Below are 46,373 nucleotides of genomic sequence, written 5' to 3' on the forward strand. Positions count from 1 at the left end.
CAAAGCTTTTTTTATTTATAATTACGTTGGAATAAAGCGAAGAGTTCAATGTCATGCCAAGTGCCGTTGCGGAATATAGCTTCTTTACAAGTTCCTTCATGTTGAAAACCAAGTGATTTATATAATTTAACTGCTCTATCGTTAAAAGAAAATACTCGTAAAGAAAGGCGATGTAAATTTAATTCTAAAAATGCATAATCCAATAATAGGGTCAAAGCTTCCTGCCCATAACCTTGCCCCCAGTAATCCTTTTTACCAATATCAATAATGCATTCAGCGTTTCGATTATACGAATCAATATGAATTAAAGAAGTAATACCAATTGGAAGATGCGTAGCTTTTTCTTCAATGATATAGCTCTTAGAGTTCGAAGAATGAATAAATTGCTGGCAAAGTTTTTCTGTGTCTTGAAAGGAATATTTATCAAGAGTAAGTGTAGTTGAACTCATAACGTCTATATCATTATGCCATTTATAATATGTTAGAATATCATCTTCGGAAAACTTTCGTAACTGGATTCGGTTGGACTCAAACAATGTAAACACCCCTTTTGTATTTACTGGTTTTTATTCATTATCTCAACACACGAACTACAATAAATTTGTCCTTCTAATTCAATATACTTTTTCATATTCGTCATGCCATTCGCCGGAAAGGGCATATGAATCCACGCTTTTTCATACGTTTGTATTTCTGTTTTACATGATTTACAAAAGATTGATTTCTTTCTGAACATATGTAATCAACCTTTCATTTGACGTGCTTTACTTGCGCAAAAGGCACTACTTAGTAAAAATAGTGTCGCAAATATAATGCTTACTAATGTAGCGTATGGAATTGCGCCTTTTAAGGAAAAGCCGACAGTGATTGAAGCGATGAATAAGAGGATAAATGTTGTTGTTAATTTTTTATAAAGTTCCATACTATGTAGACCTCCAATTTATTTTTTAGTACAAGTTTTAAAATTGAATTCTATTATGTAGAAAATATAAAGAGTAGCTAAAGATGTGTAGTCTAGGAGTATAAGAAAGTACACTTTCCTTTTTGTGGGTTAGTATACTTATATTGTATCATGCCGCATGAGTGGCTTCATACATAATTGTGTAAAGGTATGTATGATAAAATGAAGAAAAGTCTTTAAGAAAGGAAAGATAAAAAATGAGTGTAACTGAACATAAAAAGCAAGCTCCAAAAGAAGTGCGTTGCAAGATTGTTACGATTTCCGATACACGTACGGAAGAAACAGATAAGAGCGGACAACTATTACATGAATTGTTAAAAGAAGCGGGACATAAAGTAACTTCTTATGAAATTGTAAAAGATGATAAAGAAAGTATTCAGCAAGCGGTGTTAGCTGGTTATCATAAGGAAGATGTAGATGTTGTATTAACAAACGGCGGTACTGGTATTACGAAACGTGATGTCACAATTGAAGCAGTATCAGCGTTATTAGATAAAGAAATTGTTGGATTTGGTGAGCTGTTCCGTATGATTAGTTATTTAGAAGATATCGGAAGCAGCGCAATGTTAAGTAGAGCGATTGGTGGTACAATTGGGCGCAAAGTAGTCTTCTCGATGCCAGGGTCTAGCGGAGCGGTTCGACTTGCGATGAATAAATTAATTTTACCGGAATTAGGCCATATTACATTTGAGCTGCATCGCCAATGAGTAAGTGTGCTGGAATTGTATTAGCGGGCGGTATGTCGAGTAGATTTGGTGAGCCGAAAGCGTTAGCAATTTGGAAGGGAACTACTTTTGTTGAGCATATTGTGAAAGTGATGGGAACTACTTTGCAAGACATTGTAGTAATTAGCCATACTGATATAAAAGAGCGAGTAGAGCAATTCGTACAAGTTCCTGTTATAGAAGATATCCCGCACTATAAAGGAAATGGACCGCTTGCGGGCATTGTATCAGGTATGGAATACATAGAAGCAGATTGGTACGCTATTATGCCTTGCGATGCACCAAACGTTTCGCATCAATGGTTTGCCATTTTACTAGAGCAAACGAGCAATGAATATGATGCGGTTGTACCTATTATTAATGGAAGAAAACAACCGCTACTTGCGGCGTATCATAACCGCGTGAAAGAAAAGATTTATGCTTTACTTCAGGAAGAAAAAAGAAGTATGGGCCAGCTTTTATCACTATGTAATGTGAAGTATGTTTCTGGAGAAGATGTACAGGCGAATGCGGATTGGTTTATAAATGTAAATACGAAAGAAGAATATGTGCAGGCTCAAAAAGACCTTTCAAATGAATGAAAGGTTTTTTGATATACAGAATTGGGGAACAATTGCTGTATAAAGGTATGTGAGTAAGTTGATTTTAAGGGGAATTCTTAAAATCATTATACAGTTTAAAATACTGTATAACCATATATTAATTTTTATGGGTTTTTATTACAAGTTTGTTTAGTTATGTTTATTTTTGATATAATTAATATAGAAATAAAACAATGTTTAACCTTATGTATCATCTATTAAACTAAAATTTATGACTATGTAATAAACTCCCTTCGTTTTTTTGAAGGGAGTTTTTCTATTTAAGCAAGCAACTCTGATGCGTTATGCTGCAGGACTTCTTCATATTGGTTAAGCAAACCGTGAAAGATCTCATCCCAGCTCTTTGATTTCGCAAAAGATGAAGCTGCTATTCCCATCTGCTCAAGTTTTTCTTCATTTTGTAATAAAAAATAAATGGATGATAGAAATGCATCTTCATTTTTAGGCGGACAAAGAACTCCCGTTTTTCCATCTGTAATAATATTTTTAACCCCGCCACTATTTGCACCAATTACAGGTGTACCGCATGCGAGTGATTCAAGTACGACATTTCCGAATGTTTCAGTAGCTGATGGAAACACCATTATGTTAGAACAAGCATATGCTTCAGCTAAATCTGTACTTTGTAAATAGCCAGTAAAAGTGATATTTGTTTTCGGAACAGCTTCACGTAAACTTGTTGCTAGAGGACCGTCTCCTGAAATGAGCCAATGAATATCGTTTCGAGTATGTGCTGTTTTAACGATAAGGTGTTGCAGCGTATCAATATCTTTTTCAGGAGCAATTCGTCCAACATAGGAAAGGACATACTTCGCTGTAATATTATATTTTTTTCGGAATAGGTCTGTATTGTAAGCAGGATGAAAGAGTGTGCAATCTACACCACGTCCCCATATAGAGAGGGTCTGAAAGCCTTTGTTTTTTAATTGATGTAATGTTTCAAAGGAAGGTACAAAATTTTTTTGCATATGACTATGAAACCATTTTAAATAGTTCCACAGCATATTGGAGAGGAATTCGATTTTGTAATAACGTAAATAGGCATCGAAATCAGTATGATAAGAACCGACAACTGGGATGTTTAACTTTTTTGCATAATACAATCCACAAAGTCCCATGTTGAAAGGTGTGGCAATGTGAATAATGTCAGGTTTAAAGGAAAGTAGTTCTCGTTTAATGCGCGGAGTAGGAAAAGAAAAACGACATTCTGGATATAATATTGTTAACGGGATACTTCTCATCTTATTCACATTCGCTACAAAATTATCTTCAGCTGTATGCTGAGGAGCGAAAACAGAATAGGCGATCTGTTCTTTCTGAAAATATTGTGTTAATCGCTCTAAAGTTTTCGCAACCCCGTTAACTTGTGGCGTAAAAGTATCGGTAAAAATGGCGACTCTCATCATATCACTCCTTTATGTGAAAAGTGGGATGAATTGATAAAAAGAGATGATGCCAGAGCAAGTGCCAAGGCACATACCGACGAATACATCTGACGGATAGTGAAGTCCTAAATAAATACGTGAAATACCGACGCATAATGCTAACGGTAATAGGAAAGCAAGTAAGCTTGGATTATAGCAAATAAATGGAATGAAGACAGAGAAAACGGCTGTTGTATGACCAGACGGGAAAGAGTGGTCTTTTAATGGATGGACTGGATATTTTGCATCCTGAATTGTTAAATAAGGACGTTTTCGCGGATACCACCTTTTTAATATTTGCACAGGAATATGGCTAATTGCTAACGAAATAGCAGTTGCAATTGCAGCTTGATGCAAAGTTCCCTTTGCGAAAATTAAAAAGAAAAGTGTGAGTGCGATGGAGAAAGTCGCGCCACCGATATGAGTAATATTGCTGAAAAAGATATTTAATGTTTTTTGATCAAAGTAGCGGTTAATTCCTCTGAAAATGTAACATTCTATTTTATATAATCCACTGACCTTCATAAAAATTCTCCTCCCTCATCTACATATATATGGAGATATTAGCTTTTATTTTAATAAGATTTTGTTGAGGGAGTAATAATGTTTTGTAAAGAAAAAGTTAGATTTTATATAAAAAAAGCTGCCAATCTTATGGCAGCGGAAATTTACTTCTGTAATGATTTATAATATTGACCTTTTTCAACGTATTGCGTGCGAATACGCTCCATATCTTTACGGTCTTCTTCTGTTAATTCACGAATGACTTTCGCGGGACGACCGAAAGCTAACGTGTTCGGCGGAATTTTCTTTCCTTGTGAAACGAGGCTTCCAGCGCCGATAAAAGCTCCTTCGCCAATTTCAGCACCATCTAATATAATAGATCCCATTCCAATTAAAGCATCTTTCTTAATATGGCAACTATGTAAAATGACTTGATGCCCAATTGTTACGTCGTTTTCTAAAATAAGAGGATACTGCGGGCTTTGGTGAAGTGTACATTGGTCTTGTACATTTACTCGGTCTCCAATGATTGTCGGTGACACATCACCACGGATGACTGTATTAAACCAAATACTTGATTCCTCGCCAACGGAAACATCGCCTGTAATCGTAACATAGTCAGCGATAAAAGCACTACTCGCAATTTTCGGTTTTTTTTCTTTGTAAGGATATATCATGTAAAGTCTTCCTTTCCTAGAGACTAGTTTTAGTGTATCAAATTATGAGAAAGAGTGAAATGGAGGAGAGCCGTATGTGGAATTATGAAGCGGAGGAAGCAAAAGCTGTCATTGTTATTGTGCACGGCGCAATGGAATATCACGGACGTTACGAAGCAGTTGCGGAAATGTGGAATCATATCGGCTACCACGTCGTGATGGGGGATCTTCCGTCACATGGAACGACTTCAAGAAATAGAGGACATATTGATTCATTTGATGAATACATAGAGGAAGTTAAATTATGGGTGAAAGAAGCAAGAAAGTATAGGTTACCTATTTTTCTATTCGGTCATAGTATGGGTGGTCTTATTGTCATTCGTATGATGCAAGAAACGAAGAGAGAAGATGTAGAAGGTATTATTTTGAGTTCGCCTTGTTTAGGGGTAGTGACTGGACCCTCTGCTCCGCTTCAATTTGCTTCAAAAATATTAAATGTTGTGGCTCCAAAATTGCAATTTGCAACGAATCTTACGGTGGAAATGTCAACACGTAACCATGAAGTAAGAGATGCAATGGAGAATGATTCTTTGTTCTTGCGCAAAGTATCAGTACGTTGGTATAGTGAATTGATCAAGTCTATCGAAATTGCTCATAAAAAAATAGATGATTTTCCAGATGTTCCGCTCTTGCTAATGCAAGCTTGTGAGGATAAACTTGTAGATAAAACACGTGTCCGCACTTGGTTTGATAATGTTAAAATAAGTGATAAGGCTTTTAAAGAATGGACGAATTGTTATCACGAGCTATTAAATGAGTATGAGCGTGATGAAATTTTGAGTTATATTCAGTCATTTACTGAAATGCATGTCAATAATATAGTAAAAACAAACAAATAAATCATTATTTGTACATTTAATAGAGGAGATGAAGGAAGAAGTGAACGTACCGAGTAATCCCATAACGCTCATGGCGAAAGTATACCGTGATGTGTTTCCGGTTGTACACCATGAGCTAGCGATGTGGAAAGAGCGTGCCTACCATATTCCGAATGATGAGCTTCATAGTCAGGCAATCGCAAGTATTGAGCATAAAACGTTTCATTGCGAGGGCGGTGGTATTTTAGCTCTGCTAGCAAATGAACACCGAGAAGAATGTATTCGTTTTATCGTAGCGTATCAAACGATCAGCGACTATTTAGATAATTTATGTGATCGCAGTACATCACTTGATCCAAATGATTTTGCCGCACTGCATGAATCGATGTTAATGGCATTATCACCTGAAGTAGAAGGCGGCGGTAATTATTATCGTTATCGTGATGATCAAGATGATGGTGGTTATTTAGATGAACTTGTTGAAACATGCCAAGATGTTTTAAAGAAAACGAAGCACTATGACAAAATTGCTCCTGTTCTTCATGAACTTGCTTGTTATTATTGTGATTTACAAATTCATAAACATGTAAAATTAGAAGAAAGAGAACCACGATTACAAAAGTGGTTTGAAGCGCATAAAGAAAACTTACCAGAGATGAGTTGGTTTGAATTTTCAGCATGTGCCGGTTCTACACTTGGAATCTTCTGTCTTGTCGCATATGCCTTTCATGATGAATTACATGATGAAGATATTGCGAAAATTAGACAAGGATACTTCCCTTACGTACAAGGACTTCATATTTTGCTGGATTATTTCATTGATCAAGAAGAAGACCGTATAGGCGGAGATTTGAATTTCTGTAGTTATTACGAAAACGAGCAAGCGATATTAGATCGTATGAAACATTTTGTAGAAGAAGCAGAGAAGAGCATTGGTGATTTGCCTCATGCGAAGTTTCATCGCCTTATAAGCCGAGGGTTACTTGGTATTTATTTATCAGATCAAAAAGTATCAGCACAAAAGAATATGCACAAAATGGCACGGCGCATTGTAAAGTACGGAGGCCTCACTTCACGATTCTTCTATTGGAATGGGAAGATGTACCGAAAGAAAACAGCGCAGTGATGAAGAAAACCACTCATGTAGAGTGGTTTTTTTTTCATTATGATTGTATTTTTGAAAATACATATATGAGAAGTTCAATCGCAAAAATCACTAATACAGATAGTCCGAATAAAGGCATGATAGCGCCTAGTATAACCATCATGATAAAGAAAACGATTATGCTCTTCTTATCTCTTTGTTTTGGAGGTGCTGCTAATTTTCCTTTCGGCTTTCTTGCTAACCACATTTTTACCCCGTAATAAATAAGAAGTAGTAGAGATAATGTCGTTAGTAAGCATAATATTTTATTTGGCCATCCAAATAAATGTCCTTCATGAAGCGGGATGCCGTAAGTGAACCATTGTGCAAGTAATCCATAATCACGATAGTCCGTTTTGGAAATAAGCTTTCCGCTATATTGATCAAAGTAAGCTGTTATTTCTTCATTTGGTGCAACATGCATACCTGTAATACCAGAACCGCTCGATTTCGAAACAGTGAATACACCTTTCGGATCAGCTGGTAGTGAGATAACGTATGGCTTCTTTATTTCAATTCCTTTTTGTAATTCATCGACAGAAATAGCTTTCGGTTCATTTGAATTCGATTCAGGAGGAGCTTCTTTTCTTGTTGCCCATGGCAATTCTTTTACCTTTGATTCAGGCGGCGCCATATACAATTTCGGATATCCGAGCGATTCATTCGACGACGCAATTCTATAAATTTGGTTACCCATAAATCCTGACCATGGCAATCCAGATGCGACTAGCAGAACGAGTGGAATTGTAAATATAATACCGATAATAGAATGACGTCGTTTTGCTTTTTCTCGCTTATTGGATGCTGGTGTGTTTTTGAACTGTCGTATACTCATATACAAACCAGTTACAATTAAAAAGATTGTCCAGCACGCCGCAAGTTCTACAGTATAGTTGATGACAGTGCCACCAACTAAAAGAGAACTATGTAATTCCCGCATTATATTGGCAAACGTTTCACTTGCGTTTTGATCTCCGACAATTTGATTATTGCTATCTAAATACACATACTTTTGTTGCCCTGTATATTCATTTGTAATCGTAAGTCTCGTATTATAATCCCCATTAAACTCACTAATTTTCGCCACACTATAATGTGGATATTTTTTCTCGGTTAAGGAAATAGAATCAGACATCGAAATAGACTCTGTTTGGGCGCTCTTCCCAAAATATAAATCTTTATAGATGAAATCTTCAACTTCCTCCCGAAATAAATACCCAATTCCGCTCAGTGACAAAGTAATAAGAAGCGGCGTAATAAAAAGTCCAGCATAAAAATGCCAACGCCAAAAAATGTAATGAAGCGAACGATTTTGTTTCATACTTTCAGTTCCCCTAACCTTCCCTATATGAATAACTACTTATTTAATATAGCGAGATTAAGTGTGATTACTTTGAAAGAATTGTGAAGAAAGTTAAAAGTTTGTGGGATTTTTATTAAACAGAAAACACATTTTAGAAGGAGTGTTTTTTATGTTTATGAAGATCTCTTTATATTTGATAAGTACATCCTAACAACCGCTTTCGCAAGACATTGAGAAGAACCAACAAAATCCTCACTAGCCACAACATTCAAATCAGTACATGCGATAATTGCGGTATCTACTTCATCCTTCAATTGCACAACGAGTGCGTTCCATAATTTGTGAGCTTCTTCAACTTCTCCGCTTTTAATATACGTAATAATTTGATTAATCATCGTTTGCCATTTTTCATAATGAATGTATTCTATATTCCGCTTTGCAATCCCGTCTTGATAAATACCAGCTTGAACTGTCGCTTCCGTTGCAAGAAGAGCGACTCTTTTTGCAGTTTCAGGAATTGCTTTTAACGTTTCGTCAACTATATTTAAAATCGGGATAGAAAGAGAACGCTGTAATTCTTCAAAATAAAGATGTGCCGTATTGCACGGCATAGCGATAAAGCTTGCGCCAGTACTTTCAAGTTTTTGTGCTCCTTCAATAATCGCTTTTTTCATCGCTTCGTGATCAATAGGGCGATCCATGTAAAACGGTGTTGGGCACGAATAGATCATCATATGAGGAAAGTCCATATCATGCTTTGCTCCGTATATTGTTTGACACCCTGCTACAACTGTATCGACGAATGGTCCAGTTGATTTTGGACCCATTCCTGCTAGTATTCCGATCATTGTCTCGTCTCCTTTAATATGTAATTAAAAACGTTTTTTGCGAACGATAAAAAGAAATAAGGTAAATAATAAAAATGAATATACGATAGCCCAAGCTGTGAGCCATAGTGTGTGAGTCAGTATATTATATTTGTATTGGCCAAGCATTAGAAAGCTTTCGACAGGTGGTAAAAACCATAATAACTCTTTTTTAAACCGGATAGATGCGATCGTTATAAGCAATATAAAGGTAAGGCTAAGCCAAGCAGTGCCTGCTTTTTGAATCATATTTCTAGTAAATAATGTTGCGATTGAAATTCCTAGTATAGAGAAAGACATGTGAGAGAGAAATCCGACTAGAAATAAAGAAACTGTCATTTTTTCATTAAACATTTGCAAAATAATTGGATAGATTACGGATATAAAAGATAATACAGTACAAATGAGAAGAGCTGTAATATATTTACCAACGTATAATGCGGAAATATTATTTGTGTGAGAAATAGTAATTTGTTCTTGTACAGGGTCTTCAGTATGAAAAATTGTGACCGTAATCCAGGCAGATAATAAATAAAGCGCGAGAGCTGTTTCTAAATATGTCGGTACAATAGGAGTCGGTTTATATGTATATACAAAAAGCAAGCTCACAAAGTACATCGCAATAGGAGGGACATACTTATACGATTTTGTATAGTCGAGAAAATGGTAACGAATAAGCGCAAACATAATAAACCTTCTTTCGATTTAAAAGTTAGGTTGTAGCAGTGTGATAGATGCTTTTTTATGTAATAAAAACTGAAGTATTTCGTTTGTATATTCTTTTTCGATTTGTAATTGAATAAGATTTGGATTTGCATTGTGTGCAACGTGTATAAAACCGGATTGCTTTTTTAGTTCTATTGCTGAAAATGTGTCGTGAACGATTGCCTCAATATAGACCTGTTCCGCTACTTTTTGTGCAGAGGTATTTTCTACAATTGTATGATTTGCTAACGTCACAATTCTATCGGCGAAGTTTTCTAATAGTTGTTTTTCGTGACATGTGAAGAGTATAGATATACCTTGTTGTTTTAATGAGAGTAAAATATGTTCTAATTCTTGCTGAGAGTTAGGATCGAGCCCAGAAAGCGGTTCATCTAAAATTAATAAATGGACGTCTGTAAGTAATGCTTGCATAATACTAGTTTTTTGTTTCATACCTTTTGAAAAGTTTCGTACAACAGAATGTCTTGCATGCTGTAAATGAAAAGATTCAAGAAGCATCGGGATTTTATCTTTTAAATATTTGGTTGATAAACCGTGAATGTGGCCGAGATGATATAAATAATCCTCTAATGTAAAACGAATCCCTTCAGGAAAATGTTCAGGTACATAGCCAATTTGTATATGTTCTTTTCTTTGAAGTGCCCCTGCCGTAGGTGAAACAAATCCTGCAATTATTTTGAGTAGAGTACTTTTTCCCGTCCCGTTTCCGCCAACAATGGCGAGTGCTTCTCCTTCTGGAATGGATAAATCAATATTGTCTAGTATAAGTGATTTGCCGTACTTCTTTTGAATTCCCCGTAGTTCTACTAGCAAAGTTCTATCCTTCTTTCTTTAAATAGTGTATATATCCATTATATAGGAGAATAACAAAAAGACGTGCAGTGAGTGCACGTCTTTTTTTGTTATGTTTTGTCGAATCGTCGATATATCCGAGAAATCGTTGATATATTGTAAGTTATGATAGATATATCGAAAAAATCGTTTATATATCCCGAGTTACGATAGATATAATTGAAAAATCGTTGATATATTACCCCGCATTAACGGGCAGTAAAACTCCCACCTTAAAATTGGGCTGGAGCAAAGAAGTTAGTTGGGAGATAAACTGCCCATAAATGCCCGATTGGTTCAACTAATAATCAGTGGGGATTCCCCCCACTGATTAAAGTTTCACTTTATCGTTTCTCAATCGCCACAATAAATGGCGGGTTATTTTGCTGGTTAATGAAGCCATATCGCAGTACGTGAGCTTGTTTTTGGTCTAGTTCTTCTGCAAATTTGAGAACAGCGTCGCGTTCTACTTGTCCTTCTGGGTGTCCGTGGTAAATGACGAGGACGATGATACCTTCAGGTGCCATTACTTCTAGTAATTGTTCAATTGCCGAAATTGTTGAGTTCGGTTTTGTAACGATATGCTTGTCACCGCCAGGAAGGTAACCTAAGTTGAAGATAGCGCCTGTTACTTTTCCTTTTGCGTCTTCTGGTAGTACGGATAGAAGTGTATCGTGACTATCGTGAACTAAAACAGTACGTTCAAAAAGTTCTTTTTCTTTTAGACGAGTTGTTGAGCTTTCAATCGCTTCTTTTTGAATATCAAATCCAAATACTTTTCCGCTATCCCCAACAATTTCAGCTAGGAAGCAAGTGTCATGACCATTTCCAAGTGTTGCATCTACAGCGTAGTCGCCTTCTTTAACAGCCGTTTGCAGCAGTGTGCGAGCAAACGGTAATACACGTTCTAATTTCATTGTTGTTTCTCCTCATTTGCATATTTTCCTTGCCAGCTTCCGCGGCGTACAAATTCTGCATCGATGGAATTTAATACTTCCCATTTATTTAAGCTCCACATTGGACCAATCATTAAATCAGGTGGGCCGTCACCTGTGATACGGTGCACAATTACGTCTTCTGGAATAATTTCAAGTTGGTCAACAACAAGACTTACGTAATCCTCAAGAGAAAGGAATTCGAGTTGTCCTTTTTCATATTGCTTCACCATTGGCGTTCCTTTTAATAAGTGAAGTAAGTGGATTTTAATTCCTTGTACGTCAAGTTTCGCTACTTCACGAGCTGTTTCCATCATCATGTCGTAATCTTCAAGTGGAAGACCGTTAATAATATGAGAGCAAACTTTAATGCCGTGCTTACGTAATTTATTTACGCCTTCCACGTAAGACGGATAATCGTGAGCGCGATTAATAAGGTTTGCAGTTCGTTCGTGAACAGTTTGTAAACCGAGTTCAACCCAAAGGTATGTGCGTTTATTTAAGTCCGCTAAATATTCAACAACATCATCTGGTAAACAATCTGGACGAGTTGCGATAGAAAGACCGACAACGTCTTTTTCTGCTAGAAGCGGTTCGAATTTTTCTTTTAACACTTCAAGTGGTGCATGTGTATTTGTGTACGCTTGGAAATAGGCGATACATTTGCCATCTTTCCACTTTGAACGCATTTTTTCTTTCATTTCATGATATTGTGTTATAACATCATCGCGGCGATCACCAGCGAAGTCGCCAGATCCGGCAGCGCTACAAAATGTACAGCCACCGTAAGCAACTGTACCGTCACGGTTTGGACAATCGAAGCCAGCATCTAATGAAACTTTAAAGATTTTTTCACCAAATTCATTTCGTAAATGGTAATTCCATGTATGATAACGTTTATTGTCGTTTGTATATGGAAAAGGGTTTTGAACCTTCATTATTTTCCCTCCTAAGCCGAGTCAAAATGAAACAAAATCCATTATAACATACTCATAAGGTAGAGATGGAAGGGACACACTAAAGGGGAATTGAAGCAAGGAGGGACAATTATGGCAGAGCGTCAATCACTTGAATCGTATATTACACAAGCGGAACAAGCGGTGGAATATGCAAAAGAACAATTAGAACAAGGCATGAGACAAGAGCATTACAATACGATGGAGTATTCAGATGCACAGTTACAATTAGAACAAGCGTATAACGATTTACAAACGATGCAACAACATGCGAATGATGAGCAACGTGAGCAATTAAATAGAGCACGTATGGCAATTCGCCAATTGCAACATCAAATGATTATTACACCGCACTAATAAGGAGTGAATGTAATGGCGAAACGTTCAGATCAAAATAACCCAGAGCAAAAAACACAAAATGGACATAACGCTGAGTTTTCGAATGAACTTGATCCCATTGTTCAAGTAAAACAGCGTAATAGTAAAAAAGGACAACCTCAAAAATCAAAACAATCAGAGTAAACCAGGTCGCAATATGACCTGGTTTTATTTTGTTATATGACAATAATGTAAGATTTCTGTAAGGTTTGCCGATAGTTGTAATTGTCCTTTTCCAGTAGAGTAAGGGAGGATTAAATTTTGGACAAGGAGCTGCTTTATGGGGAACAATATTACAAACAAACGAATTGATGAGTTAGATTACATTCGTGGCTTCGCATTACTGGGGATTATTTTAGTAAATATTTTAGCACTACTTAATATTAAAACTCCAGATCCTAATACAGTAGATGCTAGCTATCAAAGATTTTTATACTTATTTGTAGAAGGTCGTTTCTTCTCAATCTTCTCATTCTTATTTGGAGTGGGATTCTATATCTTTATTTCAAGAGCGATTGCGAAAGGGAAGAATGGCTATGTTTTATTTTTACGTCGCTTAGTAGCATTATTTATTTTTGGTTTAATTCATCAAATGTTTCAGCCTGGAGAAGCACTAGCGTTATACGCAATTTGTGGGTTAATCGTTTTGCCATTTTATAAAGCGAAAAAAGAAGTGAACCTAGCATTAGGACTTATTTTGACAATTGCCTTCAGTGTAATGGGAGTTAAAGAACTATTACCACTTGGCTTAATTTTATTAGGACTTGCTGCAGGACAATATCGTGTATTTGAAAATCTCACGCAAAATATAAAGAAAGTCGCTATTTTTGCAGGTATTATGTTTGTTTTAAGTGTCATAGCAGTATGGTATCAATATGGGCACGCTCCTGCTGAACCATTTATAAATGGGATAATGGAAACTGAAGATGGAACAATGGATGCTGCAAGTCAGTTTCTAAAAATTGGTATTAATGTTGGACCAATTATTTCAGCTTTCTATGTAGGAGCATTAATTTTATTACTTCAGTTAAAACCAGTTCAAACATTATTAGCACCATTGAAATACTACGGTCGTATGGCTTTAACAAATTATATCGGACAAACGGCAATGATTTTAATTGCTGGTAGTGTATTTAACTTTGCAGGAAATTTAACATACATGCAGACGTTATATGTATGTATCGCAATTTATGCAATTCAAATTGTGTTTAGTGTAATTTGGATGAAAATCTTTAAAATGGGTCCATTAGAATGGATTTGGCGTGTTATTACGTACTGGACGGTAACACCTTTAAAGAAATAAAGTGAAACTTTAATCAGTGGGCTGTTCCTTTCGCGGAACAGCCTATTTTTATTGTCATCTTTTGTCGATAAGTCGATATATTTTGGTAATCGCTGATAAAAGTGTAAGAATCGCCGATATATTTTGGTAATCGCTGATAAAAGTGTAAGAATCGCCGATATATTTGAAAAATCGCTGATAAAAGTGTAAGAACCGCTGATATATTTTAACAATCGCCGATATAATTTCATTTACCGATTCACTATGTCGAAATGCGAACTAGTATGAAAAGCCAAACTTACACGCCCACCTTCTTTATATTACAAAAGTGTAAGGTAAATGTAATGTTAACAAATAGCAGTTCACCTCCAAAAGGCGCAAAATAGGTAATGGAAAAACAAGCGTAGGAGGATATATATGACGAAACCAGTTGTAGACGTGAAAAACGTTCAAAAAGTGTACGGTAAAAAAGGTGAGAACCAATCACACGCGTTAAAGGGTGTTTCATTCTCAATTCAAGAGGGTGAGTTTGTTGGAATTATGGGACCATCTGGTTCTGGTAAAACGACATTATTAAATGTAATTTCAACGTTAGATAAGGCAACGGGCGGCGTTGTTGAAATTGCGGGAACGGATATTACGAAAATGAAGCAAGGTGAGCTTTCAGATTTCCGTTCGCAAAAATTAGGATTTATCTTCCAAGATTTTAACTTATTAGAGAACTTATCTATTTATGAAAACATTGCACTTCCACTTTCTCTTCAAGGTGTCGCATCACGTAATATTGGACCGAAAGTAGAAAAAGTAGCGGATATGTTAGGGATTACAGAAATACTTCAAAAGTATCCATCTGAAGTATCTGGTGGACAGAAACAACGTTCAGCAGCAGCGCGTGCTTTAGTGCATGAGCCGGCAATTATTTTAGGGGACGAGCCAACAGGAGCGCTTGATTCTAAAAATGCAACGAGTTTACTTGATGCGATGACAAACTTAAATAAAGATCAAGGCGTATCGATTATGATGGTTACGCATGATCCATATAGTGCAAGTTACTGTCAGCGTATTTTATTCATTCAAGATGGTGAGCTATATAAAGAAATTCATCGCGGTGGTACGCGTGAAGAGTTCTACAAAGAAATTTTAGATGTACTTGCAGATTTAGGTACACAAAAGGCGTAAGAAAGGAGGTTCCAGTATGTTATTTAAACTTTCCATGTCGGGGCTGAAAAGTAAGCTGAAAGATTATATCGTCTTACTTGTCGGTCTTGTCATGTCGATTTCAATTTTTTACATGTTCCAAACGTTAGCACTGAATAAAGCATTTTTAGAATCTAATTCAGTGATTAAATCTATTGGATTCGTATTCCAAGCAGGATCATTTTTATTAGCAATTATAACGTTCTTCTACATTTTATATGCAAACTCTTTCTTATTATCTCTTCGTCAAAAAGAGTTCGGTATGTATATGATGTTAGGTGCGAAAAAACATAAAGTTACATTACTTATGTTTATTGAAACAATCGTATTAGGTGCTGCGTCTCTTGCAATCGGGATTGCAGTTGGAGTAGGACTTGCAGAAGGTATTGGACAGTTATTAATGAAACAGCTTGAATTTGCTGGTGAAGGGTATAAAGCATTTTATCTACCATCTATGACTGCTACTTGCATCTTCTTCTTTGCACTATTTGTATTATCAGCAATTATGAACAGTATTAAATTGTCACGTATTTCTGTATTACAACTAGTACATGCAGATGCACAAACAGAGCGTGTTGCAGTAAAAGGTAAAAAGACAGTTGTAGTGGCATTCCTTGCTGTTCTTTTATTAGGTATAGGTTATGCATCTATGATCTATATGGAAAAACTAAAAGAGATGGGAATCCTTATTGCATTAATTACGACAACAACTGGTACTTATATGCTATTTAGTTCACTTCTCCCGGTTATTATTAAAAAATTAAAGAGTAATAAAAAGCGTAGTGAAAAAGGACTTAACGCTTTTACATTTGCACAATTAAACTTCCGAATTAATAGTTTAACGAAAGTGCTTGCAACAGTGGCAATGTTAGTTGCGCTTGGAGCTGGTGCAATTTCGGGCGGTATGGCGTTTAAAAATAACGTTATAAAAATGGTAGATGGTTTAGTAATATATGATTCAGTAGTTCATAATCCAACAGCTGAAGAAAAGAAAGTTTTAGACGGTATTACATTTAAAGAGAAAAGCGAATATCGTTACAAAGTTGATGATAAATACGTTTACTATGTAAAAGAAGATTTAGAGAAAAATCGTCCTTTAGTAAAAGATATGGCAAAGATGAAGTCTATGAAGGATTTAGTAAATACGAAAAAAGTTTCAGAGGAACTACCGGTAGGTGCAGTTTCTAGAGAGATGAATCAAAAAGATGCGAACACTAAAGAACTTTCAGCGGAATGGATAGATGCTTTTAGTACAATCCATCCATATTATTTATACAATGATCATGCAATTAAAATTGTAGATCAAAAAATGTACGATGGGATAAATGGTAAAGATGGTATAGCATTTATCGGAAAAACAGATGATTTTTTAACATATAAAAAAGAATGGAAAAAACTTGACGAGTTGCAGCTAGATAAATATAAAAATGTAAAAGCTGAACAAATGGATAGTAAATATCAAGCTTATAGTGGGTTCTATGGCATTGCGAGTGGAACAGTATTTATGGGATTCTTCCTTGGAATTGCGTTCTTAGCAATGATGGCAAGCTGCCTTATGTTTAAAATTCTTTCTGGTGCATCAAAAGATATTACGCGTTATCAAATGCTTCGTAAAATCGGTGTGCGCCGTGAGTTATTAACGAAATCAATTTATAAAGAGTTATTCTTAGTATTCTTATTCCCAGCAATTGTGGGTATCGCTCACGTATTAGTTGGTATGAATATTTTCGGATTTATTTTAATCGATCCGTACTTCCGTATTTGGGTACCAATCGTAATTTTCGTAGTTATTTATGCGATTTATTACTTCATTACAGTTCAATTGTATAAAGGAATTGTTCTTCCGAAAGAAGATTAATAATAAAAACCGAGACAAAAACGCTCGGTTTTTATTATTTTCAGAAAAAACACTTTAATGTTACTGAAATGTATAATATAATGTAAATAAGTAACGTAATATAAAAGTAGGAGCAGCTGGATAAGGAAAGGAGGAATCCAATCTGTAGAAAAAAGCTGAACTTTTACCCCCACATTTTTTTACCGCAACGTATTTATACAATCGTAAGTTTCCACATTGAAAGTTTTCAGAACCACCTGAGTATATTGTGAAAATAATGGATAACACATGGAAATCTCATAGCATGATAAGGTAAAATGGACAACATAATGAGAAAATTACCGTTCATAAGATGAGGAGAATACATGTATGGAAGTTGTAGAGGCATTAAAAGATATAAGCCAAATTGAGGCTATGAAAAAATATTTAAAAGAGCACTCCCAGCGAGATTATCTTTTATTTGTTATTGGAATTAACACAGGATTAAAAATTACAGAATTACTTAGCATGAAATTTGAAGATGTATTAAATGAAGACGGGACTGTTAAAGAGTTTTATGCTCTTCCTGTGAAAGATGAAAAATTTAAACAAGATATTTATTTAAATACAAAAGTAAAAGAAGCGCTTTTAGATTACGTACAATCTATTGGCGTTAAAAGAGAAAATTACGTATTTCAATCTAATAAAACGCCAAATTCAATTACGCGCCAACAAGCGTATCGTGTAATTCATAATGCTGCAGAAGCAGTTGGAGTTGTTGGTAAAATCGGAACGAATTCAATGCGAAAAACGTTCGGATTTCATGCTTACAAAAGAGGGATAGCGATTGCGCTATTGCAAAAACATTTTCATCACGCGACTCCATCAGAGACACTAAAGTATTTAGGTATCTCAAAGGATGAGAGCTTTAAAACGGAGATTGATGTCGATTTATAAAAGCCGTAACTAAAAAATTAGGAGGCGGAAAATATGAATATTAGAGAGAGTGAACTGCCGGGTATTGGATGTAAGTTTGAAGTGATTACAAAAGGTAATGAAAAGATGGTTATCGTTATTCATGATGATGGCCGAAGAGAAATGTACCATTTTGATGCTGATCATGAAGAGAGTATTTCAAGCGTCTCTCTTCGTGATTCTGAAGCGAGACAAATTGCAGCTATATTGGGCGGAATGGTATATAGGCCACAAGCTTTAGATACGATTGAAATGGCTTTTGAGGGATTATCAATTGAGTGGTTTAAGGTGGAAAATAATGCACCAGTTGTACAAAAAACAATTGGTAGTTTACATGTTCGAAACACATATAACGTAACGATTATTGCCATTTTGAAAAAGAATATGAAGAAGTTCTTTAATCCAGGCCCAGATTCTATCATTGAAGCTGGCGATATGCTCGTATTATCAGGTGAAAGACATGAAGTGAAAAGAATTATTAATGAGTTGCTTTCAGTAGGAGGGGATTCATAATCGATGGATACTTTAATCTTTGAAGTTGGAACTGCGTTAGTATTAGTCGCTTTTGCAGCTATTCTCGCTGCAAAGTTAAAGTTCTCGATTATTCCGTTTCTTATTATACTCGGTATGCTAGTGGGGCCTCATGCCCCAGATTTAGGGCTTATCGATTTAAGATTTATTGAAAGTGGAGAAGTTATTTCCTTCCTCGGCCGTGTTGGCGTCATATTCCTCCTATTTTACTTAGGTTTAGAATTCTCAATTAAAAAATTAATTAAATCAGGAAAATCAATTGCTTTTGGGGGAACTGTTCATATATCGCTTAATTTTATATTAGGTTTACTTTACGGATATATAATGGGTTTCCCCTTATTAGAAACATTAATTATTGCTGGGATCATAACAATTTCATCGAGTGCAATTGTTGCGAAAGTAATTGTTGATTTAAGAAGATCTGGTAATAAAGAGACGGAGCTAATTTTAGGAATCATTATGTTTGATGATATCTTTTTAGCGGTATATTTATCAGTCGTTTCAGGATTAGTACTTGGAGGGGCAACATCATTTGTAGGTGCTCTTACATCTATTTTAATCGCAGTAGGTTATATGCTACTATTCTTTGTAGTTGCTAGAAAAGCTACACGGTTTTTAAATAAAATGTTAGATATTTCGTCCAATGAAATTTTTATTATTGTAATATTCGCTATTTTGTTCTTTGTAGCAGGATTTTCAGAAACGATTCATGTTGCAGAGGCAATTGGAGCATTATTACTAGGACTCGTTTTTTCTGAAACAGAGCATAGTGATCGAATTGAACAGCTTGTCGTTCCGTTTCGTGATTTCTTTGGAGCTATATTCTTTTTCAGCTTTGGTTTAAGTATAGACCCATTTTCACTTGGCGGAGCAGTGTGGTTGGCATTAGGAGCAGTTTTCATTACTCTTATCGGTAATTTTACTGCTGGAATGGTTGCGGGGCGTAAAGCTGGGTTATCGCATAAGGCTTCTACGAATATCGGTTTAACACTTGTATCACGCGGAGAATTTTCTATTATCGTCGCGAATATTGGAATTGCGGGTGGCTTAATGGCAGCGATTAAACCGTTCTCAGCTTTGTATGTTTTAATATTAGCATCGTTAGGACCTTTGTTAACGAAAGAATCTGGGAGAATATACTCGCTACTAGATAAGGTGTTTAAATGGAGTGCTAAAGAACGTGTGAAGCGAGAAAAGGAAGTTGGATAGTACAAATAAGGGTAGACTGCATGAAAATTTCATGCAGTCTACCCTTTTATATATTGTTACTGTTGTCGTTTTTTGTCGGTAAGTCGATATATTTTAATAATCTCTGATATATTTGTAGTTGCGCCGATATATTCTGATAATCGCTGATATAATCCAAGAAGCAACCAATATAAATTCATTTACCGACGAACTATTATCTGAATTTCATCAACTATTAATCAGTTGCCTTCCTATTTAAAAACGACTACAATTTTACTGTTATATATATGAACGAAAAAAATAGAATAGGAGGGGAAGCTATGCCAAGGAAAGTATGGCTATTAGTAGCTGGGATGATTATTAATGTCACGGGTGCTTCTTTTTTATGGCCTTTTAATACAATTTATTTGCATGATCACCTAGGAAAATCTTTATCTGTGGCCGGAATGGTATTAATGATCAATTCGCTTACTGGTGTAATAGGAAACTTGCTCGGCGGTGTTTTATTTGATAAATGGGGCGGTTATAAATCAACTTTAGTAGGGATTGTGATTACACTTGTATCAATTTTAGGTCTTGTGTTCTTCCACGGTTGGCCGTTATATGTTGTATGGCTAGCGTTAATCGGCTTCGGTTCTGGAATGGTCTTCCCATCGATGTATGCGATGGTTGGTACGGTTTGGCCAGAAGGCGGAAGACGGGCATTTAATGCGATGTATGTTGGACAAAATGTTGGTATTGCGATCGGAACAGCATGTGGTGGATTAGTTGCATCGTATCGTTTTGATTATATTTTCTTAGCGAACTTTATTTTATACTTTGTTTTCTTCTTAATTGCTTTTATTGGATTCCGCGGTATGGAAGACAAGAAAGAGCCAGGAGTGCAAAAAGAAGTCGAAACGAAAAAAGGGTGGTCACTTACACCTGGATTTAAAGCACTTCTTATCGTGTGTGTAGCATATGCTTTATGCTGGGTTACATACGTACAGTGGCAAGGAGCGATTGCAACACATATGCAGGAATTAAACATTAGTCTTCGTCATTATAGTTTATTGTGGACGATAAACGGAGCAATGATCGTTTGTGCGCAGCCACTTGTTAGTATGTTAATTCGCTGGATGAAGCGTTCCTTAAAACAGCAAATTATGATTGGAATTTTCATTTTTGCGGCGTCATTCATTGTGTTAAGTCAAGCGCAGCAATTTACGATGTTCCTCGTTGCGATGGTAACATTAACAATTGGTGAGTTATTTGTATGGCCTGCGGTTCCAACGATTGCAAATATACTTGCACCAAAAGATAAATTAGGATTTTATCAAGGGGTCGTAAATAGTGCGGCGACTGTAGGGAAAATGTTCGGACCGGTCGTTGGCGGAGCAATTGTAGATTTATACAATATGGAAGTATTGTTTATAGCAATCATGGTAATGCTTGTAGTAGCGCTTGTAGCAACAAGTATTTATGATAAACGAGTAAAAGTAGAAGAAACAGTTGAAGAAAAAATTGCAGTTTAGTTTGACGGAACATGTTCACATGTTTTAGAATATATTTAAATAAAACAACCTTTAGAACAAGGGAGATAGCTCGGCTGTCTTAAGATGAATTCGTTAGTTATGAAGAGTAACGATTAACCGAGAAGTCCTCGCTTTAGTAAGCTCTTAAGAGATACTAGGTGAAGGATAGTTCACGTAACTTATATGTGTAATAACAGTGAGAAGGAGTAGTAGTAATAGAAGCTGGTTTAGAGAGTTGACGGTCGGTGCAAGTCAATCCACGTTTCGTTATGAACTCGCCTTTGAGTTGCAGTTGTGAAATTAATAGTAGCAATTGCCGTTAATCCACGTTACGGATCTAAGCGAATGTACATTTGTACATTAATTTAGGGTGGTACCGCGGGAATCTATAACCTCTCGTCCCTTTTTAGGGATGAGAGGTTTTTTGTATTTTGGGCGGTGAAAATAAATAGAATTTCAAGGAGGGTATCTCATGAGCTTTAATCATCAAGAAATTGAGAAGAAGTGGCAAGGGTACTGGGAAGAAAATAAAACATTCCGTACGCCAGATGAGACAGAAAAACCAAAATTTTATGCACTAGATATGTTCCCATATCCATCAGGTGCAGGCTTACACGTAGGACATCCAGAAGGTTATACAGCGACAGATATTTTATCTCGTATGAAGCGTATGCAAGGATATAACGTTCTTCATCCAATGGGATGGGATGCATTCGGTCTTCCAGCAGAGCAATATGCACTTGATACTGGAAACAGCCCAGCTGAATTTACAGAGCATAATATTAATACGTTCCGTAACCAAATTAAATCATTAGGTTTCTCTTACGATTGGGACCGTGAAGTAAATACAACAGATCCAAACTACTATAAGTGGACGCAATGGATCTTCCTAAAACTATTTGAAAAAGGCTTAGCTTACGTTGATGAAGTACCTGTAAACTGGTGCCCAGCACTTGGTACAGTACTTGCAAACGAAGAAATCATTGACGGTAAGAGTGAGCGTGGTGGACATCCAGTTGAGCGTCGTCCGATGAGACAGTGGATGTTAAAAATTACAGCTTACGGAGATCGTCTATTAGAAGATCTAGATGAGCTTGATTGGCCAGAAAGCTTAAAAGATATGCAACGTAACTGGATCGGTCGTTCTGAAGGTGCAGAAGTACACTTTAACATCGATGGTACAGACGAGAAGTTCACAGTATTCACAACGCGCCCTGATACATTATTTGGTGCAACATACTGTGTACTAGCTCCGGAACATGCGCTTGTTGCAGAAATCACAACAGCGGAACAAAAAGAAGCAGTAGAAGCTTACATTAACGCTGTAAAAATGAAGAGTGACCTAGAGCGTACAGAACTTGCGAAAGAAAAAACTGGTGTATTCACTGGTGCTTACGCAGTTAACCCAGTAAACGGTGAGAAATTACCAATCTGGATTGCTGATTATGTTCTTGCAACTTACGGAACAGGTGCTGTAATGGCAGTTCCAGCTCACGATGAGCGTGACTATGAATTCGCATCAGTATTTAATCTTCCAATGAAAGAAGTTGTAAAAGGCGGAGATATTACGAAAGAAGTGTACACAGGTGATGGTGCACACGTAAACTCAGCATTCCTTGATGGTTTAAATAAAGAAGAAGCAATCGCAAAAATGATTGAATGGCTTGAAGTAACGAGCGCAGGAAATCAAAAAGTAACGTACCGTCTACGTGACTGGTTATTCAGCCGTCAACGTTACTGGGGTGAGCCAATTCCAGTAATTCACTGGGAAGATGGTACAATGACAGCTGTGAAAGAAGAGGAATTACCATTAGTTCTTCCGAAAACAGAAAACATCCGTCCTTCAGGTACAGGTGAATCACCACTTGCCAACATTGACGAGTGGGTAAATGTTGTTGATCCTGAGACTGGTAAAAAAGGTCGTCGTGAAACAAATACAATGCCGCAATGGGCTGGTAGCTGTTGGTATTACCTACGTTACATCGATCCAAACAATAGCGAAGCACTTGTAGATCCTGAAAAAGTAAAACAATGGCTTCCAGTTGATATTTATATCGGTGGCGCGGAGCACGCTGTACTTCACTTACTATATGCTCGTTTCTGGCATAAAGTATTATACGATATCGGTGTAGTTCCAACGAAAGAACCGTTCCAACAATTATTCAACCAAGGTATGATTCTAGGTGAAAACAACGAGAAAATGAGTAAATCAAAAGGTAACGTTGTAAACCCTGATGATATCGTAGCAAGCCACGGTGCAGATACACTTCGTCTATACGAAATGTTCATGGGACCATTAGATGCTTCAATCGCTTGGTCTGAAAATGGTCTTGACGGAGCTCGTCGTTTCCTAGACCGCGTATGGCGTCTATTCGTTCAAGATAACGGTGAATTAAGTGAGAAAATTACTGACGCACCAAATAAAGAGCTTGAAAAAGCTTACCATCAAACAGTGAAGAAAGTAACAGAAGACTATGCAGAGCTTCGCTTCAACACAGCGATTTCTCAAATGATGGTATTCATCAACGATGCATACAAAGCTGAAACACTTCCAAGAGAATATGTAGAAGGTTTCGTAAAAATGATTGCACCAGTTGCACCTCATATCGGGGAAGAGCTATGGAGCAAACTTGGATACAATGAAACAATCACATATGCAAGCTGGCCAACATTTGATGAGTCTAAACTTGTAGAAGATGAAGTTGAAATCGTTGTTCAAGTTATGGGTAAAGTTCGCGCAAAACTAACAATGAGTAAAGACGCATCAAAAGAAGAAATGGAACAACTTGCACTTGAAGCAATTCAAGACCAAATTGAAGGGAAAATAGTTCGTAAAGTAATTGTTGTTCCTGGAAAACTTGTTAACGTTGTTGCAAACTAATTAACGCTAAATAAAAGCTCAGAGCATTTATGCTCTGAGCTTTTTTGTATAGAAAATAATCTCAGGGTCACCTTCATCTAAGTTTTCAACTATTCCGCTATGTATAAAACCATTCGAGTTAAATACTTTCTGCATACTTTCATTCGATTCGTTCGTTGAAGAAAATATTTTTTGAGTAGGAGAATGACTTAACATATATGAGATTAACGAGCTTGCATAGCCTTGCCTTCTTTTAGTTGGTGAAACAATGATTAATGAGAGGAAAGTACAACCAAAGAAATTTGTATCGTATGTTAGAAAGCCAGAGATAGAATTTTCTTCTTTTACAATGATGCATCTGCCTTCACGGATAGTGTGCTTAATATAATTTCGTCTACTATCGTTTCCAATTACGTCAATATCTATATGGACGATTGAATCTAAATCATTGATAGAAGCCTTTGTTACATTCTTCAATATACATACCTCCTAGAAAAAATATTCAGTTAATTAATTTTATCATGAATGAAGAAAAAGGAGCGGAATTCTAGTGCAGACAAACACCTATTTTTCTATAGGAAATATGATAAAAAAGGTAGGCTAAATTGAGTAGAAGAGGTGAAAGGAATGAAAGGGATGGACAATAATGCACCACATGGCTTCTTCGGAGGTGGGTCGGGTAGTTATGAACAAATGATGTTAATGGGAGGAGGACAACAAGGATACGGTGGAATTCCGAGCTGGATGGGTGGAACACCTGGAGGGTTTTCTACATCAGTAGCGGGTGTACAAACTGGAATCCCAACATTTGTTGGCGGAGCAGCGGGAGGAGTACCAGTAGGCGTACCAACTGCATTTCCATCTTTCGTTGGAGGAGTACAGACAGGATTTCCTGTACCGGGAGTAGGTGTTGTAGCAGGAGGAGTAGGTGGATATCCGCAAGTAGTTCACGGCTACCATGGTCATCATCACCACCATCAAGGTCAACATGGCCATCATGGACATCACCACCATCAAGGTCAACACGGCCATCATGGACATCACCACCATCAAGGTCAACACGGCCATCATGGACATCACCACCATCAAGGTCAACACGGCCATCATGGTCATCACCATCATCAAGGTCAACATGGTCATCAGGGGCAACAAGTACATCACCAAGGTCACCACCACATTCATCCGCAAGCTGTTCTTTATCAAACTCACCAAGGCCAACATGGTCACCATGGACATCACCACCAAGGCCAACATCATGGACACCAAGGTCACCACCATCACCAAGGTCATCAAGGCCAACACGGTCATCATGGGCACCAAGGCCAACATCATGGACACCAAGGTCAACATCATGGACACCAAGGTCAACAGCACCAACAGCACCAACAGCACCAACAATATCAGCAATATCAACAACAACAACAATCTTCTCCTTGGACAGGTGGAATTGGAGCAGGAGGAGCAGGGGCAGCAGCAGGAGCAGCTAGTATTAGTGGAGCAGCAGGACACGCAGGGCACGTGGGTCATTAATGATTGGCAGAAAAAAAGCCATAATAAAAAACTGCTAGGAAATCCTAGCAGTTTTTTTCAGCTTCTTGACGCTGACGTTCAATTTCAGCACGAAGTTGTGGTTCCGGTGCTTGCCAGCCTTCTGGCTTTAGAATCTTACCGTCGCCTTCACGGAATCGAGGCTTCCCATCAGGGAATAGTTTTGCCATGTTGGCGTTGTTTACAATTTCGAATCCTTTATCTGGACGTACGCCCATTTCTGCAAACGTTCCGAATGCAAAGTAAATAAGGTCAATCAGTGCATCGTATTGATCTTCAACAGTCGTTGCCTCAAGAAATTCTTCTAGTTCTTCCTGCATAAAACTTGCACGGATTTTTGCACGCTCTTCTGTTAATTTTGTTGGAGTATTTGTTACAGGATGTCCGAATACTTCATGCATTTTTGCAACAAGTTCATATCCTTTATCTAAACCTTTTTCGTTTGTCATGTTGTTTCATCCTTTCTTACGTTATGCCGAAGTTTATTGTAACATAAGGTGATTATGAAATGAAAAGAACATCTTATAGAAATAAGATGTTCGCTCGTTATTCTTCTTTCTTAATTAAAATAGATAAAATAAGATCAATACCGAATATACCAACGAGTAACATTGGTATAACGACAAGTAAATAACGTGTGAAGGAAACATTTTTTAAGTATGTATGAGCAAATAAAAAGACGGCGAGAAATAAAATACCATTTAAAATAGGCTTTACTAATTTTTTAGACATAAGCTCCCCCATAAATATCTTCTCTCTCTATCTAAAATAAAAACTCCTCTCTCCGTTGTATCATGCTGGAGAGAGGAGTTCAATCATTTCTCATTCAATTACACCAGAATTTGTAATGTCTACGGTATATTTTATAGTAACGGGAACATCTTTGTACATTTGTTTCCACTCTTCTAATTTGAATGGGCGATAATGTTGCTTATATTTAGCTCCTAGCCCAAGAGGGTCGACATCTAGAGATTTAAAATGCTTAATTAATTTCTTACCTTGTGTCTCCAATTGTTTTTGAACGACCTTCTCAATCTTTTTTGTATTCTTAGCATTCTCTAAGTTAATCTGTTTCGATACTTCTTGAATACGAGCCTCAAGTTTAACATGAATGGAAAAGGAAGGCTTACCATTTTTTATTTTTATATCGTATGTTGGAATAGAACGAATATTATTAATCATTACGTACCCAGGATCTGCTTTAAATTCATGTGAATCTAACTTATGTTTTTCTAAAAGTCCTTTGAATATAAACATATCTTTTTCTGCAATTTTACCAACATATTTATCCTTTTTAAAAAGACCAATTCCCGTTATTTTTATTTTATCACCATGTTTCTTTAAAATTGGAATATAGTAGTCTTGCCCTTCTTGATAATAACGGAATGCTCCTATATGCAGATTATCTGTTGGTAAAGGACCGGTCTCCATATTATGTTCTAGCATTTTTTTTATATAAATTGCAACGTTGGATGAAGTCGTGTACTTTCCTTTTAAAAGTTCAGTACCATTACCTTCAAGTAAAGCAACATATAAGGCATTCCCGATGTTTACATCACGAATTAATGTATCGAAGGAAGCAACCATTCCTTTCTTAGCAATTCGGGTGGTAAATAGAGCAACCCGCATTTGCCCGCTAGCAAATGGTTGAGAAGACTCTAAAGATGTGTCAGCTTTTACTTGTTTTACCGCATTTGCTGTTCCTTCAAAAACTTGAACTTTGTTTCCTTTTTGCTGAATAGGACAAACAAATGTTACCTTTATTTTATTATCTTTTGCTACATCGAAGACAGTTCCTTGGATAAGGTGTACGTCATCGATAATATTTTTTTGTAAACATCCAGTTAGACTAAAGAGTGCTATACAAGAGATAAGTATTAATTTTCTTTTGATTTTTTCCATTTTCTTTTCACCCACACAATAATAAATAGAATTGGGATGTATACATAAATGAGCCAAAAGCTTCCTTTTGATGCATTACTAATAAAATTATTAATATCGTGTCTGTTTGTTAGAAGTTGTGAAACAATGAGGGTGATAAACATAAAAGCGATTAAAACACCTCTTTGTTTTACACGGAATATTTCGTGCGTTGCTCTCGTTGCCGCCCACAAAGGTAGAATAAAACTTGTAATGATAACGAGGGCATAAGCTGAAATTGCGATATATTCTAGCCTTTCTATGAATGGTAATTGAACAACTTGGGTCATAGAAAGTTGGGCCCATATCGTTTTTAACAATTGTTTTTCACTAAAAAACGAAAAGGCTAAAAGAGTGCTAAATAAATATAGAAGATTTGAAAATAGTGCTCCAAGCTGAGCGTATTTATGAGATTGCATAGGCTTTTTCACAAATGGATACACCATGAGGTAAATCTCAAAACCAGTCATACTGTAGATTGACAGTTGAGCGGATTTTAAAATGTCTGAAAAAGAATGTGTGAATATAGGCAGTAAATTCTCCCAATGTGAATATTTCAAAACGAATAAGCTTAAAAATAAATATCCCAATGTACCACCAACAGAGATGACGCAAATACCGGTAATGACACGAAATCCAGAAGAGACAATGTAATAGCTAACTAAGCATAAAAAGAGTGTTAACATCCACGTGGAAGCAGTTGGGAACATCCATACTTGAATAATTTCAACATACGTTCGAATAACCGAAATACTGACGATTAAAAAATAAGTTGCAAAGATGATATTAAAGACGTTCCCTATCCACTTTCCAAAGGTTTGTCGTTGTAAATCAATTAAATTCCCGTTTGTTTCCCTTAATAAAAAATACATCATCCACATAAGAACATGGATAACGATGCCTGTGATTACAACGCCTATCCAGCCGTCGTATCCAGCGGCCTTTGCGGTGATTCGAGCAAATCCGAGAACGCCAGCTCCAAACTGTGCACCGTGAATTAAGAAGAAAACAAAGATAGGAGATATTTGATATTTTTCTTGAACTTTACTCATCAATGCACCTCATCTCTTAATCATCAAAGTCTGATCTATGTTTTGTTGAAATTCCTTTAGCAGCTTTTTTTACATGTTGTGGTCTTGCTTGTACATCTCTTGTATCGATCATTGTTAACGGGAAACGAATCCAAGAGTCTTTAACAGATTGTTGTCTTGTCGGATAAAACAAAGCGTACGGTTTACGTAAGGAAGTAAGTCTAAATAGATGGGTAAATAAAAAGATAAACCCAAGAGAGATACCGAAAAGCCCCCCTATTTCCGCGAATGCTAGAAACGGGAAACGTAGTAATCGAACAGCATTACCCATTTTATAAATAGGTGTAATAAAGGAAGCGAGTGCTGATAGTGCAACGATAATTAATAAAATATTACTCGTTAACCCAGCTTGTACAGATGCTTGCCCGATTACGATACCGCCTACAATACCGAGTGTTTGCCCAACTTTCATCGGTAACCTCGCCCCGGCTTCTCTTAATAAATCGATTGCGAGTTCTAGAAAGAGCGCTTCAATTAAAGGTGGGAATGGTACTTGTGCCCTTGATAAAATCAAAGTTTCAAGTAAATCACTCGGAATAAGTTCATAATGATAATTTAAAACTGCAACGTATAACGGTGTAGCACATATCGAGAATAGAACGGCGATAAGGCGTAAAATCCTTGAAAATGTAGCGTACATCCAGGAGACGTTATAGTCTTCTGGTGAAATGAAAAAATCAAAATAGGATACGGGTGTTAGTAAAACACTTGGAGAACCATCAACAAAAATAGCGATTTTTCCATCAATTAGTGCTTTTGTAACTCTATCAGTACGTTCTGTATTGATATAGAGAGGGAAAATCGATTTTTCACCCATTAATTCTTGTAAATAAGCACTATCATTAATTTGATCATATTCAAGAGCGCGTAATGACTCTTCTAGAAAATCTACATTATCTTTTTCAGCAAGGTTGTCTAAGTACATCATGACAACTTTTGTTTTGGAAAACTCGCCGATAATCATTTCTTTTGTTTGTAAATCTAAAACAGGAAGACGTTTTCGAACTAAATTAATGTTTGTATCAATATCCTCTACGAAACCTTCTTGCGGACCAATAACAGTTGATTCGTTTAAAGGAGGGGTTGGTGCACGATAATTATCAATTGCAATGTTTGCAAGCATACATTTTTGATCTTGCTGATTCAATTGAATAATCGCATGCCCCTTTAAAACCATATCCTCAATTTTTTGTAAGTCGTTCGTAATTGTAATGCCGCTCATCGGGATATGTTCCTTAAGCTCTTCTAGTGATGCGTTAGGTCGTTCTAAAAGAGTGGGCATTAAATACTTTTGTAATTTTTCTCCATCAAGTGAAGGGCGATAGTAAGAAATCCAATAAGGCATCGTTTCATCGTCGGATGTATGATAATTTACAAAATCACTAGACTTTTTCAGCTTCTCTATTAAATTTTGTAAAGAATGAATACGATCTTTTTCTGGTTTTGTAAAGTCATAAATACTATTACCTCCAGAGCTTTGTTGCTTACTTTGAGAAGGTTCATCTTGCTTAGCGTTTTGCTGTTTATCTTGAAACGAATCACCTTGTTTAGCACTTTGTTGTTTATCTTGAGACGAATCATCTTGTTTAGCACTTTGTTGCCTATCTTGAGAGAAATCATCCTGTTTAGCGCTTTGTTGCTTATCTTGAGACGAATCATCTTGTTTAGCACTTTGTTGCCTATCTTGAGAGGAATCATCCTGTTTAGCGCTTTGTTGCTTATCCTGAGAAGAATCACCTTGTTTAGCGTTTTGTTGCTTATCCTGAGAAGAATCACCTTGTTTAGAACTTTGTTGCTTATCCTGAGAGGAATCCTCTTGTTTAGCGCTCTGTTGCTTATCCTGAGACGAATCTTTTTGCTCGTTATTTTTACCTTTATTATGTTTCATACTTCTAGTCTGTTCTTTGTTATCATCCTCTTGATTGTTAGAATGCTGCTCCTGATTATCTGTTTCGTTTGCTTCTGGTTTATTTGATTTTTTTCTTACGTAACCAATTCCAAATCATATGTACGCCCTCTTTAATCTTGTAATATAGTGCTATTTTGTGGCTAATTTTGTATATTATTCATTTATTTATGAAAAGAAGAAGGAGATTAGTTTGCATAGAAAAAAAACTTTAGTAAGCAGTTCATACTATAACGGGGAGAGGGAGAGTCTGTGCAAATTGTAAAAAAGGAGAAGTTTGTTTTAAAAGGGTTTACGTTTGAAAATGGCAGAGAAATTCCTGTTCAAATGGGATACGAGACATATGGCACTTTAAATAGAGAAAGGTCAAATGTGATTTTGGTTTGTCATTATTTTAGTGCAACAAGTCATGCGGCAGGAAAATATACAGTTCATGATGAGGAGTCTGGTTGGTGGGATGGGCTAATTGGACCTGGAAAAGCAATTGATACAAATAAGTATTTTGTTATATGTACGGATAATCTTTGTAATGTGCAGGTGAGGAATCCATATGTAATTACAACAGGACCGAAATCAATTAATCCAGAAACTGGAGAAGAATATGCTATGGATTTTCCGATTTTTACATTTCTTGATGTAGCTCGTGTACAATATGAGTTAATAAAAGGTATGGGAATTTCAAGGTTACACGCTGTAATCGGACCGTCGGCGGGGGGGATGATTGCACAACAATGGGCGGTTCACTATCCACATATGGTAGAGCGGATGATTGGCGTTATTACGAACCCACAAAACCCAATTATTACGTCAGTAAACGTAGCGCAAAATGCGATTGAGGCAATTCAACTCGATCCAAATTGGAAAGATGGAAAATATGGAGAAGAGCAGCCGATAAAGGGGCTTCATTTAGCAAATAGAATGATGTTTATGAACGCTTTTGATGAGTATTTTTATGAAAGAACATTTTCTCGTAATAGTATAGAGGTAGAACCTTATGAAAAGTTTTCTACACTAACATCATTTGAAAAAGAGATAAATAAAGCGACATATAGAAGTATAGAGCTAGTAGATGCAAATTCATGGATATATACTGCGAAGGCAGTTTTATTGCATGATATTACACATGGGTTTTCTTCACTAGAAGAATCTCTTTCTAACATAGAAGCGAATGTACTTATGATTCCGTGTAAACAAGATTTGCTTCAGCCGTCTCGTTATAATTATAAAATGGTAGATATTTTGCAAAAACAAGGGAAGTATGCGGAAGTATATGAGATAGAAAGTATAAATGGGCATATGGCAGGAGTATTGGATATTCATTTATTCGAAAAGAAAGTTTATGAATTTTTGAATCGGAAAGTATCTAGTTTTGTGTAGAAGGAAAATGATGGGGAAAAGGTGCAGTGTTTGAAGTAGGCACCTTTTTTCACATGATTTGTAGACGGAAAATATATGTAGCAATTGCTATACCGAAAAACGCTATGCTAAGCAATAGAAATAAGAATGACATTTCTTGTGGCGATTTTATCTTTTTATTATTTTTCATACTAAGTACAATAATTGCAGCGAGTAAGAACACAATGCCTATAATGAAAAGAAAAAGCGTCATTTTAATCGACTCCTTTCATAAAACAAGTATATTGAGGATACAATGTGCTAGTTATGTTTGTAAAGAATAAGTTTTACGAGAAAATTGAGAAATAGCTTTTCGATTCTTTGCGTTCTTTCTTTTGCATGCTAAAATTGGTAGAGAATGTTTGTGAAAAAGAAACTAAAGGTTTTATTGTATATAAGGAGGAACTACATATGACAGAAGTTAAAACAATTACTACAGAAGAGGTGCAAGAGCGTTTAGAAAATGGAGAAACGTTATTTTTAGTAGATGTAAGAGAAGATGAAGAAGTAGCGGCAGGAAAGATTCCAGAAGCTGTACACATTAAAATGGGCGATATCCCACATAAAGTAGATTTCTTTAATAAAGAGAATGAATATATCTTTATTTGTCGTTCAGGAATGCGCAGTGAAAATGTATGTCATTATTTAAATGAACAAGGGTTTAAAACAGTGAACATGGTTGGCGGTATGCTTCAATATGAAGGTGAAGCGAAATAGTTAATTGAAAAAAACTTGAAACGAGTCTGTTTCAAGTTTTTTTCTTTTGCATACAGTATAAAAAAGGAGGAGGGGTAAATGGGGATTAATTTGCGTAAAGTAAAAATTATTAATAATACAGGAGCTGTTAATGTCGGTGACTGTTATGATCTCTCACCTTTAGCTGTAGCAAAAGTATATGCAGGTGCTGGAGGATCAAGTGCGGCTATTTTTTTAAATGGAAAAAGGCAGCCAGAAGCGGTCATTAGAACATCAGTATTTCTTCCGCCTTTGGCAACGAGTACACGTACGTTAGGTTCATAGAGGAAAGGTAGAGTGTAATTATGCCTGCTCATATAAAAGAGTTTGTTATTGTGAATAACACTGGAAATATATTTACCGGTGATAATTTGAGTGACACTTCATTTACTGCTTCGAAATCATATAGTGGTTCAATGGGGTGTACTTGGATTGATGTTGTTACAGTAATAGGGACGGAGACGAAGCTTTGTTTACAGCCGGGAGATTCGGTGACGACGACGTATACAAGGGGTACTCCTGCTGGTACTGTAACAGGAGCAAATATGGGGCAAAATGTAAATACATCGAGTATAGCGCAAGCTGTCCCTAATACAGATAATATGGATTCAATTGCAGGACTCCCTTAAGAAATTAAGGGAGTTTTTATTATTTAAAATAAAAATAGTCTTGGAAATTATTTTTGTAAATAGATTAAGAAGAGGCTTATTTATTATGAAAAAGATGGTTTGTAGGTGGTGAAAGTGTGAAGAATCGTGATAATAATCGGAAGCAAAATTCGCTAAGCTCTAATTTTAGAATTCCACCCGAACTTATTGGGCCTACTTTCCCCCCTGTTCCAACTGGGTTTACAGGTATAGGGATTACTGGTCCAACCGGTCCACAAGGCCCAACAGGACCTCAAGGACCAAGAGGATTACAAGGTCCGATGGGGGAGATGGGCCCGACAGGACCTCAAGGTGTGCAAGGGATACAAGGATCAGTTGGGCCAATAGGTGCAACTGGACCAGAAGGACAGCAGGGCCCACAAGGATTGAGAGGACCACAAGGAGAAACTGGAGCGACAGGACCTCAAGGTGTGCAAGGGTTACAAGGTCCGATTGGTCCAACGGGAGCGACTGGGGCACAAGGTATACAAGGGATACAGGGATTACAGGGGCCAATTGGAGCGACGGGACCTGAGGGACCTCAAGGAATTCAAGGCGTCCAAGGGTTACCGGGTGTAACTGGTTCACAAGGAATACAAGGAGCACAAGGGATACAAGGAACACAAGGACCGAGTGGAAATACAGGTGCAACTGGAGCAACTGGTCAGGGGATAACAGGCCCGACTGGAATAACAGGTCCAACTGGGATAACTGGACCATCTGGAGGACCTCCTGGTCCGACGGGGCCGACTGGTGCGACAGGTCCGGGCGGTGGACCGAGTGGAAGTACAGGTGCGACTGGAGCAACTGGGAATACTGGAGCTACAGGAAGTACAGGGGTAACAGGAGCAACGGGAAGTACGGGTCCGACTGGAAGCACGGGAGCACAGGGCTTGCAAGGAATCCAAGGGATTCAAGGGCCAATTGGGCCAACAGGTCCAGAAGGTCCGCAGGGTATTCAAGGTATTCCTGGTCCGACGGGAGTAACTGGTGAACAAGGAATACAAGGAGTTCAAGGTATTCAAGGGGCAACGGGAGCAACAGGAGATCAAGGTCCACAAGGTATACAGGGGGCTATAGGGCCTCAAGGGGCAACAGGGGCAACAGGAGATCAAGGTCCACAAGGAATACAAGGAGTACCAGGGCCATCAGGAGCAACAGGGCCACAGGGAGTTCAAGGGATACAAGGTCCGATGGGTGATATAGGACCAACAGGTCCAGAAGGCCCAGAGGGACTTCAGGGGCCGCAAGGAATTCAAGGTGTGCCAGGTCCAGTTGGAGCGACGGGTCCAGAGGGTCCTCAGGGGATACAAGGTATTCAAGGACCGGTAGGAGCAACAGGTCCACAAGGTCCACAAGGAATACAGGGAATACAAGGTGTGCAAGGGATAACGGGAGCAACTGGAGTACAAGGAGCAACTGGAATTCAAGGGATACAAGGGGAAATAGGAGCAACGGGTCCAGAGGGTCCCCAAGGAGTGCAAGGTGCTCAAGGGGAGATTGGTCCAACAGGTCCGATGGGTCCCCAAGGTGTGCAAGGAGTACAAGGAATTCAAGGAGCGACGGGCGCACAAGGAGTGCAAGGTCCACAGGGAATTCAAGGAATCCAAGGTCCGACGGGGGCAACAGGAGATACGGGAGCAACTGGGGCGACAGGGGAAGGCACTACAGGTCCAACAGGAGTAACCGGTCCAACAGGGGTAACAGGACCATCTGGAGGACCAGCAGGACCGACCGGCCCAACGGGGCCATCAGGTCCGGCGGGAGTAACAGGTCCATCTGGTGGACCACCTGGCCCGACAGGAGTAACCGGGGCGACAGGAGTAACAGGAGATACTGGGGCGACAGGCTCAACTGGAGTGACAGGAGCGACAGGAGAAACGGGAGCAACCGGAGTGACGGGTTTGCAAGGTCCGCAAGGAATCCAAGGTGTGCAGGGAGAGATAGGTCCGACGGGTCCCCAAGGTGTTCAAGGTCCCCAAGGAATTCAAGGAGTAACGGGGGCCACTGGAGATCAAGGTCCGCAAGGGATTCAAGGCCCACAAGGCGACATAGGTCCAACCGGCCCACAAGGAATTCAAGGCCCACAAGGTTCTCAAGGAATCCAAGGAGCGACAGGGGGAACAGGAGCACAAGGTCCACAGGGAATCCAAGGTCCGCAAGGTGACATAGGTCCGACTGGGCCACAAGGTCCAACTGGAATCCAAGGGATACAAGGAGAAATAGGTCCAACAGGTCCAGAAGGCCCAGAAGGACTTCAGGGCCCGCAAGGAATACAAGGTGTTCAAGGGCCAGTTGGAGCAACGGGTCCAGAGGGTCCTCAGGGGATACAAGGCATTCAAGGACCGGTAGGAGCAACAGGCCCACAAGGTCCACAAGGAATACAGGGAATACAAGGTGTGCAAGGGATAACGGGAGCAACTGGAGCACAAGGAGCAACTGGAATTCAAGGGATACAAGGGGAAATAGGAGCAACCGGTCCAGAGGGCCCCCAAGGAGTGCAAGGTATACAAGGGGTGATTGGTCCAACCGGTCCGATGGGGACACAGGGAGTGCAAGGAATTCAAGGGATTCAAGGAGCAACAGGTGCACAAGGAGTGCAAGGCCCACAAGGAATTCAAGGGATACAAGGTCCGACGGGAGCAACAGGAGATACGGGGGCAACCGGAGCGACGGGAGAAGGAACTACCGGTCCAACAGGAGTAACCGGTCCAACAGGGGTGACTGGTCCGTCAGGAGGACCAGCAGGACCGACCGGCCCAACGGGGCCATCAGGTCCGACAGGAGTGACAGGTCCATCAGGTGGACCACCTGGCCCGACAGGAGCAACAGGTGCGACAGGAGTAACAGGAGATACCGGGGCGACAGGCTCAACTGGAGTGACAGGAGCGACAGGAGCAACGGGAGCAACCGGAGTGACGGGTTTACAGGGCCCGCAAGGAATCCAAGGTGTTCAAGGAGAGATAGGTCCAACCGGTCCACAGGGTATTCAAGGTCCCCAAGGAATCCAAGGAGTAACGGGGGCAACCGGAGCACAAGGTCCCCAAGGAATTCAAGGCCCACAAGGCGACATAGGTCCAACCGGCCCGCAAGGAATTCAAGGTCCACAAGGTCCTCAAGGAATCCAAGGAGCGACAGGACCAACAGGAGCACAAGGCCCACAGGGAATCCAAGGTCTACAAGGTGACATAGGTCCGACCGGCCCACAAGGCCCGCAAGGAATTCAAGGCCCGCAAGGAATTCAAGGTCCAACGGGAGCTACAGGAGCAACCGGAGCGACAGGTCCACAAGGGATTCAAGGTCCCCAAGGAATTCAAGGCCCGCAAGGAATTCAAGGTCCAACGGGAGCTACAGGAGCAACCGGAGCGACAGGGCCACAAGGAATTCAAGGTCCACAAGGAATCCAAGGCCCACAAGGAATTCAAGGTCCAACGGGAGCTACAGGAGCAACCGGAGCGACAGGGCCACAAGGAATTCAAGGCCCGCAAGGAATCCAAGGTCCAACGGGGGCTACAGGAGCAACCGGTTCACAAGGCCCAACTGGAGATACAGGTCCAACCGGAGCTGGAGCCACTGGAGCGACCGGGGCGACTGGAGTTAGTACAACTGCAACATATGCATTTGCGAATAATACATCAGGAACCGCTATTTCTGTTTTATTAGGTGGCACGAATGTACCATTACCGAACAATCAAAATATTGGTCCAGGAATTACTGTTAGTGGAGGAAATACTGTATTTACAGTTGCGAATGCAGGGAATTATTATATAGCTTATACAATTAATCTAACGGCAGGATTACTTGTAAGTTCTCGTATAACTGTAAATGGCAGTCCGCTTGCGGGAACGATAAATGCTCCGACAGTTGCTACTGGTTCATTTAGTGCAACAATAATTGCTAACTTGCCTGCTGGAGCTGCTGTTAGCTTACAGTTATTTGGAGTAGTTGCAATAGCTACATTATCTACAGCAACGCCAGGGGCTACCCTGACTATTATTAGATTAAGTTAATAAGCAGAGAACCTTGAAGCTTTTATGTTTCAAGGTTTTTTTATCTTTGTATTTGTAAGTAAACCTCGTTAACCAGGGGGAGTGAATCCCCTCTAATTATTTAAAGTTTCACTTTATTCACTTGAGCAAAAACATCGCAGTTCGAAAATATATTATAATAGAATGAAAAGAAAGAAATTTGGCAGAAAGGGAGGGTGGCGATGCAGGAGATGGTTAAAGATTTTTTTGGACGCCCACTTCAAGATTTACGTATATCTGTCATTGATCGTTGCAATTTTAGATGTACATATTGTATGCCAGCGGAAATATTTGGGCCAGAATATGCTTTTTTGAAAGACGAGTTTTTACTAACTTTTGATGAAATTGAGCGTTTGGCAAAATTATTTGTTAGCATCGGTGTACGGAAAATTAGACTTACTGGCGGTGAGCCACTGCTTCGTAAAGATTTAACAAAACTTATTGCACGTCTTGTGAAAATTGATGGGCTAATAGATATAGGGTTAACGACAAATGCTATTCATTTAACGAAACAAGCGAAGGCATTAAAAGAAGCTGGATTACATAGAGTGAATGTTAGTTTAGATGCGATAGATGATGACATATTTAAGAATATTAATGGTCGAAATATTAATACGAAACCGGTAATTAAGGGAATTATAGCAGCTAAAGAGGCGGGCTTGGAAGTAAAGGTAAATATGGTTGTGAAAAAAGGGATGAACGATCATCAAGTACTACCGATGGCTGCGTATTTTAAAGAGCAAGGAATCACGCTTCGGTTTATTGAGTTTATGGATGTTGGTAGTACAAATGGGTGGAATTTTGATCAAGTCGTTACAAAACGAGAATTGATTGAGATGATTCATAAGGTGTATCCGCTTGAGCCAGCTGAAGCGCATTACTTTGGTGAAGTTGCGAAGCGATATCGGTACGTTGGAACAAATGTTGAAGTTGGTTTTATTACATCTGTTTCTGAGTCATTTTGTGTCTCTTGTACGAGGGCGAGAATTTCGGCAGATGGAAAGTTTTATACGTGCTTATTTGCGACAGAGGGTTTGGATGTAAGAGAACTTCTTAGAGGAAATCTTTCGGATGAGGAGTTATTAAGTGTTATACAAGATGTATGGATGAATAGAAAAGATAGGTATTCGGATGAACGAACAGAAGAAAGTGCAAAAAATCGTCCGAAAATCGAAATGTCTTATATAGGAGGATAAGAAAGGGGGCTATCGCATGCAGGAGCGATATTCAAGACAAATATTATTTTCTGGTGTTGGAGAAGAAGGGCAGAGAAAAATAAGAGAGAAGCATGTGCTTATTATTGGTGCTGGTGCTCTCGGTGCGGCAAATGCAGAAGCGATTGTTAGAGCGGGTGTTGGAAAAGTAACGATTGCTGATCGTGATTATGTAGAATGGAGTAATTTACAAAGACAACAACTATATACAGAAGAAGATGCAAAGCAGTATAAACCGAAGGCGGTAGCGGCAGCAGAGCATTTAAGAGCGATTAATTCTGAGGTGGAAATAACTCCGGTTGTGACAGATGTAACGGTGCAAGAAATGGAAGAATTAGTGAATGGTGTAGATTTAATATTAGATGCGACAGATAATTTTGAAACGCGTCTTCTCATTAATGATATTTCACAAAAGTATAATATTCCGTGGATATATGGTGGGTGTGTTGGAAGCTACGGAGTAACGTATACAATTTTACCAGGGAAAACACCGTGTTTTCGCTGTTTAATGGAGCATCCGGCGAGCGGAGCAACATGTGACACAGCTGGTATTATACAACCGGCAGTACAATTAGTAGTTGCGCATCAAACTACGGAAGCGCTGAAAATATTAGTAGAAGACTACGGAGCGCTTCGTGAAACGATGTTATCATTTGATCTTTGGAATAATCAACAGATGGCATTTAAAGTGAATAGGCAGAAAAAAGATACTTGTTTATCTTGCGGAAGGTTACGTACATATCCGAGTTTAACATTTGAAGCACAAACGAAAACAGAAGTGTTATGTGGGCGAAATACAGTGCAAATTCGTCCAGGTGTGCGGAAGAATTTTAATTTGGAAGAAATTAAAAAGCGCTTACAAAGAAGCGTAGAGATAAAGGCGACACCTTATTTATTGTCGTTTCCGGTAGAAGAATATCGTTTTGTTTTATTTACAGATGGCAGAGCTTTCATTCATGGGACGAATGATATAAATGTAGCGAAAAGTTTATATGCAAGATATATAGGTTGAACCTAAAGGGAATCCTTTAGGTTCAACGGAGAAAGGATTATGAATTTCTCGTATAATCTCCACTTTTTCCGCCTGTTTTTTCAAGTAAGTACGTTTCGCCGATAATCATACCTTTATCGACAGCTTTACACATATCATACACAGTAAGAGCGGTAGCCGAAGCAGCTGTTAAAGCTTCCATTTCAACACCGGTGCTACCTTCTGTTTTAACTTTTACTTCAATGAGTAAACGATATTGTTCTTCTGATTGTTTCCAATCGAAAGAAACGTCAACACCTTTTAATAGTAAAGGATGGCACATTGGGATAATATCAGAAGTTCGTTTCGCAGCCATAATGCCTGCGATTTGCGCAACTGCTAATACGTCACCTTTCCCAATTTCATTGTGAGAGATTTTATCGTAAATTTCTTTCGTAACGACAATGCTAGAGCACGCAATTGCTGTTCGAACGGTTGCTTTTTTGTCACTTATATCAACCATCTTCGCGCGTCCTTGGTCATTAAAGTGTGTAAATGAAGACATGGAATTCCTCCTTGAAGTAATTTCTATTGAATATATAAAGTTTAATCGAGATAAAAAAAATTGCAAATATGAGGTGAGAAACGATGGTAGAAAAACGAATTCCAATTCAAGTTGCTGAGGCAGTAGAACGGGTAATGAAATATGCAAAGCATGGTGAAGTAGAAGAAATTTCTATTACGGAAAGTTACGGGAGAATTCTCGGGGAAGATGTTGTCTCAGATCATGACGTTCCTCATTTTGATCGTTCCCCTTACGATGGTTTCGCCATTCGAGCAGAAGATACGAAAGAAGCAACTCAAGAGAATCCAGTTGAATTTGAAGTAATAGGAGAAATCGGGGCAGGTTCTGTTTTTACAGAAGAAGTAGGATCTTTTCAGGTGGTTCGTATTATGACAGGAGCAGCTATTCCACAAGATTGCAATGCAGTCGTAATGCTAGAGCTGACAGAAGGGTTTGAGAAGAACGGGAAAACATATATGAAGTTAAAACGCCCTTTTAATAACGGTGACAATGTGTCGTTTAAAGGAGAAGATATAAAACAAAATCAAGTTCTCGTTCAGAAAGGCGTTGCAATTAATCCAGGTGTTGCCGCCTTATTAGCAACGTTTGGATATAGCACTGTGAAAGTTGTAAAACAGCCTGTTGTCGGTATTGTAACGACAGGAAGTGAATTATTAGAAGTACATGAGCCGTTAGAACCGGGGAAAATTAGAAATAGTAACTCGTATATGATCGCAGCTCAAATTATGAAAGCTGGCGGGAAAGTTCGTTATTATGGTCAACTCGCGGATGAGTTAGATGCATGTTTTACAGCTGTTCAATCAGCGGTGGATGAGGTCGACATTTTAATTACAACAGGCGGTGTATCAGTAGGAGATTATGACTACTTACCAGCTATTTATGAAAGGTTACAGGCAAATGTACTCTTTAATAAGATAGCCATGAGGCCCGGAAGTGTAACGACAGTAGCTGAAGTTGATGGAAAGTTACTCTTTGGTTTATCAGGAAATCCGTCTGCTTGTTATGTAGGCTTTGAATTATTTGTGCATCCAATTATAAAAACGTATTTGTATGCGAAGGAACCTCACGTATATAGAGCGGATGCTATTTTACAAAAAGATTTTCCAAAGCCAAATCCATTTACTCGTTTCGTAAGAGCGAACGTAACAATTGTGGACGGGGCGTTACAAGCGATGCCAGTTGGTTTAGATAAATCGAGTGCGGTATCTTCACTTGCAGATGCGAATGCTTTTATCGTGTTACCTGGAGGAACGAGAGGATTTGAGACCGGAATGAAAGTATCCGTATTATTGTTAGAGCACTCTGAGGGATGTGATTGGCCATGGGCAAAGCCCCTTCAATCTTACAAATAGTAGGATATCAAAATAGCGGGAAAACAACACTTGTTGTGAAAGTGGTGCATGCATTAGCTGAACGAAAAATGAAAGTTGCTACAATTAAACATCACGGGCACGGAGGCTTTCCAGAAGTAGCGCAAAAAGATAGCGAAAGACACCGTAAAGCTGGTGCTGTCGTAAGTAGTGTAGAAGGTGCTGGATTGCTTTCACTTTCTTCACTAAGAAAGAAATGGTCCTTGCAAGAAATTATTCGCTTATATGAGTTTTTTGAAGTGGATACAATTTTAATAGAAGGCTATAAAAAAGAGAATTACTCGAAAGTAGTGTTACTTCGTTCTGCGGAAGACATTGAGCTTTTACATAAAGTAGAAAATATAGTGGCGGTTATTACGTGGTATGATGTTCCGGCAAATATACGAGAAGAATATAAAGTATTTCATATAACAGAAGAAGAGTTGTACATAGACTGGTTTTTACAAACGGTTAGGAGTGCGAAATGATAAATACATATTATGAAGTAATTGATACAGAAATCTCAATTGAAGAAGTAACGAAGAAAGTAATTCGACGTGAATGCGGTGCTGTTACAACATTTATTGGAACGGTTAGAGAGTTTACGAAAGGGCGTCGTACATTATACTTAGAGTATGTTGCTTATAAGACGATGGCAGAAAAGATGCTAGAGAAAATTGGCTTGGAAGTGAAAGAGAAATGGCCAGGTACATATGTTGCGATTACACATCGCATCGGTACGTTGCAAATTTCTGATATAGCGGTTGTTGTTGCTGTTTCAACACCACACCGTAAAGCGGCTTATGAAGCGAACGAATATATTATGGAACGCATAAAACAAATTGTTCCGATTTGGAAAAAGGAGTTTTGGGAAGATGGTGACTCATGGATTGGTGATCAATTAGAAAAAACACCATATCCGGCGGGAGAGCCTGGGAAGGAGCTATAAGTATGATTAGAGTATTGTTATTTGCGCACTTGCAAGAAGAAGCAGGGACAAGTGAATTACAAATAGAGAAAGAAAATATTACGGTTGCACAGTTAAAAGATGTTGTTGCGAACGAATATAATGTACCAGTTTCAGAGCCAATTATGGTTGCGATTAATGAAGAATACGCAAATGAAGATGACAGGGTCCAATCTGGTGATGTTGTTGCACTAATTCCACCAGTGAGCGGTGGTTAATATTGGATTCATTAAAACGACTTTCCTACATAGGGAAAGTCGTTTTTTTATGGCAGTTTTGAGAACACTAATCTATAGAACAAGGAGGGAACTATGAAAAAAATATGTGTAGTTATCACAATGCTATGTGTGGCCTTTTTCTCTTCTCCAAGCGATTCTTTCGCGAAAGAATCAAGAGAACAGCTTTTAGAGAGTGCATTATCAAATAGGTACTATTCAGTTATTAGACAAGTGACAGAAGATCAATATGAATGTGCTTCAGTTATAGATATAAAGCGTCTCGGCAAGAAAGATGAATTTGTTCCTAGATACGAAGTGAAGCTACAATTTCTTACATTTCAAGGAGCGCATAATCCGCCGAACGATAAAGTTACGCTTACTTTGGAAGATCATTTAGATCACGTAAAGATAAAGAAAGTGGAGCGAGAAAAGAATGTTTCTGACGTTATTGCAGAAAAAGTTTGTGAACGGGAAAAAGAAAAAATAAAAGCTCACTCTAACGACTTAGAGTGATAATCTATGGCATTTAGTAAAGAAAGGTAATGAGTGATGGATATATTTTTAGCGATTTTACCAGCTATATTTTGGGGAAGTATTGTGCTATTTAACGTAAAACTGGGCGGGGGCCCGTATAGTCAAACGCTCGGAACAACGTTTGGAGCACTTATTTTCTCAATTGTTGTTTATATTTTTATGAAGCCAGTATTAACACCTACCGTTATCGGAGTTGGAGTTGTGTCAGGTTTATTTTGGGCGCTTGGTCAGGCAAATCAATTGAAAAGTATTGATTTAATGGGTGTTTCGAGGACGATGCCAATTTCAACAGGACTTCAATTAGTCGCGACGACTTTATTTGGCGTTATCGTATTTCATGAATGGTCCACGACAATATCGGTCGTCCTTGGGATTTTAGCGCTCGTTTGTATTATTATCGGTGTTATTTTAACATCGCTTCAAAGTGAAGAAGAAAAGAATGCAGAGCAAGCAGCAAACTTTAAAAGAGGTATCGTAATTTTATTAATTTCAACAGTCGGTTATTTAGTTTACGTAGTAGTAATTAGGTTATTTAACGTAGATGGCTGGTCGGCTTTGTTGCCACAAGCAGTTGGTATGGTGTTAGGTGGGATTTTGCTTACCTTTAAACATCATCCATTTAATAAATATGCAATTCGAAATATTATTCCAGGATTAATTTGGGCAGCTGGAAATATGTTTTTATTCATTTCACAGCCGCGTGTTGGAGTCGCAACAAGTTTCTCGCTATCGCAAATGGGAATTATTATTTCCACGCTTGGTGGGATCCTTATATTAGGTGAAAAGAAAACGAAACGTCAATTAACGGGTATCGTTGTCGGTATCGTTTTTATTATCGCAGCCGGAATTATGTTAGGTATAGCCAAAAGTTAAAGGAGGTATGGAAATGTATAGTGATTTAGCAGGGAAAGTTGTCGTTATTACAGGATCAGCAACTGGTCTCGGAAGAGCGATGGGAGTAAGGTTTGCTAAGGAAAAAGCGAAAGTGGTTATTAATTATCGTTCACGAGAATCAGAAGCGAATGATGTGTTAGAAGAAATTAAAAAGGTAGGCGGCGAAGCGATTGCTGTAAAAGGTGATGTAACCGTCGAATCAGATGTTGTGAATCTTATTCAATCTGCTGTGAAAGAGTTTGGTACGCTTGACGTTATGATTAATAATGCAGGGATAGAAAACGCGGTACCGTCGCATGAAATGCCGCTTGAAGATTGGAATAGGGTAATTAATACAAATTTAACAGGTGCTTTTTTAGGAAGTCGTGAAGCGATTAAATATTTTGTAGAACATGATATTAAAGGGTCTGTCATTAATATGTCTAGTGTTCATGAGAAAATTCCGTGGCCACTATTTGTGCACTATGCAGCAAGTAAGGGTGGCATTAAACTGATGACAGAAACGTTAGCGCTAGAATATGCGCCAAAAGGTATTCGAGTAAATAATATAGGACCAGGTGCAATTAATACGCCAATCAATGCAGAAAAGTTTGCTGATCCTAAAAAACGTGCTGACGTAGAAAGTATGATACCTATGGGCTATATTGGAAAACCTGAAGAAATCGCAGCAGTAGCAACTTGGCTTGCTTCATCAGAGGCGAGTTACGTAACGGGAATTACGCTATTTGCAGATGGTGGAATGACGTTATATCCATCGTTTCAAGCTGGGCGTGGGTAATATAAAAGGACGAAGAGATAAAACTCTTCGTCCTTTTTTTACTAAAAAAAATAGCGTTCGGCTATTTTAAAATTAATGATTAATTGTATCTTGAAGAAATTCTGTTGCTTGATGTTCAGTAACATTTTGTACGAGCGCGACTTCGCTGATCATCATTTTTCGTGCATTATCTAGCATTTGTTTTTCGCTCGCATTTAATGTTCTCTCTTTATTACGGCGAAGTAAATCCCGAACCACTTCTGCGCTATCTTGTAAATTGCCATTTTTCATTTTTTCCATATTCATTGTATATCTTTGTTTCCATGAGAGTGATGGGTCTGACTCCCCGTTTTGAAATTCAAGAAGTATATCATCTAACGTACCTCGATCAACGATATAACGAATACCTGATTTTTTTAATTGTTCCATCGGAAGCATTACTTGCATATCTTTACTAATGATGCGTATCACACAATATTGACGTGAAGTACCTAATATTTCTTTCTCTTCAATTGCTTCGATGATTCCTGCACCGTGCATTGGATAAACGATTTTATCACCAATTTGAAACAAATCATCCACCTCCATATGTGGTAACCACTTTTAATGATAGCATACGTATGTAAAAATGTCAAATTTTATATAATAACATAACATTTATATTCGAGTCAATAAGATAAAGTGCTTTTTTTTATGTTTTTTTTGAACTTATTTATCCCGCATTAACGGGCGATAAGACCCCCCATCTCAAAATTTAGAGAAAGCAAAGAAGTTAGGTGGGGGTCGGGCTGATTAAAGTTTCACTTTATAGTGATTTTTTTAGAAAAATAGTACAGGTGAGAAAGAAGGCATATCCACTTATTTTTAAGCATAAAATGTAAAAGCGCTAATACAATATACCTAAATCCGTTCTTTGCAAAGGAGGGAGAGAAGGTGGGGCGCACAATAAAAATTGATATTACAAATAAAGTTGTAGCTAAATTTAGACCAAATTATTTGGAATTATATACGAGTAAATTTATGATAGGTAAGTTTTATGTCTATACTGAAGATAAAAAATATGTGTTAGAAGACGGATATATATATGAGAATGGAAAGTTTTATCGCATCATAGATACGCACCGTGGCAATAATCAAGCGGCGGAGGGCTGCGATCTAGGATGGTGTTAACATGATTCGTGTGAAAGTGTTTGATGAAAGTCACGAAAAAGACTTAGAAGACGCTGTGAATGTGTTTTTGAAAAAGATTGATGATAGCAACTTTGTAGATATTAAGTATCAAGTTGGTGTTTCCATTAATGACGATGAAAACCAAATTTATTGTTTTTCTAGCAATGATCGTTTATAAAACAATAAAAAAGA

Annotated in this window: 51 protein-coding genes, 1 pseudogene and 1 other annotated feature; of the genes and pseudogenes, 31 read left to right on the top strand and 21 right to left on the bottom strand. The window is 38.1% G+C overall.

What is annotated here, in order from left to right:
• Nucleotides 1-11: 11 nt before the first annotated feature.
• The 3 genes from HMPREF1014_RS00615 to HMPREF1014_RS00625 are packed head-to-tail and all read right to left on the bottom strand — an operon-like array spanning nt 12 to nt 922.
• Nucleotides 12-536, bottom strand: a complete 525-nt coding sequence (locus HMPREF1014_RS00615) for a GNAT family N-acetyltransferase (protein ID WP_000464119.1) — start codon at nt 534-536, stop codon at nt 12-14.
• 20 nt (nt 537-556) lie between these two features.
• Nucleotides 557-736, bottom strand: a complete 180-nt coding sequence (locus HMPREF1014_RS31950) for a hypothetical protein (RefSeq protein WP_000488709.1) — start codon at nt 734-736, stop codon at nt 557-559.
• A 6-nt stretch (nt 737-742) separates the two neighbouring features.
• Nucleotides 743-922, bottom strand: coding sequence for a hypothetical protein (locus HMPREF1014_RS00625; RefSeq protein ID WP_000424800.1), 180 nt, complete (start codon nt 920-922; stop codon nt 743-745).
• Nucleotides 923-1,158: 236 nt separating this feature from the next.
• Between HMPREF1014_RS00625 and HMPREF1014_RS00630 the strand changes: the two genes are divergently transcribed.
• Both HMPREF1014_RS00630 and HMPREF1014_RS00635 read left to right on the top strand, forming a co-directional pair.
• On the top strand, nt 1,159-1,668 hold the full coding sequence (locus tag HMPREF1014_RS00630) for a MogA/MoaB family molybdenum cofactor biosynthesis protein (protein WP_000117124.1): 510 nt from the start codon (nt 1,159-1,161) through the stop codon (nt 1,666-1,668).
• A complete protein-coding gene (locus HMPREF1014_RS00635; RefSeq protein WP_000030834.1) occupies nt 1,665-2,267 on the top strand; it encodes a molybdenum cofactor guanylyltransferase in 603 nt (200 codons plus the stop codon). Before HMPREF1014_RS00630 ends, HMPREF1014_RS00635 begins: the two co-directional genes overlap by 4 nt.
• A gap of 281 nt (nt 2,268-2,548) precedes the next feature.
• Here the strand turns inward: HMPREF1014_RS00635 and HMPREF1014_RS00640 are convergent, their stop codons facing one another.
• From HMPREF1014_RS00640 to HMPREF1014_RS00650, 3 genes are all read right to left on the bottom strand, one after another.
• Complete coding sequence (locus tag HMPREF1014_RS00640) at nt 2,549-3,691, bottom strand: glycosyltransferase family 4 protein (RefSeq protein WP_001261605.1); 1,143 nt, start codon at nt 3,689-3,691, stop codon at nt 2,549-2,551.
• A 12-nt stretch (nt 3,692-3,703) separates the two neighbouring features.
• The gene (locus HMPREF1014_RS00645) at nt 3,704-4,237 is read right to left on the bottom strand and encodes a phosphatase PAP2 family protein (protein ID WP_000868592.1); all 534 of its coding nucleotides are present in this window, start codon (nt 4,235-4,237) and stop codon (nt 3,704-3,706) included.
• A 143-nt stretch (nt 4,238-4,380) separates the two neighbouring features.
• Nucleotides 4,381-4,893 carry a gamma carbonic anhydrase gene (locus HMPREF1014_RS00650; RefSeq protein WP_000640186.1) on the bottom strand — a complete coding sequence of 171 codons (513 nt, stop codon included), beginning with the start codon at nt 4,891-4,893 and terminating at the stop codon, nt 4,381-4,383.
• A 74-nt stretch (nt 4,894-4,967) separates the two neighbouring features.
• On the opposite strand from HMPREF1014_RS00650, the gene HMPREF1014_RS00655 reads away from it, so the two are divergent.
• Nucleotides 4,968-5,771: an alpha/beta hydrolase gene (locus HMPREF1014_RS00655; protein ID WP_000267422.1), complete on the top strand. Its 804-nt coding sequence runs from the start codon at nt 4,968-4,970 to the stop codon at nt 5,769-5,771.
• Nucleotides 5,772-5,811: 40 nt separating this feature from the next.
• The gene (tbcS, locus tag HMPREF1014_RS00660) at nt 5,812-6,876 is read left to right on the top strand and encodes a tetraprenyl-beta-curcumene synthase (RefSeq protein WP_001102467.1); all 1,065 of its coding nucleotides are present in this window, start codon (nt 5,812-5,814) and stop codon (nt 6,874-6,876) included.
• A gap of 37 nt (nt 6,877-6,913) precedes the next feature.
• Here the strand turns inward: tbcS and HMPREF1014_RS00665 are convergent, their stop codons facing one another.
• The 6 genes from HMPREF1014_RS00665 to mnmL all read right to left on the bottom strand — a co-directional run bounded on the left by HMPREF1014_RS00665 (nt 6,914) and on the right by mnmL (nt 12,493).
• Nucleotides 6,914-8,215, bottom strand: coding sequence for a PepSY-associated TM helix domain-containing protein (locus tag HMPREF1014_RS00665; RefSeq protein ID WP_000812671.1), 1,302 nt, complete (start codon nt 8,213-8,215; stop codon nt 6,914-6,916).
• A gap of 155 nt (nt 8,216-8,370) precedes the next feature.
• Nucleotides 8,371-9,045, bottom strand: a complete 675-nt coding sequence (locus HMPREF1014_RS00670; RefSeq protein WP_000579322.1) for an aspartate/glutamate racemase family protein — start codon at nt 9,043-9,045, stop codon at nt 8,371-8,373.
• Nucleotides 9,046-9,069: 24 nt separating this feature from the next.
• A complete protein-coding gene (locus tag HMPREF1014_RS00675; RefSeq protein WP_000457774.1) occupies nt 9,070-9,750 on the bottom strand; it encodes a hypothetical protein in 681 nt (226 codons plus the stop codon).
• Between the two features lie 18 nt (nt 9,751-9,768).
• Nucleotides 9,769-10,602 (bottom strand): ABC transporter ATP-binding protein, encoded by an 834-nt coding sequence (locus HMPREF1014_RS00680; protein WP_000959741.1) that lies wholly within the window; start codon nt 10,600-10,602, stop codon nt 9,769-9,771.
• A gap of 362 nt (nt 10,603-10,964) precedes the next feature.
• Nucleotides 10,965-11,537 (bottom strand): tRNA 5-(aminomethyl)-2-thiouridylate-methyltransferase MnmM, encoded by a 573-nt coding sequence (gene mnmM / locus HMPREF1014_RS00685; RefSeq protein WP_000764497.1) that lies wholly within the window; start codon nt 11,535-11,537, stop codon nt 10,965-10,967.
• Nucleotides 11,534-12,493 carry a tRNA modification radical SAM protein MnmL/YtqA gene (mnmL, locus tag HMPREF1014_RS00690; protein ID WP_000868030.1) on the bottom strand — a complete coding sequence of 320 codons (960 nt, stop codon included), beginning with the start codon at nt 12,491-12,493 and terminating at the stop codon, nt 11,534-11,536. The genes mnmM and mnmL overlap by 4 nt, the downstream gene beginning before the upstream one ends.
• Before the next feature lie 111 nt (nt 12,494-12,604).
• On the opposite strand from mnmL, the gene HMPREF1014_RS00695 reads away from it, so the two are divergent.
• The 10 genes from HMPREF1014_RS00695 (at nt 12,605) to leuS (ending at nt 24,273) form a co-directional block, all read left to right on the top strand.
• Nucleotides 12,605-12,868, top strand: coding sequence for a YtzC family protein (locus tag HMPREF1014_RS00695; RefSeq protein WP_000840871.1), 264 nt, complete (start codon nt 12,605-12,607; stop codon nt 12,866-12,868).
• Nucleotides 12,869-12,883: 15 nt separating this feature from the next.
• On the top strand, nt 12,884-13,033 hold the full coding sequence (locus tag HMPREF1014_RS00700; protein WP_001129340.1) for a hypothetical protein: 150 nt from the start codon (nt 12,884-12,886) through the stop codon (nt 13,031-13,033).
• A gap of 136 nt (nt 13,034-13,169) precedes the next feature.
• Complete coding sequence (locus tag HMPREF1014_RS00705; RefSeq protein WP_000527730.1) at nt 13,170-14,192, top strand: DUF418 domain-containing protein; 1,023 nt, start codon at nt 13,170-13,172, stop codon at nt 14,190-14,192.
• Nucleotides 14,193-14,588: 396 nt separating this feature from the next.
• On the top strand, nt 14,589-15,350 hold the full coding sequence (locus HMPREF1014_RS00710) for an ABC transporter ATP-binding protein (RefSeq protein ID WP_000165837.1): 762 nt from the start codon (nt 14,589-14,591) through the stop codon (nt 15,348-15,350).
• 16 nt (nt 15,351-15,366) lie between these two features.
• Nucleotides 15,367-17,226: an FtsX-like permease family protein gene (locus HMPREF1014_RS00715; RefSeq protein WP_000897797.1), complete on the top strand. Its 1,860-nt coding sequence runs from the start codon at nt 15,367-15,369 to the stop codon at nt 17,224-17,226.
• Between the two features lie 348 nt (nt 17,227-17,574).
• Nucleotides 17,575-18,141 carry a tyrosine-type recombinase/integrase gene (locus HMPREF1014_RS00720; protein ID WP_000454205.1) on the top strand — a complete coding sequence of 189 codons (567 nt, stop codon included), beginning with the start codon at nt 17,575-17,577 and terminating at the stop codon, nt 18,139-18,141.
• Nucleotides 18,142-18,174: 33 nt separating this feature from the next.
• Complete coding sequence (locus tag HMPREF1014_RS00725; protein ID WP_001026053.1) at nt 18,175-18,672, top strand: cation:proton antiporter regulatory subunit; 498 nt, start codon at nt 18,175-18,177, stop codon at nt 18,670-18,672.
• 3 nt (nt 18,673-18,675) lie between these two features.
• Nucleotides 18,676-19,899: a cation:proton antiporter gene (locus tag HMPREF1014_RS00730; RefSeq protein WP_000380174.1), complete on the top strand. Its 1,224-nt coding sequence runs from the start codon at nt 18,676-18,678 to the stop codon at nt 19,897-19,899.
• Between the two features lie 299 nt (nt 19,900-20,198).
• Nucleotides 20,199-21,392 (top strand): MDR family MFS transporter, encoded by a 1,194-nt coding sequence (locus tag HMPREF1014_RS00735; protein WP_001137563.1) that lies wholly within the window; start codon nt 20,199-20,201, stop codon nt 21,390-21,392.
• A 187-nt stretch (nt 21,393-21,579) separates the two neighbouring features.
• Nucleotides 21,580-21,799: a binding site (T-box leader), on the top strand.
• A gap of 65 nt (nt 21,800-21,864) precedes the next feature.
• Nucleotides 21,865-24,273 (top strand): leucine--tRNA ligase, encoded by a 2,409-nt coding sequence (gene leuS, locus HMPREF1014_RS00740; RefSeq protein ID WP_000009465.1) that lies wholly within the window; start codon nt 21,865-21,867, stop codon nt 24,271-24,273.
• A gap of 27 nt (nt 24,274-24,300) precedes the next feature.
• Here the strand turns inward: leuS and HMPREF1014_RS00745 are convergent, their stop codons facing one another.
• Nucleotides 24,301-24,729: a GNAT family N-acetyltransferase gene (locus HMPREF1014_RS00745; protein WP_000800324.1), complete on the bottom strand. Its 429-nt coding sequence runs from the start codon at nt 24,727-24,729 to the stop codon at nt 24,301-24,303.
• Between the two features lie 150 nt (nt 24,730-24,879).
• On the opposite strand from HMPREF1014_RS00745, the gene HMPREF1014_RS00750 reads away from it, so the two are divergent.
• Nucleotides 24,880-25,782 carry a hypothetical protein gene (locus tag HMPREF1014_RS00750; RefSeq protein ID WP_000677621.1) on the top strand — a complete coding sequence of 301 codons (903 nt, stop codon included), beginning with the start codon at nt 24,880-24,882 and terminating at the stop codon, nt 25,780-25,782.
• Nucleotides 25,783-25,826: 44 nt separating this feature from the next.
• On the opposite strand, the gene HMPREF1014_RS00755 is transcribed toward HMPREF1014_RS00750, so the two are convergent.
• The 5 genes from HMPREF1014_RS00755 to HMPREF1014_RS00775 all read right to left on the bottom strand — a co-directional run bounded on the left by HMPREF1014_RS00755 (nt 25,827) and on the right by HMPREF1014_RS00775 (nt 30,699).
• On the bottom strand, nt 25,827-26,249 hold the full coding sequence (locus HMPREF1014_RS00755; RefSeq protein ID WP_000180554.1) for a pyrophosphohydrolase domain-containing protein: 423 nt from the start codon (nt 26,247-26,249) through the stop codon (nt 25,827-25,829).
• A gap of 97 nt (nt 26,250-26,346) precedes the next feature.
• Nucleotides 26,347-26,532: a hypothetical protein gene (locus tag HMPREF1014_RS00760; RefSeq protein ID WP_000038775.1), complete on the bottom strand. Its 186-nt coding sequence runs from the start codon at nt 26,530-26,532 to the stop codon at nt 26,347-26,349.
• Between the two features lie 90 nt (nt 26,533-26,622).
• Entirely contained in the window at nt 26,623-27,702 is a 1,080-nt protein-coding gene (locus HMPREF1014_RS00765; protein WP_000411371.1) for a Ger(x)C family spore germination protein, read from the bottom strand.
• Nucleotides 27,678-28,772, bottom strand: coding sequence for a spore germination protein (locus tag HMPREF1014_RS00770; protein ID WP_000049073.1), 1,095 nt, complete (start codon nt 28,770-28,772; stop codon nt 27,678-27,680). Before HMPREF1014_RS00770 ends, HMPREF1014_RS00765 begins: the two co-directional genes overlap by 25 nt.
• Nucleotides 28,773-28,788: 16 nt before the next feature.
• Complete coding sequence (locus HMPREF1014_RS00775; protein ID WP_009326364.1) at nt 28,789-30,699, bottom strand: spore germination protein; 1,911 nt, start codon at nt 30,697-30,699, stop codon at nt 28,789-28,791.
• Between the two features lie 270 nt (nt 30,700-30,969).
• Here HMPREF1014_RS00775 and HMPREF1014_RS00780 point away from each other — a divergent pair, with 270 nt between their 5' ends.
• A complete protein-coding gene (locus tag HMPREF1014_RS00780) occupies nt 30,970-32,094 on the top strand; it encodes a homoserine O-acetyltransferase family protein (RefSeq protein ID WP_001167635.1) in 1,125 nt (374 codons plus the stop codon).
• Between the two features lie 49 nt (nt 32,095-32,143).
• Here HMPREF1014_RS00780 and HMPREF1014_RS00785 read toward each other — a convergent pair whose 3' ends face one another.
• Entirely contained in the window at nt 32,144-32,326 is a 183-nt protein-coding gene (locus tag HMPREF1014_RS00785; RefSeq protein ID WP_000171881.1) for a hypothetical protein, read from the bottom strand.
• Nucleotides 32,327-32,523: 197 nt separating this feature from the next.
• Here HMPREF1014_RS00785 and HMPREF1014_RS00790 point away from each other — a divergent pair, with 197 nt between their 5' ends.
• The 6 genes from HMPREF1014_RS00790 to HMPREF1014_RS00815 all read left to right on the top strand — a co-directional run bounded on the left by HMPREF1014_RS00790 (nt 32,524) and on the right by HMPREF1014_RS00815 (nt 39,748).
• Nucleotides 32,524-32,829, top strand: coding sequence for a rhodanese-like domain-containing protein (locus HMPREF1014_RS00790; RefSeq protein WP_000141206.1), 306 nt, complete (start codon nt 32,524-32,526; stop codon nt 32,827-32,829).
• A 78-nt stretch (nt 32,830-32,907) separates the two neighbouring features.
• Nucleotides 32,908-33,132, top strand: coding sequence for a spore germination protein (locus tag HMPREF1014_RS00795; protein ID WP_000512465.1), 225 nt, complete (start codon nt 32,908-32,910; stop codon nt 33,130-33,132).
• A gap of 20 nt (nt 33,133-33,152) precedes the next feature.
• On the top strand, nt 33,153-33,476 hold the full coding sequence (locus tag HMPREF1014_RS00800) for a hypothetical protein (protein ID WP_001110848.1): 324 nt from the start codon (nt 33,153-33,155) through the stop codon (nt 33,474-33,476).
• A gap of 116 nt (nt 33,477-33,592) precedes the next feature.
• Entirely contained in the window at nt 33,593-37,504 is a 3,912-nt protein-coding gene (locus HMPREF1014_RS00805; RefSeq protein WP_000796090.1) for a BclA-related collagen-like exosporium protein, read from the top strand.
• A 200-nt stretch (nt 37,505-37,704) separates the two neighbouring features.
• Entirely contained in the window at nt 37,705-38,718 is a 1,014-nt protein-coding gene (gene moaA, locus HMPREF1014_RS00810) for a GTP 3',8-cyclase MoaA (protein WP_001157117.1), read from the top strand.
• A gap of 16 nt (nt 38,719-38,734) precedes the next feature.
• Nucleotides 38,735-39,748: a molybdopterin-synthase adenylyltransferase MoeB gene (locus HMPREF1014_RS00815; protein WP_001158108.1), complete on the top strand. Its 1,014-nt coding sequence runs from the start codon at nt 38,735-38,737 to the stop codon at nt 39,746-39,748.
• A 37-nt stretch (nt 39,749-39,785) separates the two neighbouring features.
• On the opposite strand, the gene moaC is transcribed toward HMPREF1014_RS00815, so the two are convergent.
• Nucleotides 39,786-40,271 carry a cyclic pyranopterin monophosphate synthase MoaC gene (moaC, locus tag HMPREF1014_RS00820; protein WP_000094146.1) on the bottom strand — a complete coding sequence of 162 codons (486 nt, stop codon included), beginning with the start codon at nt 40,269-40,271 and terminating at the stop codon, nt 39,786-39,788.
• Nucleotides 40,272-40,354: 83 nt separating this feature from the next.
• Between moaC and moeA the strand changes: the two genes are divergently transcribed.
• The 7 genes from moeA (at nt 40,355) to HMPREF1014_RS00855 (ending at nt 45,032) form a co-directional block, all read left to right on the top strand.
• On the top strand, nt 40,355-41,644 hold the full coding sequence (gene moeA / locus HMPREF1014_RS00825; RefSeq protein WP_000229698.1) for a molybdopterin molybdotransferase MoeA: 1,290 nt from the start codon (nt 40,355-40,357) through the stop codon (nt 41,642-41,644).
• Entirely contained in the window at nt 41,614-42,129 is a 516-nt protein-coding gene (gene mobB / locus HMPREF1014_RS00830; RefSeq protein WP_000513647.1) for a molybdopterin-guanine dinucleotide biosynthesis protein B, read from the top strand. Before moeA ends, mobB begins: the two co-directional genes overlap by 31 nt.
• Complete coding sequence (gene moaE, locus HMPREF1014_RS00835; protein WP_000611226.1) at nt 42,126-42,590, top strand: molybdopterin synthase catalytic subunit MoaE; 465 nt, start codon at nt 42,126-42,128, stop codon at nt 42,588-42,590. The genes mobB and moaE overlap by 4 nt, the downstream gene beginning before the upstream one ends.
• Nucleotides 42,591-42,592: 2 nt before the next feature.
• The gene (moaD, locus tag HMPREF1014_RS00840) at nt 42,593-42,826 is read left to right on the top strand and encodes a molybdopterin converting factor subunit 1 (RefSeq protein ID WP_000621778.1); all 234 of its coding nucleotides are present in this window, start codon (nt 42,593-42,595) and stop codon (nt 42,824-42,826) included.
• Between the two features lie 93 nt (nt 42,827-42,919).
• Nucleotides 42,920-43,339: a DUF3888 domain-containing protein gene (locus HMPREF1014_RS00845; protein WP_000717679.1), complete on the top strand. Its 420-nt coding sequence runs from the start codon at nt 42,920-42,922 to the stop codon at nt 43,337-43,339.
• A gap of 36 nt (nt 43,340-43,375) precedes the next feature.
• The gene (gene glcU, locus HMPREF1014_RS00850) at nt 43,376-44,233 is read left to right on the top strand and encodes a glucose uptake protein GlcU (RefSeq protein WP_000350861.1); all 858 of its coding nucleotides are present in this window, start codon (nt 43,376-43,378) and stop codon (nt 44,231-44,233) included.
• Nucleotides 44,234-44,246: 13 nt separating this feature from the next.
• Nucleotides 44,247-45,032 carry a glucose 1-dehydrogenase gene (locus HMPREF1014_RS00855; protein WP_000286673.1) on the top strand — a complete coding sequence of 262 codons (786 nt, stop codon included), beginning with the start codon at nt 44,247-44,249 and terminating at the stop codon, nt 45,030-45,032.
• A gap of 72 nt (nt 45,033-45,104) precedes the next feature.
• Here HMPREF1014_RS00855 and HMPREF1014_RS00860 read toward each other — a convergent pair whose 3' ends face one another.
• Nucleotides 45,105-45,599, bottom strand: a complete 495-nt coding sequence (locus HMPREF1014_RS00860; protein ID WP_000451446.1) for a CarD family transcriptional regulator — start codon at nt 45,597-45,599, stop codon at nt 45,105-45,107.
• A 345-nt stretch (nt 45,600-45,944) separates the two neighbouring features.
• Between HMPREF1014_RS00860 and HMPREF1014_RS00865 the strand changes: the two genes are divergently transcribed.
• Nucleotides 45,945-46,181: a DUF2553 family protein gene (locus tag HMPREF1014_RS00865; protein ID WP_000533804.1), complete on the top strand. Its 237-nt coding sequence runs from the start codon at nt 45,945-45,947 to the stop codon at nt 46,179-46,181.
• A gap of 1 nt (nt 46,182) precedes the next feature.
• Nucleotides 46,183-46,373: pseudogene (locus HMPREF1014_RS00870) on the top strand (sporulation protein Cse60); the annotation flags it as partial.

The organism is Bacillus sp. 7_6_55CFAA_CT2, assembly GCF_000238655.1.
Lineage (GTDB): Bacteria > Bacillota > Bacilli > Bacillales > Bacillaceae_G > Bacillus_A > Bacillus_A cereus.

Coding starts and splice junctions, on each gene's coding strand:
- moaE (WP_000611226.1), top strand. CDS start 42,126: ATGATAAATACATATTATGAAGTAATTGATACAGAAATCTCAATTGAA.
- HMPREF1014_RS00705 (WP_000527730.1), top strand. CDS start 13,170: ATGGGGAACAATATTACAAACAAACGAATTGATGAGTTAGATTACATT.
- HMPREF1014_RS00625 (WP_000424800.1), bottom strand. CDS start 922: ATGGAACTTTATAAAAAATTAACAACAACATTTATCCTCTTATTCATC.
- glcU (WP_000350861.1), top strand. CDS start 43,376: ATGGATATATTTTTAGCGATTTTACCAGCTATATTTTGGGGAAGTATT.
- moaD (WP_000621778.1), top strand. CDS start 42,593: ATGATTAGAGTATTGTTATTTGCGCACTTGCAAGAAGAAGCAGGGACA.
- HMPREF1014_RS00770 (WP_000049073.1), bottom strand. CDS start 28,772: ATGAGTAAAGTTCAAGAAAAATATCAAATATCTCCTATCTTTGTTTTC.
- moeA (WP_000229698.1), top strand. CDS start 40,355: ATGGTAGAAAAACGAATTCCAATTCAAGTTGCTGAGGCAGTAGAACGG.
- HMPREF1014_RS00720 (WP_000454205.1), top strand. CDS start 17,575: ATGGAAGTTGTAGAGGCATTAAAAGATATAAGCCAAATTGAGGCTATG.
- mnmM (WP_000764497.1), bottom strand. CDS start 11,537: ATGAAATTAGAACGTGTATTACCGTTTGCTCGCACACTGCTGCAAACG.
- HMPREF1014_RS00695 (WP_000840871.1), top strand. CDS start 12,605: ATGGCAGAGCGTCAATCACTTGAATCGTATATTACACAAGCGGAACAA.
- HMPREF1014_RS00755 (WP_000180554.1), bottom strand. CDS start 26,249: ATGACAAACGAAAAAGGTTTAGATAAAGGATATGAACTTGTTGCAAAA.
- HMPREF1014_RS00845 (WP_000717679.1), top strand. CDS start 42,920: ATGAAAAAAATATGTGTAGTTATCACAATGCTATGTGTGGCCTTTTTC.
- HMPREF1014_RS00670 (WP_000579322.1), bottom strand. CDS start 9,045: ATGATCGGAATACTAGCAGGAATGGGTCCAAAATCAACTGGACCATTC.
- HMPREF1014_RS00775 (WP_009326364.1), bottom strand. CDS start 30,699: ATGAAACATAATAAAGGTAAAAATAACGAGCAAAAAGATTCGTCTCAG.
- HMPREF1014_RS00800 (WP_001110848.1), top strand. CDS start 33,153: ATGCCTGCTCATATAAAAGAGTTTGTTATTGTGAATAACACTGGAAAT.
- HMPREF1014_RS00730 (WP_000380174.1), top strand. CDS start 18,676: ATGGATACTTTAATCTTTGAAGTTGGAACTGCGTTAGTATTAGTCGCT.
- HMPREF1014_RS00700 (WP_001129340.1), top strand. CDS start 12,884: ATGGCGAAACGTTCAGATCAAAATAACCCAGAGCAAAAAACACAAAAT.
- HMPREF1014_RS00735 (WP_001137563.1), top strand. CDS start 20,199: ATGCCAAGGAAAGTATGGCTATTAGTAGCTGGGATGATTATTAATGTC.
- HMPREF1014_RS00765 (WP_000411371.1), bottom strand. CDS start 27,702: ATGGAAAAAATCAAAAGAAAATTAATACTTATCTCTTGTATAGCACTC.
- HMPREF1014_RS00630 (WP_000117124.1), top strand. CDS start 1,159: ATGAGTGTAACTGAACATAAAAAGCAAGCTCCAAAAGAAGTGCGTTGC.
- HMPREF1014_RS00790 (WP_000141206.1), top strand. CDS start 32,524: ATGACAGAAGTTAAAACAATTACTACAGAAGAGGTGCAAGAGCGTTTA.
- HMPREF1014_RS00785 (WP_000171881.1), bottom strand. CDS start 32,326: ATGACGCTTTTTCTTTTCATTATAGGCATTGTGTTCTTACTCGCTGCA.
- HMPREF1014_RS00640 (WP_001261605.1), bottom strand. CDS start 3,691: ATGAGAGTCGCCATTTTTACCGATACTTTTACGCCACAAGTTAACGGG.
- HMPREF1014_RS00860 (WP_000451446.1), bottom strand. CDS start 45,599: ATGGAGGTGGATGATTTGTTTCAAATTGGTGATAAAATCGTTTATCCA.
- leuS (WP_000009465.1), top strand. CDS start 21,865: ATGAGCTTTAATCATCAAGAAATTGAGAAGAAGTGGCAAGGGTACTGG.
- HMPREF1014_RS00715 (WP_000897797.1), top strand. CDS start 15,367: ATGTTATTTAAACTTTCCATGTCGGGGCTGAAAAGTAAGCTGAAAGAT.
- HMPREF1014_RS00725 (WP_001026053.1), top strand. CDS start 18,175: ATGAATATTAGAGAGAGTGAACTGCCGGGTATTGGATGTAAGTTTGAA.
- HMPREF1014_RS00665 (WP_000812671.1), bottom strand. CDS start 8,215: ATGAAACAAAATCGTTCGCTTCATTACATTTTTTGGCGTTGGCATTTT.
- HMPREF1014_RS00635 (WP_000030834.1), top strand. CDS start 1,665: ATGAGTAAGTGTGCTGGAATTGTATTAGCGGGCGGTATGTCGAGTAGA.
- HMPREF1014_RS00815 (WP_001158108.1), top strand. CDS start 38,735: ATGCAGGAGCGATATTCAAGACAAATATTATTTTCTGGTGTTGGAGAA.
- HMPREF1014_RS00675 (WP_000457774.1), bottom strand. CDS start 9,750: ATGTTTGCGCTTATTCGTTACCATTTTCTCGACTATACAAAATCGTAT.
- moaC (WP_000094146.1), bottom strand. CDS start 40,271: ATGTCTTCATTTACACACTTTAATGACCAAGGACGCGCGAAGATGGTT.
- HMPREF1014_RS00855 (WP_000286673.1), top strand. CDS start 44,247: ATGTATAGTGATTTAGCAGGGAAAGTTGTCGTTATTACAGGATCAGCA.
- HMPREF1014_RS00710 (WP_000165837.1), top strand. CDS start 14,589: ATGACGAAACCAGTTGTAGACGTGAAAAACGTTCAAAAAGTGTACGGT.
- moaA (WP_001157117.1), top strand. CDS start 37,705: ATGCAGGAGATGGTTAAAGATTTTTTTGGACGCCCACTTCAAGATTTA.
- mobB (WP_000513647.1), top strand. CDS start 41,614: ATGGGCAAAGCCCCTTCAATCTTACAAATAGTAGGATATCAAAATAGC.
- HMPREF1014_RS00645 (WP_000868592.1), bottom strand. CDS start 4,237: ATGAAGGTCAGTGGATTATATAAAATAGAATGTTACATTTTCAGAGGA.
- HMPREF1014_RS00750 (WP_000677621.1), top strand. CDS start 24,880: ATGAAAGGGATGGACAATAATGCACCACATGGCTTCTTCGGAGGTGGG.
- mnmL (WP_000868030.1), bottom strand. CDS start 12,493: ATGAAGGTTCAAAACCCTTTTCCATATACAAACGACAATAAACGTTAT.
- HMPREF1014_RS00760 (WP_000038775.1), bottom strand. CDS start 26,532: ATGTCTAAAAAATTAGTAAAGCCTATTTTAAATGGTATTTTATTTCTC.
- HMPREF1014_RS00655 (WP_000267422.1), top strand. CDS start 4,968: ATGTGGAATTATGAAGCGGAGGAAGCAAAAGCTGTCATTGTTATTGTG.
- HMPREF1014_RS31950 (WP_000488709.1), bottom strand. CDS start 736: ATGTTCAGAAAGAAATCAATCTTTTGTAAATCATGTAAAACAGAAATA.
- HMPREF1014_RS00650 (WP_000640186.1), bottom strand. CDS start 4,893: ATGATATATCCTTACAAAGAAAAAAAACCGAAAATTGCGAGTAGTGCT.
- HMPREF1014_RS00795 (WP_000512465.1), top strand. CDS start 32,908: ATGGGGATTAATTTGCGTAAAGTAAAAATTATTAATAATACAGGAGCT.